This window comes from Salinivibrio sp. ML290 (assembly GCF_001995695.1).
In the GTDB taxonomy this organism is placed as follows: Bacteria; Pseudomonadota; Gammaproteobacteria; order Enterobacterales; family Vibrionaceae; genus Salinivibrio; species Salinivibrio siamensis.
Map to the genome: position 1 here is coordinate 57,672 of NZ_MUEY01000014.1, position 44,238 is coordinate 101,909.

Consider the following 44,238-nt stretch of genomic DNA (forward strand, 5'->3'; position numbering starts at 1 on the left):
GCGCCGTCACGACTGGTTTTTGGCCGGCTCGCTGCACTACGATGAGCTGGGTGAAACGCTGCCGCTGCTCGACACCTTGGCTGAACATCAGTTTATTAGTCTTACCCATACTGCCCCGGCAGAGGTGGTATTCAAATTACTCACCAAAACACAACTTATGGCGGCTTTTCCTGATACAGGGCTCGCCAAAAGTGCGCCTAAAAGCCAGTGGCAGCAGGCGATAGAGGCTCTCTACGGCAATACACTCGACAGCCCTTATGAATTGGTGGTCTGCCACCAGCCAGACATCTTACCGGTATTAAACCTGCTGTATTTTGGCAATTCACGCCAGGATTTGAGCCAGTTCGTGGTGGCCGAGCTGGGTATCCAACACTTTGAGCCCTATCCCATTCGGCAAGCCGATCGCTTATTTGAGCATCGGTCCCAAATAAATGACTGGCTGCACTTATCCGCATTAAACGAGATCGTGTGGCAAGCGCGCAAAAACAAGCAACCTAAAGAAGTCTTGGCGTTAGCACCCTGTTTGCCAGCCCCTTTTGACTGGGCACCGCTCGAGCGCAAGCGGCAGCGCTTGGTTAATCGCATTGCACGCGAATTTGAGCGCCAGGATGATTTATCGACCGCATTGTCGCTGTATCAAACCACCACTCAGCCACCCAGCCAAGAACGACGCGCACGTATCTTGATAAAGCAAGGTGACATTAAAGCGGCTGCAACCATCATCGCAACCATGCTCCAAGCCCCACACGATGAAGAAGAGCTTGACGTCGCTTATCGCTTGGCGAAACAAAAACCGGTTCGCGCACTCGGCAGCTTGGTTCCCTCAGCGCGTGCTAAACCGGCGACATTACCCACCGAGACGTTAGCTTTACCGCTGAATCAGCGCGTCGAAAATGAGGTTGCTGATTATTATCGTCAGCAAGGCTGGGAAGTATGGTTCAGCGAGAACAGCTTGCTTAACGCGTTGTTTGGGCTGTTTTTTTGGGATGTTTTGTTTTTGCCGGTCCGTGGCGCCTTTCTTAACCCTTTTCAACGTGGGCCGCGCGATCTCCACAGCGACGACTTTGTCGCTAAACGGCAGACACTGATTGATCAGCGCCTCGCCGAGATTGATCGAGCACGCGATTGGGTGGCACAACACTATCAGCAAAAGCACGGCATCACTAACGAGTGGGTAAATTGGTCGGTGATAGAGTGGCCGCTGCTTGAGGCTGCGTTAGTCATGCTTACAGACACACAGCTTCGCGCCTGTTTTCAACGTATTTTGTTCGACCGTCGCCATAACCGCCGCGGCCATCCAGACTTGTTTATGTGCCGAGGCGCATCCTACCAATGGGTGGAAGTAAAGGGGCCGGGCGATACGCTACAGCCTCACCAAACACGCTGGCTACAGTTTTTTCAACAGCATGAGATCCCAGCGAAAGTGACGTATGTCWCGCCGGATGAGTGATGCAAGCAGGGACATCCTACATGGGATAGGCCTACCACTGGCTCTCATACTCTGACGCGACATGCCTCAAGCCCCTAAAGTGACCTTGTCATTCACTCGCTTCAGCATTGGGGTTAAAAATGTAATGAGAACCATCGTAAACCAGCCGTTTAATCAACGCCTCGCAATGTTTGAGACCGCTGCGGTCAAACGACACGCCATAGCGTTGCATGCCCCATTTTTGTTGGCGGTTCTCTATTTGCCCACTCAAGATAAAACACTCGTCACTGTTTGGTGCTTGGATTTGAATCGCCATTTGGTGGTGTTTTTCAAACACAGGCGCAATGGCGTCAAAACTAAACCCACAACCGCCTGCAGAAATATCGGTAAGATTAACGGGCAAACGACGATGATCGAGCGGAATTTCCCCTTTGACGTTTAACTCATAACGATTATCTTTGCGCTGTTGTATCAGTTTGGCTTGTTGCGGTAACTCGACCATGACCAAATTAATGGGTGTTTTGAGCACGGTTGAGATCTTAGAGGCAAACCGCACTTTAGCCCCCTCGCCCTCATCAGATACTGCATCAACCGCCAAGCGATAACCTTCAATAAAAAACTGATTAACTTGATTAAGATTTTCTGTCGGTAGCGAAAAGAATAAGCGCTTTTCACCATCAAAACCGATAAAGGTACATTCACACCGGTACGTTTGTCCCACTGGGGTCTTTATTTGTACTTGCGTCGTGGTGCCATGCTTCATAAATGCCACGGCACGTAACCCTATGACGGTCTCTTCTCTCACCGTTTTGTATTTTTTGGCCTTAAGTTCAGGCAAGGACTGCATCATCGTTCGCTTTTATTGTGATGGATAACTAAGGGCACCGACGTCTCAAGTCAGTGCCCATGCGGCATTTACATCAGCATAAACATGACAAACTGTACCAGCGGTACGGCAGAGCCATCAGAGGTGATGATTTGGTTTCCCTCAATTTTGGCAGACAGCACAGTATTTTTATCTGTTTGTGTGACAAAACCCGCTTTGGTCAGATCCTGTACTTTTGCTTGCCACGGTGACTGTGTCACCACTCCATTGGGTACCGAGACATCAAGATCACCGCTTACCTGATTGACCAGTTGCTGCAAATTAAACACGCCAGTTGGCTCACTGCCTTTCACATCGACGTGCATGTCGACACTGATATCGCCTTCTGGCACGGTTAAGCTGGCGGGCGACAAATCAATCGATAACCCCGACTGCAACAATTGCACCAAAGCTTGGTCAAAGGCCTCCATACTCACTGGTGCGCTACCTTCTTGCCACTGCGACGAGAGTAACGCGATTTGGGACATGGCACTGTAGTCAAGATGATTGGCATCGAGTGCCACTACCAAGTTACGCCACTGCGTGTTGTTCGGTAACGCAATCGTTCCCACCGTCAGTTGGTTGGTGTTATTTAGCTCGCGGGTTGACGTTGACTCAGACGTAATCAACTTGTTCCCTATCTCAAGCTTGACGTCGCCCAGCTTTAACGATTGACCGCTCACATCACTGAAGTGCGCTTGCTCGAGCGATAAAGACTGTTCACCAATCCACAGACCATCTTGCAAATAGCCGCTTCCTGACCCCGACACGCTATCCACTTTCAGTTGCTGCCCACTATCGTCGTTGAAGGCCAGCGCGGGTAAAGAAAAGGTTGCGTTCACATGTCCTTTGCGGTCGATCTCGCCTTGTAGGCTTAACTCACTCGCGGTCAGGTTACTGCTCGCCTCTGATAGCGAAAAAGGTGCGACGGTAAGGTGATAATCGGATGCCCCTGTCATCAAGGTATCTAGCTCTAAACGAACTGGGGTTGGGTTACCTGGCCACGCTTTTTGGGTGATCGCTTGTAGCTCAGGCGTCATCACTAACGTGTTGCTTGACGAGACGCCAAACACGCCATGGGAGATCTCTGAGGCGATTTCGTAGCTAACGGGTAAGCCCGACTGCGCAAGCATCGCTTTGGTTTCACCCTGAAATGCGAGATGTGTGACCGCCTGCGAGCTTAAATACCCGCGATCGTAGGTCTGCTGCTCAAGCGTGAATTCTGCCGTTGAGCGCTGATCGACTTCTCGCTCATACATCGACTGTGCGATTTGGCCAGTCGCAAACGGCCAACACGCAACAATCGCAAGGCCACCTGCGATGGCACCATACTTTCCTAAAAACATGTTTTCTTTGCCTCAGGCATGCGAAAAATCATAGTGTAACTAAAATTAGGCGCTGAAGATAACGCGTTATACTGTGAAGGCAAACTGTTATGGAAGCCATCGCACAGGTCAATAGACAATGAATAATAAGAAGGAACTTTCTCACTAATGAGGCAAGGGCGTGTATCACAGTACCGCCATGCAGAATACGGTGTATTTATTCGTGAATGTCGACCATTTCGCATCATTGCCGCGGATAAATGCATACAATCAAAGCATATTTGCAATAGATCGACAGAGTGTATGAATCCCTACGTTATATTGTGCATTGACCAAGACCCTTTCGTGGTAGAGCAGTTGTCTCACGACCTTGCGCCGTTTCGTGATGTGTTTGATCTTTGCAGTGCAGAGACCCCAGACGACGCCTATACCATGCTCGACGACTTTAAGGCTAACGAGCAACAGGTGGCATTACTGATCTGCCATAACGGGTCGGACGATAATCGCGGTATCGATCTATTAGTCAATGTCGACAACCACTCTGCCAGTCAAGGCGCACGGACTGTTTTGCTCAGTGAGGCACCGCAATACGATATTATTTTGCAGGCGGTGAATGAAGGCCGACTCAATTATTGTATGCACAAGCCTTGGCGAGCCGAGGAGATGCAGCGTGTTGCCGAAAAAGAACTCACTACCTACGTGTTGCGCTATTGCCAACATGATTTGCTGCGTTATACCGAAGTGTTAGATCACCGCACCTTATTAGATGCTCAAGTTGAGCGCGAGATAAGCCAATTTCAAGCGCAATTGTTAGCGCCAGGCGAAACCGACAAAGCAGCGGTCGCCGATCGCGTCATTGCCGGTTTGTATGCGTTTTTTGAAGGCAACGATGAAAGCCGTGCGTGCCGCACCTACAGTGCCAACCATGTGCTTACCAAAGAAAATCAAGATAATGCATTTTTGTGGTTTATCACCGACGGTGACGTTGGGCTGTATAAAACAGATGACGAAGGGCAAGAGCACCATGTTTCCACCCTTTCTTCCGGCAGCTTGATTGGCAGTATGTCGTTCGTGACGGGAGACGTTTCTTTCTCTACGGGGCGCACCCTCACTCGGACGCAGGTGATCAAAATCGATCATGCGTTATTTAGCAAAATAATGACCAGCCGCTCTGAGCTGCTGCCATTGTTTATTCAATACCTGTTGCTGCACTTTAACCAACGCTTAAAGCGCAGTATCGATACCGAAATCCAGCTGCAGCAAACGCTCGCCTCACTGGACGAAGCTAACCGCCAGTTATTAGAAAAAGAAAAAATGGCACTACTGGGGCAACTCGTGGCGGGCGTTGCTCACGAACTCAATAATCCAGTGTCAGCGATTTTACGCAACAGTGACGCACTTGCAGACGCCCTAGAGGAAGTGGCAAAAACCCCGTTGACCTCAGCCAGCCGCGAACAAGCCCTGTCGCTTTTACAGACAAACCGCGAGAGTACCCCCCTATCAACCGCCACGGCTCGAACCTATACCCGCACCCTAAGCGACCTCACCGGGGATAAACGGATCGCGCGCGATTTAGTCAACATTGGGTTGTATCAGCCTGAAAAGATCAAAGAATGGCAACAACGTCTGGGTGAGGGCTTTAATCACGAACTTGCTACCTGGAAGCAATACGCCCGCTGTGGGCGGTTATTGCGCTCTAATCATGTCTGCGCGGCGCGTATTGCCGATCTCGTCAAAAGCTTACGCACCTATGCCCGTCAAGACAGCGAACAACGCCAACGCACCCGTATTATTGAAAACATTGACGATACCCTTACCTTATTTGAGCATCGACTCAAGCCTCATCAATTGGAAAAACGCTACGACTGGGTGCCCGATATTATTGCTCAGCCCTCGGCCTTAGCGCAGGTATGGACAAACCTCATTGCCAATGCCTTAGATGCGATGCAAACACCAGGCACACTGACAGTGACAGTAAAAACACTCAATGACCAAGCCTCTGGCACGATAGAAGTGTCGGTCAGTGATACCGGTATAGGCATGACCCCTGAGCAGCAAGCAAAAATGTTTGCGTTAAATTACACCACCAAACGCGAAGGTCATTTTGGTCTAGGTATTGGCCTGACCATGTGCCAAACCATTATCCATGAGCAAGGGGGCGATATTCAGGTACACTCGCAGCCAGCTGTCGGTACCACAATGACAGTGACGTTACCTATTGAACTCCCCGCCTCTGCCAGTAAGGAGCCCCAACGATGAGCCAATACTTAGTCCTATGTGTCGATGATGAGCGTGATGTGCTCGATAGCGTGATCGATGACTTGCAAGGCTTTACCGATCACTTCGAGGTGGAAGCGGCAGAGTCAGTCGCAGAAGCACGAGAAGTGATTGCGGACATGGCCACAGAAGGTACCAAGCTGGCATTGATTCTGTGTGATCATATTATGCCCGGCGAGCTCGGGGTGGAATTTTTGATTGAGTTAGCCAATCAGCCAGAGACAGCGTCGACGCGCAAAGTGTTACTGACCGGCCAAGCAGGCTTGGAAGATACGGTCTCTGCGGTTAATCACGCCAGTTTACACTATTACCTTGCCAAACCTTGGCAAAAAGAGACCTTGGTCAGTATCGTCACCGATCAGCTCACCAGCTATGTCATCGCGCACGAAGCCAATTTATTGCCGTGGACCAGTGTACTGAACACCCCTAGGATTGTAGAAGCCATCAACCGCAACAAATGGGATATGGGCGCAGAGTAGTCCCCAAACCAGTTTGTACACGCCGATAGGTCAAAAATCGGTAAAAAAGCCTGACTCACGGGCGGATGTGCTTGTTTCTGCGCGCAATCGTCTTATAGAATGATTTGAACACCAATAACAAGTGGAATTGATAATGCGTAAATCTCTTTTAGCCAGCGCGATTGTCGCTTTGGCTTCATTCAGCGCCGTGGCCAATGAAGAAGACGCCAACCTCACCACCATGAGTAACTTCAGTTACGACTATCTGGAAGGACGCATCGGTGTTAGCCCACTCACCTATGGTGCAGGATTTAGCATGTCTATCCATCCCAACGCGCACGTACGCGTAGAAGCGGATACCGAATTTGATTCCGATTGGGACACGGCTGCTGGGATTGGCTTTCATGCGCCGATTAACAACTGGGCAGACTTAACCGGTGAGCTACTCGCGCGTGGCGTCAACAAAGACAACTTTGATAGTGATGTCGGCTTAGAGGTCAACCTAGGCGTGCGTCAGTGGCTTGGCCCACAAGTTGAAGTTGGCGGCGAAATCGGCCTGCTAACAGTGGATGATGAAGAAGATACCTTTGGATCTGCCTACGGGCGATTCCATGCCACTGAGCTATTCTCACTCGGTGCAGCCTACCGTGTTAACGAGTGGTACGGCGATCAGTTTATGTTTACCACGCGTTTTAAATACTGATAAGTCCACTCGGTAATGCATTGCCATCAAGCAATGGCGTATTGCCGCCAGACGTTGAAAGTCAGATCAAAAAAACCCGCATCGCTGCGGGTTTTTATGTATGTATGCACTCATGCACAACTAACGGATCAATAGCATAGGCACAGTCGATTCAACCAACAACTTAGTGGTATTGCTCCCCACAAAGAATTGACGCAGTTTTGAGTGCCCGTAGGCGCCCATCACGATCATGCCCACTTGATTATCAGCTTGATACGCTAAAATCGCGCGGTGCACGTCACCGGTTAACTGAGCCTCAACCACATCGACACCCGCCGTTTTCAAGCGCTCTGCCGCGCGTTTAAACGCTGCTAGCTTTTCTTGCGAGTCTTCCACCATCACTAAATGACAGGTCATCCCTGCCAACAGCGGTGTGCTCAGTGCTTTTTCCACTAGCTTTTCGCTGATGTCACTGCCATCGAATGCTAATAAGTAGCTTTCAGGTGTTGAAAACTCACCGTTAGCAACCAAGGTATGCGCTTTAATCGAGCGCACCACGCTTTCAAGCTGCGAACCAATCGCCTTGGTGTCGTTTTGGTGTAGTTCACCTGATTTACCTAATACTAATACCCGTGTCTGTGGCTCGATATCCAGTAAGGTCTCCACCAAATTGCCATGGCGCTGCAACTTGCGCACATCGCTCAACCCTTTGGCTTTAGCGTCTTCTTCCAGCTCAGACAGCAAGGCTTTGCCGTGCTTCATGGCTAGCTTGGCGCGCTGCTCATCCAGCTCCACCAGCTCTTGTAGCAGTTGTTCACGGCTACCCACGCCCAAGTTGCCTGATAGTTCAGGCTCCGCTTGGTGTGAGGACTTATCCAGCACATGCAAAAGTGTCAAAGGGACAGACAAGCGCTTGGCAGCCCAAACGCTCAAATCTGCCACTTGCTTTGAATAATGCGGGCCATCTACGCACGCGGTAATTTGTTCCATGGTCGGTCTCCTTAGTGGCCACCCATCATTTTTTCTACTTCTTCTGGTTTATCGTGCACGCCGAACTTATCGACAATGGTAGCGGTCGCATCATTCATTCCCACGATATTCACCTCGGTACCCTCACGGCGGAACTTAATGACCACCTTATCAAGCACAGACACGGAGGTGATATCCCAGAAGTGCGCTGCCGAGAGATCGATGGTGACACGCTCCAACGCCTCTTTGAAGTCAAACGATGATAAAAATTGATCTGACGAGGCAAAWAAGACTTGGCCAACAACACGATAAGTACGCGCATCGCCATTGTCTTCAGGCTCGCTTTTAACCACCATAAAGCGACCAATTTTATTGGCAAAGAACAAGGCTGCCAGTAGCACCCCAACCAATACACCGATCGCGAGGTTGTGGGTGAAGACCACGACCACCACGGTCGAGACCATCACGATATTAGTCGATAGTGGGTGTGATTTCAGGTTAACCACTGACTCCCAAGAGAAGGTACCGATAGACACCATGATCATTACCGCCACCAGCGCGGCCATCGGGATTTGGCTGATCCAATCACTGAGGAACACCACCATAATCAGCAATAGCACACCGGCGAACAAGGTAGAGAGACGTCCACGTCCACCGGATTTAATGTTAATGACCGACTGACCAATCATCGCACAACCGGCCATACCGCCTAAGAAACCGGTGGCAATATTGGCAATACCTTGACCTTTACATTCACGGTTTTTCTCACTGTCTGTGTCGGTCAAATCATCGACGATGGTGGCGGTCATCATCGACTCAAGCAAACCCACCACAGCCAGTGCCGCAGAATAAGGGAAGATAATCGCCAGGGTTTCAACGTTTAGCGGCACATCCGGCCATAAGAACACTGGCAAGGTATCAGGCAGTTCACCCATGTCACCCACGGTACGCAAGTCGAGGTTATACGCCATTGCAATACCGGTTAGGATAAGAATACACATCAAAGGTGATGGAACCATTTTACCAATACGAGGAATGTGAGGGAAAAGATAGATGATCGCCAAACCGGCGGCCGTCATTGGATACACATGCCACATAATCTCGCCCATAAGAGTGATTTGTGGATAGTAAAGTCCAATACCAGAATCGGTCACCGCGAGCGCTTCCCATGTCACCTTTAGACCCTGGATGATTTCCGGACCAATAAGCTCTGGCAACTGCGCCATAAAGATCAGGATCGCGAGCGCGTTGACAAACCCGGTTACCACTGAGCGAGAAACAAAACGCATCAGGTTACCGAGTTTTAAATAACCGGCCGCTATTTGCAGTATCCCGGTTAGCACAGTGGCCGCCAATAGGTACTCAAGCCCATGCTCTTTCACCAAGGTCACCATCAACAGCGCCATCGCACCCGTTGCGGCGGAAATCATGCCTGGACGGCCACCCACAAAGGCAATGATCACTGCGATACTGAAGGAGGCGTAAAGCCCGACTTTCGGATCCACACCGGCAATAATCGAGAAGGCAATCGCTTCTGGGATCAAGGCCAATGCCACAACGATACCCGCAAGAATATCGCCACGTACATTGGAGAACCAATCACGCTGAATTCTATCTATCATGAACGTCTCTACAAAATTGGGTTAAAAAAGGTGTCGCGCTCATTTCAGGCCTGATTTCACCTGAAAATCAAAACGCGTGATCCTAGTCACTTATTGACCAAGCGTCAACTCCCCTTTTTTTGTCCAATAACGACTTAATGCCTATAAATCAGATGCTTAATTTGTAATTGTGATATTTTTAGCACAGATTTATTTCATTCTTTTCTCCAACCCCCTTTTTCGCTTATTTTTACCATCAGGCAAGGTTGGCTTTCGCACATTAGGCTTAGCGCTGTATCTTATATACGTGGATACACAGGCACCAACAGCACGGTAAAGGAAAGAATCAATCCAATGAGTGCATAAATCAGTTGGTTAAGCGTCCAGCCAATATCGATAACGATACCGAACACCCAAGGTGCCAATGCGGTGGAGAGGATCATCATGCCAGTCACCAAAGACCGAATGGCACCAATATGCGAGACCCCATACATTTCCGCCCATAAGGTATTAATCACAGGATTGGTTGCACCAATCGCTAAACCGAAAAGGCACATAAAAAGCGGTGCCGCAAGGGTATGATCAATGTTAGCTATCACCATTAGCCCAAGTAGCAGTGGAATGGGAATTAAGATAAGTACATTTCGCGAACGATATTTATCAATCAAGCTGCCTGATATCACTGAGCTTAGCCAATGCACGGCCCCGTAAAATACGAAACTGCCCGCTAATACGCCCGGCGTCCACCGTTTCGCTTCCAGGATAAAGTCCTGTTGGATAAAGACGCCGGTCACCAGAAACGGCGTCACCAAAGCTATCGGTATGATCATCCAAAACCGCCAGTCGCGAATAACTTGACGCCGACTCGCATCGCTGGCGTGGTTTTGATTATCTGCGTCAATACGGGTCCGCTTAAGGTCTGCTTTTCTGACTAGCCATAACACCAGTGGTAAAAACACCACTAACAGGGTAGCACCAATGAATAACCAGCTTTCTCGCCAGCCCAAAAACGCGATTAAGCCAATGACAATTGAGGGTAAAACCACCTCGCCAATGGCAACACCACTGCCGACCAAGCTAATGGCTTTGCCTTTATCCTGCTGTGCACGCTTAATCACAGTGGCCTGCGCGATGTGAGGCAAAAAACCTTGTCCACAAAAACGCAGTAAGAAGAAAACCAGCAGCAAGCCCACCACACTATCAACGGAATACATCAACGCACACGCGACCATCAGTAACGTGGCAAAGAAGATCAGTAGTTTGTCGACCCGCACCCGATCCACCACACCACCAAAGCTAATCACCAACACGCTGCTGGTCATGGTCGCAATGGCGTAAATCCCGCCGTAGGTTGCATCACTCAACAACAGCGCATCTTTAATACTGCTGCCATACCAACTGATGAAAAACGATTGACCAATGTTGCCAAAAAAGATCGATAGAAAGCCAAAAGCAATTAACGGCCATTGGTGCCTGATTAATGTCACATACGATCGCGCTAGCATACGCCTCCATTGCCCCCTGTCATTTCATTTTGAAACGTCATATATCAACACGCCTTCAAGGGTTTACTTAATGCATGAGGTGAAAGCTGACTATGACATGCCTGCACGGAAGAAGAAATGAAACCCGACCTGCTTACGTCGGTTTTGTGATGCCTTTTAATCCATATTGGCGATGAATCAATCGCTTATTCATGTTTTCACCGCTTACTGACACACAAACGGGCTGATATGCGCTAGGCTTTGCGCCCTCTCAATATCACAGACAATAACAACAATATGAATCCAGTCATGTCAGCGCCAACCAAGATGGCGTTACGCTTCCCCAAAGGGCGATTCGCCATGTTGAGTGTGTACAGCTTTACCGGTGCCGCCATTGTGGCTTCTACCATTTTTTCCCTGCTGCTTTTCTTATCCCTTGACGACAACCCGCTGATGCAATGGTTGTTCGGGGCACTGGCAGTGATTTTTGAAGCGGGTAAGTTTTACGCATGGTACGAGTTTGGTGAGCGCCGAGCGCACGGCAACTATGTGGGTGCCTTATCAGCCTTGGCTTTTTATCTCATTTTGGCCTTAATCTCGATTGGCGGCAGTATTGGCGGCATCAATAGTGCCACCAATGCCGCGCAAAGTGAGCAGCGCCAAGCCCAAGCGCAGATTGACGCTTATAACCGGCAAATCGATGCTATCGAGCAACAAATCACCTTGAATAATCAAGCCGCCGAGCGTTATATCGAACTGGATAGAATTGCGACTGGCGTAGCGCGATTACAAAAAGAAAACAACCAATTACGCAAAGAGCAACAGCAACTCGCGTTCGAGCGCGATAGTTTACCCGCGGTGGCACAGGGCTCCATCTTGGGATTGATTAGCAACCTTGCTAACACATTAGGCGTCAGCGCCGATCAAGCCCAATCTTGGCTGGTAATTTTTCTCTCTGTGTTGCTAGATTTGTTCACCGCTTTCTTTGTCGGCGTGATTGGTGAAGAGCAGCGTTTCCGCCATTGGTATCGTCACCCACATGCCACGCCCCCTACGCCTTTGAACAACAAGGCCTCTCCTCGTGCCAATGATATCAACACGGAATCCACCACGCCGGATTCAGCGTCTCCTCACGAGGATACGGATGCGCCTTATGCAGATATCAAAGCCGCGCTAGCCGCCAAAACGCTGCGTTGTAGCAAAAAAGCGGTGATGGCGGAATATGCACTCAGCCAAGAGGCCGTCGATACCCTATTTACCCACTTACAACAGCAGGGATTGGTGGCCAAAAAGCCGAACCACCATTATCACTGGGTGGGTTAAACCACCAGCATCAATATACCGCTGAGTATCATGGCGGGAAGCCCACTTAACTATCCCGTTCTTTGCGACTGCGTAGCGATGTGGTACAAACATCTTGTAAGTTTGTTAATCAGTACGTTACCTGACCTTTTAGCACCTTACCGATAAAAACAATTTATAACCAAGCAAATACAACAAAAAGGTGATCTATGCATAAGGCTGCACAAGAGGTGCATACGCCTGAGGCATCAGTATGGCGCGCATTAGGCGATGTCAGTCCGTTGTGCCTCGCCGTCCTGCCTTGGGGGATACTCTGCGGGTCATTAGGGCTGCAAATGGGATTCAGTGCACTGCAAACACAAGCCATGTCATTACTGGTTTTTGCCGGGGCGGTGCAATTGTCGGGCACCATGATGGTGGGCAATGCGGCGGGCTTACCGGCGGTGCTCGGTTCCACTCTGGTGATTAGCGCACGGCACCTTCTCTATGGTGCTCACTTTCGACAGTACATCACTCCCTTGCCACTTAAATGGCGTCTCGGCCTCGGCTTTTTACTGACCGATGAAATGTATGCGCTTTCAACCGCACACACCAGCAAGCAGGGAAGATTTTCTAAACACTACGCCCTGTATACGGGCGCCGCGTTTTATGTGGGTTGGAATCTTGCGACCTTGGCGGGGATTCTAGCTGGTTCTCAGCTGAAAGCCTTGGAAGCGATCGGCCTCGATTTTGCCATTGCAGCCACCTTTATCGCACTGACCGTTCCCAGTATAAAAAACCGCCCCGTACTGCTTTGTGCCTTAGCAAGCGGTGTCAGTATGCTGCTATTCACCTATTACCACATCCCCAATGCGTTAATCATTGCAACCGGCGTAGGTATGGTCGCGGGGCTAATGGCTGAGTCGCTACCGACACGGAGGGCGTCAACATGAGGTATTGGTTAATCATCGTCGCCATGGCGCTGATCACCTTCTCGGTGCGTTATCTGCTACTGGCACGGAGTATCCCTGTGCGCATTGGGCCGCGATTGCAACGACTCCTAACCTACTCTGCACCGGCGGTTCTGACCGCGCTATGGGTACCGATTGTCTTCTTTCCCGAGGATCAGCTGGCTATCTCTACCACCAATCCTTATTTAGTCAGTGCCTTGGTCGCTATCGGTTTAGCCTGTACCCGTCTATCGACCTTATTAGTGGTTGGGCTATCGATTGGTTTTTTCGTTACCCTTCAGCTTTGGGTCCTGGGATAAATAGCGACGATAAGCCATTTAGTGCGATACCACTATAGCAAGAGGCAGGGTCATCACCCTGCCTCTTTAATTTATTTGGTTGTTGTCTCAATCACCCGTTCTTATCACGACGCATGCTGTTTTTCCGCCTCGAGGACAGGCTTTTTACTGCGCAGCTGCAATTCATCAAGATCTTGGTTTAAAGACTCTGACAAGTCGCTAATTTTCACCATATCTTGTTTGTTTTCTTCCGATATTTCCGCTGCCTCCGCGCCAGATTCGGTCAAACGGTTGATGTTTGCGGCAATGTCAGTCGACACCGTTCTTTGCTGTTCAATCGCGCTGGCTAAGGAATTGATGCGATCACTGATAGTAGAAAAGTTATCAAGTACCCCCTCAATCGACTGGGACGTATCAGAGGCTTGAGATGAGGCACTTTGCGCCAGCTTCTCGGTGCGATCCGATAGCTCTGATGATTGCTTGAGACTCCGGAACAACTCTTTGGTCATATCATTGATCTCACTCGCCGACGCTTGTGTCCGGCTCGCCAGTTGACGTACTTCATCGGCAACCACGGCAAAGCCTCGTCCTTGCTCGCCCGCACGCGCCGCTTCGATTGCGGCATTTAACGCCAGCAAGTTCGTCTGCTCAGCCACATCGGTGATCACCGAGAGAAAATGCTCAATTTGGCTCGCACTGTGCTCAACTTTGTCAAACATCTCGGCTGACACTTTAATCGCCGACACCAGCTCATCGAGCTCACTCATCATATCGGTGAGCTCTTGTTGCGACTGACGCGAGCTCGAATCAATTTTGCCTGCTTCGTCAGAGATGGCTTGCACATCTTCAGAAAGCGACCCCACTGTGGTGGTCATTTCTTCGATGGCGGTGGCAATACTGTCTATTTTCTCGCTCTGTGCATCATTAATCGCAGCGCCTTTCTTGGCACGTTTTTCCGAGGCATCGGTAAAGTTATCCAAGGTATCGGCGGCTTTCTCAATATTGCGTACCGTGCGGCGCAGCTTTTCAACCGCATGGTTAAGCGAGGTAGCCACCTCCGCAAACTCATCACCGTCTCGCGTATCAATCGCCGCTGTTAAGTTACCTTGTGCCAACGACTTAGCGAAGCGATTCACTTTTGCAAGCCCAGCTTTAAAACGTCGGTCAATAAAAAGCGCCGCCGAACCTGCAACCAATACGTTTAACCCCAGCACTACGTACTCGTTAAGCCAGGGCAAGTGAATCATCAGTGAGGCAGAAAACCCCACCATGATGACATAACTCCCAATTGTCACCGCACGAATCGATACCTTTGGCATTGCTTATCCTCCTGTGATTTTAGCTGAGACACGCCCAGCATTGCAGACAGATATCAAGATAAGTGCCAATTTTTCACCACGGGAGAGAAGATTAGATAGGGAGCCAATTACACCCATTAGATCAATGCATTAGAAGGTTAGAAGCTAAGCTAGCACGATATTATGAATAAAGTCGTAGCCCAACGCTTTTTTCGTAATTGCAATTTGCACAATAAAAAGCAGCCCAAGGATACGTTACCCGTAAAGCTGCTTTGAAAATAACCGTTTAGAACAGTAGCAATGCGTTGCAATTCGCTAATTTATTGCATATCAGTCGGTCATGCCGTTTTCTGTGCCCGTTGTTGTACGCGAGAGACATGGATCAAGCCCATCAATTTGATACTCGGCTTCAGTAACAATTGCGCGCTACCCACAATAAACAGCCAAGTCCCGCTTTCCATTAACGCATCATTGAGAAAAAAGAAGCTACCGATCAAAAACCAAATCGCAATCAACAAATCATTAAACGCCCCTAACGCTTCATAGCGACGCTGAATCACTAAGTGCTTATTACCAATATCAATATCCAGTTCTGGGCCATTGCGCTGTATCATCTTGCCTCCTCTGGACCTTGGTATTAACAATGAATAGGAAAGTCTGTCATGGCATTAGCAATCAAGGTGTTGCCGTTTAATGCCCAGCATGGTTCTCACCATGTTGACAACAAACGTGACCGCACTCAATCCTAAAAACAACCAGGCTAGCGGGATGAACGCGAAAGGTTCGTGTAGAGTGCCATTAGCAGCAACATGTGGCGTGGAAAGGTTAAAGGCGAGCAGGCAACCTGTGCCGATGAGGAAGAGGATAAACGAGGTACGAAAATGTCGCAGTAGGGTTAACATAAAACCTATATTCGTTGCTTCAGTACGTCTTGAGACTGACTACAACACTAAAAGTTCCACGTCTCTCACATTTTTTTCAAAAAAAACCGCTACCTTGCATGATGCGTGGGCAGCGGCTGATTCATTTCGCGTCTTGGTCAACGGAGCATTAAAGCTTGTACGTCGACACCTTGTTGCTCAGTTGCGTTGCTTGGTTACGCAGGTTATCCGCCTCTTGCGAGGTATCGTTGGCACTGCTCACCAAGTGCTCGGAGACATCTTTGATGGATGTGATGTTTTGTGTGATTTCGCTTGTCACATGAGTTTGCTCTTCTGCCGCTGTCGCGATCTGAGTGGCCATATCACTGATTTGATTAACTGCTGCATCAATTTCACTCAGTGCTGCCGTGGCTTTATCCACATCAGACACAGAATCGCCTGCTAACGCTGAGCTACTTTCCATCGTCGATACCGCGCTTGCCGTCGTGGTTTGCAACGTCTCAATCGTGGATTTAATTTCTTCTGTCGAGGCATGGGTACGCTGCGACAAAATACGTACCTCATCAGCTACCACGGCAAAGCCTCGCCCTTGCTCACCCGCACGCGCTGCCTCAATAGCCGCGTTGAGTGCAAGCAAGTTGGTTTGCTCAGCAATCCCTTGAATCGTCGACAGTACTGTCGAAATCTCCTGCGAGTGCTTATCTAGCTCGGCGACGATAGTGCTGGCCTGTTTCAGCTCATCCGACAACCGGGTAATTGATGTTTTGGTATTTTCAACCACCGCACGCCCGTTATCGGTACTAGCGGTCGACTCTTGTGCCGTATTCGCGGTATGTTCAGCATGAGAGGCGATCTCTTGTGTCGCAGAGGCCAACTCGGTGACAGCGGTTGCCACCATGGTCACTTCCTGCTGCTGCTGATTAATGTCATCCACGTTGCGGCGCGCACGTTCCGTACTGCTGTCCGATTGTGATGTCAACTGCTCTGCTTGCTCGCGAATGTGGCTAATCAACTGATGCATACTCCCCACAAAGGTGTTGAAGTTTTTCGCCAGTTGCCCCACTTCATCTTCACTCTCAACATCGATACGCTGAGTCAGATCGCCACTACCATGCGCAATTTGCTCAAGGGCATTAGAGACATTGGTCAGCGGCCTAAATAGGATGTTTACCAATAAGTTAAACAATAAAGTACAAGCAATGACGACACCAATTGTCACTGCGACTTGTCCCCATACTGCATCGAACAGTGGCGCGACTAATGAATCATAGTTAATCACGGTGACAGTGATTAATCCGGTATCTTCGATGGGTTTGGCATACACCACACTTTCTGCCCCGCCCACGTCGGCCATCACACTCTCACCCGAATTCATGGCGGACTTGACCGTGCTGAAAGACAAGCCTAGCTGGTTAATTGGCTCATTGAGTAGGTCGGTATTGGCGTGGGTAAAAATATTGCCTTCGCTGTTGGCGATAAACATAAAGCTATCACCAGGCAGGATCACTTTCTCGAGGCCTTCGATGATGTCGCCAATTTCAACATCCGCCCCAAGCACCAAGGTATCGCCGTTGAACTGGAGCGCTTTACCTAATGACACCACATTGGCGCCGGTTGCCGCGGCCACCGTCGGGTTGTCCATGAACACACTCGATGGGTCCGCTTTGGCGTTGATATACCACCCCCACTTGCGCGGATCGTCATTGCCCGGCGGTAGCACAACACCATTCGCGTTATCCTGACTGCCATCTGGGTAGGCAAGAAAGACATTGTCAAAGCCACCGGCATCGCGCACCTGTTTAAGGTGGGTAACCATGTTGTTTGCATCAGCCTCACTGGTCAGCGAGGTCATTGCACGCTCTTTTGACGCGACCCAATCAGACACATATTGATTGTATGATGCAGTGGCACTTTCCAGCCGCTGTGCGACTTCGGTGTCCAACCGAGAGAGTGATGCGCGAAACGATAACGCTTCAACGAGCAAACCACCAATAATGATGGCCACACTCGCCGACAGCGCGAGCTTGTGTTTGAGGGAGAGTTTTTTAAACATAACTGCCTTGTTTGTCTGTCATAATGTTTTAATAATGATTTTTAGTAAAACAGCGTTATTTGCAACCCGCAAAATAAGCGCCATACAACTGATAGGTATATCACAACAATTGTGTAAGAGAATTACTCAAACTGTTGTCAACAGGTGATAAAACAACCAATTTCATGCAACGCTCCTGGGTGTGAGCCTTTAGGCAATCGCTTGTCTATTCCGAGGCTAGCAGCCAGCTGACCTCACATACTGCGCCAGATCAGAGAAATGTAACAAACCACAAACTCAGGGAGATAACTTAACTATCAATAACTCGCTCCCTCCTCGCAACTTTGAAAGTCCTAAACTACGCTTTAACTAACTGAGATAAACGCGAATAGGGGCGAAGTGAATGGACTTGTTTGCAGATCAACGTGACGGCGCATCTCCCAAGTCTAATGAGACCAACTCAGCATCTGATGCTGCGCCATGGCGGATACTGCTGATTGATGACGACGATCTGATGCATGAGGTAACACGGCTCGCGCTAACGGGGTTTACGTTTCAAGGACGCCCTTTAGAGATATTGTCTGCCCTCTCTGGGCAGGAAGCACGAGACGTGTTGGAGAAGGAGTCAGATATCGCATTGGCACTCGTTGATGTGGTAATGGAAACCGAGCACGCCGGTTTAGATTTGGTACGTCATATTCGTGATGAAATGAATAACCACCTGATACGCTTGGTATTGCGTACAGGCCAAGCCGGACAAGCACCCGAAGATCGGGTGATCCGTGAATATGATATTGACGACTACAAAGAGAAAACCGAGCTCACCACACAAAAACTCAAAACCCTATTATATTCAATGCTGCGCTCTTACCGAGATCTCTGCATGATTGAAGATCAGAAAGAGGGGTTACGACGCGTCATTGAAGCATCGGCCAATGTGCAAAATACTACCAACCTTCAACACTACGCCACCGCGGTGCTTGAGCAACTAACATCCCTTCTTTATATCCACGACTCCGCGTTTTATTGTGTGGTGCAACCTCGCCCTGGCGCGGAAGAAACCCGAGCACTGACGCTAGCTGCGACGGGGGAATATGTAAACTGCTACACCGAGTGCGCCTTTGATAAACTCCCTAGCAATGTTTCGAACCGTTGCAAGCAAGCGCTAGAAGCACAGCAAAGTATCCAATTTGACGACGGATTTGTGCTTTTTCACCGGGATGAGGAAGACGTAGAATTCCTGCTCTATGTCAATCATGACAAAGCCCTCTCAGAGCTCGATCAACACCTACTGAAAATCTATATGCAGAACATTGGGCTGACGTTTGAAAACTTAAGCTTAATGGTCGATTTGCGTGAAACTTCCAAAGAGCTGGTTTACAACTTAGCCAATGCGGTGGAAGCGCGAAGTAAAGAAACCGGTGCGCATGTGCAACGCGTCTCTTTATTCTGTGAAAAGTTAGGGCAGCTTTATGGTTTGGACGAACACAAAACCATGCTGTTGAAACACGGCTCTCCCCTCCATGACGTCGGTAAAGTCGCTATCCCAGACGCAATTTTACACAAGCCGGGGAAACTCGATGCGGATGAATGGGAGACGATGAAGAAACACGTCGAGTATGGCGTAGAGATCCTGAGCCATTCTAAGCGGCGGCTAATTGTAGAGGCGAAGGAAATTGCCGGAACCCACCATGAAAAATGGGACGGAACGGGTTATCCCAATCAACTCGAAGGCGAAGCCATCCCGATTAGTGGCCGAATATCAGCACTGGCTGATGTGTTCGATGCCTTGGGATCGAAGCGCTCCTACAAGGAAGCGTGGACTGATGATGACATTCGCAACGAGCTCATTGCTCAACGCGGCAAGCATTTTGAGCCCAAGCTGGTCGATTTGCTTCTCGAACACTGGAACGACTTTATTGCTATCCGTGCCGACTATCCAGACTAAATAACAGCGCCCCTAACGGGGCGCTTTGATTATCGCTCTAAAGCCTTGTATTGGCCTAATCAATGGCTTGCCAGCGCGATGACGGTGTGAGAGACCACCGTGACATCTCATACGTGCTATAAATCGCGCGCCCTTGTCGCCCTATTTGAATTGGAATCGTACTCGCGTCTTCGCCCTGGGCGATTTTCTCAACCAATTGTGCGGCATGCTGCCCTTGTGCATAACCAAACAATACCACACCGCCAGCCGTTTTCCCTTTGCCCACCGCAAAGTCCCAAAAGCCAAACAAGGGTAAAGCCGCGTGCTGGTTAGTCCAAGACAACACCTGGTTAGCCGCCACATTATTACCTGCTCTATCTACTAAGGTTTGATATAGACCTACGATAATCGCATCAAATTCTTCTTCAAACGCTGACTGAATTTCGCGCTGCCAACCATCAAAAGTGGACGCGTGAGTGATGTCAATTTCTATTCCAAGGCTCAAACGAATTTGTTCATACTGGCGCATAATATAATCCGCCGCGATTTGTGATGTAACGCCAGAATCAAACATCACCTTCACTCTGATGTTTCTTTTCCCCATTAGCATGCTAATTTCACGCATATTGCGAACAAAAAGGGGTAACTCGAGTACGCCGGTGACTTTTGCTTGACCACTATACTCGGCTAGTAGACGGCGAGGGTTTGCATTTACCCCTAAAAAAACGATTGAAATCGGCTCATTATATAAACGCGGGAGCATGTACTTAAGTGCATTATCATCCCCCAAAACAACGATGTCGGGACGTTGAGACCTATAAAACGAGAAGGCTTTATCGGCTTGCCTATCAAAAACTTGCTCCGGTAGCCGCTTGGTATCCATTTCAAAGCGAGAAAGATTGTATTCGTCTCCGAGTGTCGCCTCTAACCCAGCGATATAGTTGCGATCCCATTCAAAGCCCGCGTGGTAACTTTGAATTAACAACACATCCAGTGCACGTGCTGGCAAGCTCATTAATAAAAGTAAAATGGCCAAACAATAAATTTTTGGATACATGACGCTCTCCTCAGAAAATCACGCCTTTAATAAAGTGTAGGCGAGTCTGGTGGCCACTCATCACGGTAAGGGTCGTTTTTTCTTCTACACTTACAGTTATCCGTCCCGACGTACGCGCTTAAAACGTATGAGCCGAAACCACAAATTTGATGACAGTATTCGTAACCCGTTCTTTAGCTTGGTAGGAAGGCGGATTTTGCTGATCATGATTTTGCTTAGTGGCTTTTTCACTGTTCTCACCACCTTGCTACAAACCTATTGGGATTACGATGAAGCTTTCGATCTCGTGGACAGTCGACACTATGAAATTGAGCACATTCATGCCGACTTACTCGCCAGCTCACTTTGGATTTATGACCTAACCAGTGTTCAAGAGCGCATTGACGGGCTGATCAACCTTCCCCATGTTGACTACTTAGCTGTGCGCTCGGAAAACTATTTATTTGAAGCAGGCTCTCCCCTAGACGTGAGTAAAATGGTCAATGAGTACCCACTGCATTATGACGATCCCGATACGGGGAAAACCCAACGGATTGGTACTATCTACGTCGAGTCCAACACAAACGCTATCTATAATGATCTGGTCCAACGCTTTTTTATCTCATTGCTATTGAACGCAATAAAAACACTCATCGTGTGCTACCTCATTTTGTTGGTGTTTCACCACACCGTTAGCCAACGCGTGTTTAAAGTGGCGCAATTCTTACGTCAGTACAATCCGCTTGATCCCAACGAGGAAAAACTGACATTACCCCATAAGCGCTACATCATGGAAAAAGAAGACGAGCTCGACTGGCTAGCGGCTGAAACCAATAAAATCACCCAGAATATGTCAACGCTCTATCGCAATATTATGCTAGAGCGCGAACGCTTGTCTGACTTTACCCATGTCTCTTCAGATTGGTTGTGGGAAACCGACGCTGACCTTAAGTTGACCTTTTGCTCCGATCCGATGCGGTTGGCGTTTGACCTTAATCCCAACCAGTATCCGCATCTTGACCAGTTGCTCTCTGCTGTCGGTTGCCATCAATTTATAGGCAATCTTCACCGACAACAGAACTTTTCGATGTGTGAGGAGATCGTGCCCATTGAAGGCGAAAGCCGGTATTTTGTCTTTCAAGCGCTTGCCCATCACGGTATTGATGGTTTTCGCGGTTTCAGAGGCACGGGCATCGATATCACCGCGCTGAAAACGGCCCAGTTTGAACTGGAAACATTAAACCATAACCTAGAAGAAACCGTTGATGAGCGAACCCGTGAACTCCAAGAGAACATGGAGCACTTAAAGGCAGCGCAAGAACAACTGGTAGAGTCGGAAAAGCTCGCGGCACTCGGGAGCTTGGTGGCAGGGGTTGCGCATGAAGTCAACACTCCCTTAGGGATTGCTGTCACCGCCTCATCGGTGATTAAAGACATCACGCACACGCTCAACCAGGCCTTTGAGGAACAAACGTTAACCAGCACGCAGTTTGCTTCATTGATTAAGCAAGTGAACGACAGCGTGGTCATGCTGGAACATAACCTCAAGCGTGCGACCCACCTTATTCGTGATTTTAAACAAACTGCTGTTGACCAAGTATCAGAAGCGCTGACCGAGTTTGATGTCAAGCAGACACTCGATGCTCTCGTCGCCAGCCTGCACCCGGAAACACGAAAAATTCCGGTGGCACCCGACGTTAACGGCGAGGCCAATATTTTAATGTACAGCTTACCTGGCGTTATCACCCAAGTCGTCTCTAACCTCGTGATGAATAGCATCAACCATGCCTTTGACGAGACCGATAATCCTAAAATCACGATCGAATTTGAAAGGCAAGGAGACCACCTCTACCTCTGTTATCAAGACAATGGCTGCGGTATCGAGGAATCGCTTCACCACCGAATTTTTGAACCGTTCTACACCAGCAAACGCGGGCGCGGTGGCTCAGGGCTAGGCCTCAATTTGGTCTTTAATCTCGTCAAGCAAAAGCTAGGAGGCGAGTTACAATTCGAGTCATCGCCCGGGCAAGGCGTGAAGTTTATGTTTGTGATCCCATTAAGCTTATCTAATCAAATAGCCCGCTATGCCAGTGAAAATAAAGAGTAAGGTGATAGACATCCAATGGAAAAACTAGAAAGGTTTGAACAGGGCCTCAAACATCCACTTTTTAGTATTGTTGGCCGCCGAGTCATTCTGCTAATGGTTTTACTCAGTGGTTTTTTTACCATATTAACCACACTACTACAGTTATCATGGGACTATGAAGAAGCATTCGATCATGTCGACCATCGCCATGCAGAAATTCAAAACGTCCACGCCGACTTAATTGCATCGTCTTTGTGGGTCTTTGACCTGGTGAGTGCACAAAATCGACTAGATGGGCTCGTCAACCTTCCCTATATCGACTACCTCTCGATTGAGTTTGATGGCGTGGTGTTGGATGCAGGTGAACCGCTTTCCAGCAGTAATGTCGTCAGTCAGACGGATCTTAATTATTTCCACCCCGATACCAATCGCCGCATTAATCTGGGCACATTACGCGTCGAATCTGACGCACAAAAAATCTATGACCTCTTATTACAGCACTTTCTCGTTACGCTGGTTTTGAATGGGATAAAAACCCTGATTGTCTGCTCGCTGATTTTATGGGTCTTCCATCAAAGCGTCAGCCAACGTGTGTTTGCGATTGCCAAACACTTATCCCATTTTGATCCTATCGAGCCTATTCACGAGCCTTTGCGGTTGAAACATCGCAAGTTCATTATGGAAAAAAGCGATGAACTCGACTGGCTGGCCGACGAAACCAATAAAATCACCCTAAGGATGACCAACCTTTACCAAAACATTGCCCTAGAACAAGAAAGGCTCACCGATTTTACCCGCGCAGCCTCTGATTGGCTTTGGGAAACCGATGCGACACAACGACTTACGTTTTGTTCTGAAGCGATGCAGTTGGCACTTGCCATACCGGTTGAAAACAGCCCAAAAGTGAAGTCATTACCTGCGTTACACCACTGTGCATCACTTTTAGACAACCTAGATACATGTGATGATTTCACCATGTGCGAAGAAAAAATCACCCTAGGAAAACACACCTACTATTTTGTATTCCAAGGGATAGCACATTTCACCGAACACGGCTTCACTGGCTTTCGCGGCACCGCGATTGATATCACTGAGCTTAAGACAACCCAGTTGGAGCTCGAGCAACTGAACCAGAGTTTAGAAGCAACCGTTGAAGCGCGAACTCACGATCTCGCTCAAAGTATGGAAAACCTCAAAGCCGCGCAAGCTCAACTGGTGGAGTCCGAAAAACTCGCCGCACTTGGTAGCTTAGTCGCAGGCGTTGCTCACGAGGTGAACACGCCCCTAGGGATTGCGGTGACCGCCAATTCAGTAATCAAAGAGGCGGTTTCAACACTTAACAACGCATTCGAGCAAAAAACGTTGACCAGTGAGCAGTATGCCGCTGTGATGAAGCAGGTCACGGATGGTACGCATATGTTAGAGACCAACCTCAACCGTGCCGCACGATTAATTCGTGACTTTAAACAAACCGCGGTCGACCAAGTGTCTGAAAGCCGAAGTCAGTTCCATCCCGTGCAAACACTCGAAGCATTAACGGGAAGTTTGCGCCCCGAAACCAAGAAAGTACCCGTCGTGCCTGTCGTCGAAGGCGACCCTCAGCTTGTCATGAGCAGTCTGCCCGGTGTACTTACCCAAGTTGTCTCCAACTTGGTGATGAACAGTGTCCGCCATGCTTTTGAAGGTATTCCCGAACCAGACATTCACATTCGTATCGCCGATAAAGGCGATATCGTGGAAATTCGCTATACCGATAATGGTGTTGGGGTTGCCCCAGAACTGCATCAGCGTATTTTCGAGCCCTTCTATACGAGTTCACGCAGTAAGGGAGGCTCAGGGCTCGGTCTTAATCTCGTTTTCAATCTAGTTCACCAAAAACTGCAGGGTAAACTTCATTTTGATTCCAAGATCAATCAGGGAGTTACCGTGGTGCTCAGCCTTCCTAAGTTTTTGACAGACACAGAGGCACCAAAAGCTAAAAGTTCTACTGAATAACCGAATTCAGCCATAATGGCACTGAACCAAGAAAAGATAATGAGCAAGAGCCAGCTTCGGCTGGCTCTTGTGGTTCACGCATATTAGGAGGGTTAGGCAAGCGCCGCGTCTTTTTCCGGCGCCGGAGTATGGTCAGGCAGATAGCGGTAGTATTCCGCATCTTTCGCTGGTGAAAGGGTATGCCCCATCATGATGTCCGCCGCTTTTTCTGCCACCATAATGGTCGGGGCGTACAAGTTGCCATTGGTGATAGCAGGGAACACGGAGGCATCCACCACGCGTAAATTATTGACACCATGTACCTTGAGTGATTCATCTACCACAGCCATCTCATCACTCGCCAAGCCCATTTTACAGGTACAGCTTGGGTGATACGCGCTTTCACCTTCACGAGCCACAAAGTCGAGGATTTCTTGGTCAGTTTGTGCCTCGCTGCCCGGCGAAAGCTCTTTACCCCGCAGATGATCAAAGGCTGGTTGCGCAATAATATCTCGCGACACGCGAATCGCTTCTACCCACTCTTTACGCTCTTGTGGCGTAGAGAGATAGTTAAAGAAGATCTCTGGCTTCTCATCTGGGTTAGTGCTGCGAATTTTCACGTGGCCACGCACATCGGTATTCATTGGCCCGACATGCAACTGGAAACCATGCCCTTTGTTCGGTGCCGAGCCATCATAGCGAATCGCCAGAGGCAAAAAGTGGAACTGCAAGTTCGGATATGCCACCTCATCATTACCACGTACAAACCCCCCTGCTTCAAAATGGTTGGTGGCGGCAGCGCCTTTACGGCGGAACAGCCAATCAAAACCGATTTTCGGTTGATTATGGAACTTAAGCGCGGGATACATGCTGACTGGCTCTTTACATTCATATTGCACGTAAAGCTCCAAGTGATCTTGCAAGTTTTCCCCCACACCCGGCAGGTGGTGGACAGGCTTGATCCCCAAGTTTTTCAACATGGTTTCGTCACCCACGCCAGATAGTTGCAGTAGTTTGGGCGAGTTAATTGCGCCACCACAGCTAATGATTTCCGTACCATAGGCGGTTTTCTTCCGACCCCACTTGCGGTATTCCACCCCGATCGCGGTTTTATTTTCGAACAGCACTTTGTCTGTTGTCGCACCGGTGATCACCGTGAGATTTTTGCGGTTCATCACGGGGTGTAGATACGCCCGCGCCGCACTGTGGCGACGGCCTCGATAGATGTTTTGGTCGAAAATACCAAACCCTTCTTGCTGATAACCGTTTACGTCGTCTGTCAACGGATAACCCGCTTGCTGCGTCGCATCAAAAAAGGCACTGAATAAAGGGTTATCACAATTTGCTGTGGTAATAGCCAAGGGGCCATTATTGCCATGGTAATCGTTTTGCCCCTGCAAGCGTGTTTCACACTTACGGAAGTACGGTAGACAGTGGGCATAGTCCCACTCTTTTAATCCATGCTCATTGGCCCACTTTTCATAATCCATCGCATTGCCGCGAATATAAATCATGCCGTTGATGCTACTGCTGCCCCCAAGCACTTTCCCGCGCGGCTGCGCGATACGGCGGTTATGCATATTCGGCTCAGGTTCAGATTCGTATAACCAGTTATAGGTACTGTCCGTGAGCAAATAGGTTAACGCCGCGGGCATGTGGATCCGAAAATCCAGCCGGTAGTCTGGCCGTCCTGCTTCGAGTAGCAGTACGTTGTTATCTGGGTTAGCACTTAAACGGTTCGCCAGAACACAGCCTGCCGAGCCCGCGCCGATAATGATATAGTCGTAATTTTGTTGCTGTCCCATAAAACCTCCAAATTTTTTCCTTCCCGTGTGCAGGGCGTCAGCCCGGAACAGTCGCAACACAGAAATAGGTGTGATTGTGTAGAGGTTTCCTTTTTGAAGTTTTTATAATTAGCTTGATGTTTGTTCATCAATGCATTGTTGTAGCAACCGATAGTGGTGGCTAATCGTCGCTTGCGCCTTAAACGGCTCCGCAGCGATAATGTGGTTAACTGTCTGTTGCCAGTTTTCCACCGTTTGGCGACGATAATCCGCCGCCTGATAAAGGGCATAATCGTGCGAGCTAAACCCTTGCTGGATAGCGTGCATCACCCATTCAAAAATCGGGTTGCCGGACATCGCAGCAATCAGTAGGTTTAGTGCCCGATCGAGCTCTCCTAAGCGATCCRAATCCGGTGCCTTTTCAGCGGCGAGTGCCGCCAGCTCTGTGACGCTTTCACTGAGCTGTCGTTTTTGCGACTCAGTACCACGACTAATAGCGAGCAACACCAAGCTTTGATCGACCGTTTCACGAAACTCTGCGACCTTGTCCGCTTGAACATGGCTTTGCTTTAGAAACAGCGCCAGTGATTCACTGATGTTATGCACATCAACCTGACGCACGACCGCCCCACCTTTTTGGCCTTTACGGATCTCAATTAAGCCTTTTTGTTTGAGTGACTGAATGGCCTCTCGCACCACACCACGGCCAGTGCCAAACTGTTGCTGCAGTTCTCGCTCACTGGGCAATTTGTCACCGGGCTTAAGTGCTTCAGACAAAATCGCTGATTCGATTTGTAATGCCACATCTTCACTCGCTCGGCCCATTTGAACCGGATGAAAAAGGCTACTGGTGGATGTTGTCATGGTTACCTCTTCGCTTTTGGTAGTACCAAACTAGCAAATTTTTGCATTAACAGTCAAATTAAGACGGATATCTTGGATTTGGTCGTACCATTTAAGTGTTAGTCGCTAATTATCAATAGTTTGATTTTAAAGTAAAAAATAAAAATCCCGCTCAGCATATGCCAGAGCGGGATTTCTTTGGAGGAAATGAAATTTTTATCTTTGGTAAACCATTCGCCACTCTCGTTCACCGGTGTGTGGATCAGTCTGTGCTCTATCGGCCTGGAAACCATGACGCAAATAAAATGCATAGCTGGCATGGTTTTTTTGGTAAACCGTCAAATCAATGTAGTTTTGTTGTTGCTGCGCATGCCTTAGCAACTGGCTGCCCACGCCTTGCCCCTGCTTCTTCGGCGCAACAAAGATCGCTGCCAATGTTTGACCATGCATCGCGTAGAACCCCTCGATGGCTCCATCTCGCTCCATCACCCACACTTCTGCCATCGGCAAATAAGCTGATCGCATGGCTTCGCGCTGCTGATACCAAAAATCGTCATCAATAAAGTCATGCGCTTTTAATGATGCGTTCAACCAGATATCAAGTACCGCATCAGTGTCTGCCGGACGCATACGGCGCAAACTATGTGGCGAGTTTGGGGTGGGTATCATGGCGCCTCCTGATTATCGGCCTGACAGCAGTGCAGGATTGGTCACTCGGTTCCTTACACCATGAGCATGGCGCTCATCAAATACATTGGCATGACACCAACGCTGCACACTAGCAATATCAACTTTTTTAACATGTGGACGGACACGCCATGTGACTTGGTAAGGAGAGCCTTTTTGGTTATAGCCAGGGCCCGTGGTTGACCCTAAGTAAGTGACAGGGTTACCGCTGTCTTCTGGTAAATTGATCGCTTGGTAACGCCCTTTACGTTGACCAACTTTAGCAAGCTGAGAGAAATCACGCGCGTTAGGATCATTCACCACCACCAATACCTGCGCTTCAACACGTAACTGCGGGTTACGCGTCGCCTCACTCAAGCATGCGCCCAGTGTTGGCCCCGGCGCCACAGACGCTGAGCTATACACATAGTGAAGCTCCAGCGTATCTCCGACGTTGACACCTTGATGCTTACTGGCACAGACAGGCTGGTCGTAAGACGCGCGTTCACTATCCGATAAAGCGCCTGAATAAAGATAGCCGCTGTGATAGCCGTGACCGTCCCCAGCCCCTGCAAAACGCGTAAACTCTCCGCCTTTATGCTCAGCGTTTTTATGGAAGTGGATATTACAGAGGTTCATCGCTTGCGCTGGCGGTGCGTAATTAAATCGCTGAGGGTTGGTGCCGTGGATGGCATCAATATCACGCGGTGATTGCGGGCCAAACCCTTTACCTTGTGTGGCACGCTCAAGCGCGTCACGCTGCTTAGTTATCGCGTCGTTCACCTCGGAGGCCGCTAACGATGTAGAGGCGACGAGCATTCCTAACGACAAGGTGGCAAGAGAGAGTAACGTTTTCATAGGTCTTTCTATTGTCAGTGAAAACTCGCGAGTCTATTCGCACTTAACGCCAGTATATTGATCTCTCTCGTAAAAACGTGTGTATCGATTAGGTCGGAGAATAATTTTGGAATCGCCCTCACTTTAAAATCAGTAAAAGCAGATAGTTGCGCACAGCAGTGAGAGAAAGCGCCATGTCGTGTGCGTGGCGACACAATAGTGCCCGACTATCCCAGTCCTGATGTGTAAAGGGTCAGTGTATCCGTTAGTTGAGCGCTTTCGTCATAAAGTACAAAGCATGTTCCAAAGGGTAATCATCCAATGTCATCTGGCATTGATAACCATGCTTTTCGTAGAAGGGTTTAGCTTGAAAGCTTAGCGTATCAACGAACGCCATTTTACAGCCCATCTCCTTGGCGTACTCTTCCAAGTTACTTAACAAGTGACTCCCCACATGACGGTGACGAAAGGCATCATCGACCCAAAGGTATTTAATCAATAGCCATTGTCCCCATGTATTCGCCACAACGCCACCGATACGCTCATCGTTATCATTGTAGGCATAGCCGGCAAGAGAGCCTTCAGGAAGGCCAGCTAAAAACGGGGCATTGCTTTGCTGTAGCTGTTGGCGAATGGCGGTAATATCATCGTCGCTCGGGCTCGCGTCCATGCGGTATTTCATCGAATTAGCTATCCATACTGTTCAACACAGCAACGAGTATGCCTTGGGTGGCATGGTTTGTCTGTGCCCATGCGCACCCTATTGACGCTTACTCGTGAAGGATAGGCTTCGCAGCCACAGAGCACTGAGTGGTGACCGTGAGTTTAGGCCAATGTGTAAGCCATTGCTTGTCATCAAGGCGCTGCTGAAACACCTGCCATGGACGTGCGGGGTTATGGCTAAGCTTCAATTCAAACAAAGACTGAACCCCAAAGGCAGCGATAACTTCGCAACGTTGGTTCATATCAAGGCGAACAGCAATCGCGGTTTCTTTCTCTGGCCAAAAGCGCATCGCATCCAATGTACTTGCGTAAGGAGGATCTTGATGTTTCTCGTGCATTCGCGCCTGGTTACGCACCTGCCAGGTCATTTCTGGCATGGTCTTTTGCAGTAGCTGCTCTAAATATTGTTCGCGTTCTGCACTGGTATCTTCAGGATCGTAGAAGACAACATCGATATCATTGAGCGCACTCGGGGAATATTTGTGCAACGCATCCCAAACCAGATTCCGGATAAATCCGGCAGCAATATAACACTGAGGGAGGTTTAAAGCTTGAACACAGCGAAGTGCACGCATTCTTACCGGATCAGCCTCAATCAAGTCAATCAAGGCACGCCGATAGGTTTTCTGACATAAAAAGAACTGGTGCTGGTGACGTTTACGGATCCGACGGCGCTTCATGGATTAACCACCGCGGCGGATGTGTTCGAATATTTCGCGTGATACATGGTAGTTGTACTGCCTGGCAATCTTCTGGGCAAAAAACAGCTGTGGTAATTCAAATAGCACTAAACCCGCCAAAATCAAACCAAAATAAGGCTGATTCAGTACTAAGCCGATAATGGCGATAACCAACAGCACACATTCTACGACAAACAACCCATACTTTCGCAAGTAAAGATGATGTATCCCCCCTAAGAACCCCCAATTTAGCGCCGCATAAGTATCGGGATCTTTAAGCTGTCTTGATTGCTCGGCAAAAAAGCGTTTTTTCTGGCTTTGGGTTAAGCCATTTACCTGCTGCTTGAGCTCGGTCTCTTGTGCTTCTAGCGCTTCTATAGGTTGGGTAAAACGCATTACGGCACCTCGTCGTGAATTTTCTCTCGCGCATCGGGGTTGTTGCAGCGGCGAATACGCGCCAAACCAAGTTGCCAGCCTCGAATGGCCCCGTACTTCTCGATGGCTTGGCGAGTGTACTCCGAGCACGTAGGCTCAAAGTTACACTCAATATTGAACAGTTTCTTTGATCCACCTTTTGCTTGATAGTGGTGGATCAAAGAGAGCGACAAATACTTGAGCATTAGCGGCCCAAAGTCACGATCACCGCTTCACGTTGCCAAAATAGCATATAACGTTTTTTTTCAATCACTTGAAAAACAACCTGCCAACCGTCTTGTGCGTACTGGTTTAGCTCTGCCTCCAAGCGCTGCAACGGCAAGCCGCTCGAGCCGAGTAGTAAGGTGCCGCAGCCTCCCTCTACAATGTGTACAACCTTATATTCGGTAAACTTACTCATCTATTGTCCTCACCTTGGATGGTATATCTGTCCAGATGACAGTTGCCCGTCATCTTTTAGAAAAAGCCTGAATATTCTCTGAGAAAAATGGTTTCGGTTCAAAACGTTATTACTCGTCAGCAAAACTTTTGAAGCCAGTTCACGTTCGTGTATCACGTTGCCCTTTATTCAACCAAAGGATTGAGTTTGGCGGTGAGCACATGATCTTGCCAGCGGCCATTGATTTTGAGGTAACGGCGCGCATAGCCTTCGCGCTCAAACCCCAGCTTGGTAAGTAGCCGCTCACTGCGGGTATTGTCGGGCATATAATTGGCCATTATGCGGTGCAATCCAACCTGCTCAAACACAAAACGGATACCTGCTTGGATGGCTTCGTGCATATAACCCTGCCCTTCATAACGTTTGTCAGCGGCATAACCTAACAGGCACGCTTGAAAGACGCCGTGGATCACGTTGGTAAAATTGCACACCCCTATCACATCGTCCCGTTCATGATGCAAAATCACAAACTTGAAGGCTTGCTGGTGTTGAAACAAGTCCTTCGCTTCTTGCAGCGCGCGATGCCAATAGTCTTCGCGGTAAAATGCGGCAGGGCGTATGGGCTCCCATGGGGAAAGGTGGGCACGATTTCGTTGATAAAACTGCGCCATCATGTCGGCTTTTTCTGGGGGAAGTAAAACCAGTCTCGTCCTTGGCGTGCTTAGCACGTGAGCCTCCTTGCATCGGTTCGCGCGACGGACAGTACCAACATCTATCGCAAAAAATGCCGCCCTTGCGGCGGCATCAGAGATTACCAGATATTCACCCGCTGATCTTCGGGTAAATACATACCGTCACCTTCTTTAATATCAAAGGCTTCATAGAATGCAGGCACATTGCGCGGCGCACCGAGTACTCGGTATTTCGGTGGCGCATGTGGGCCCAGCGACACACGCTCACGCAGGGCATCTTCACGCATCTTCATTTTCCAAATCTGTCCCCAACTGAGGAAGAATCGCTGCTCGCCGGTATACCCGTCCATCACTGGAGAGGGTTCTCCGTGCAACGATTTTTGATAGGCGCGGAAGGCGGTGGTCAAGCCGACTAAATCACCAATGTTCTCACCCAAAGACACTTTGCCGTCAATGAACAAGCCCGGTAATGGTTCAAACTGGCTAAATTGCTCGGCCAGCTTTTGGGTGCGTGCATCAAAGCGCGCGCGATCCTCATCTGTCCACCAGTTTGATAGGTTGCCATCGCCATCATAACGTGAGCCCTGATCATCAAAACCGTGCCCCATTTCATGACCAATCACCGCGCCGATACCGCCGTAGTTCACGGCATCATCCGCATTCATATCAAAAAACGGTGGTTGTAAGATCCCGGCGGGGAACACAATCTCATTGGCAGTTGGGCTGTAATAGGCGTTGACCGTTTGCGGGGTCATACCCCACTCTTTGCGATCAACGGGCGCACCAATCCGCGACAACATATCTTGATAGCCCCAGCGTGCGGCACGTTTGCTGTTGCCAATCAAGTCATCGGCGTTGATGGTCAGCGCGCTGTAATCTTCCCATTGCTCTGGATAGCCGATTTTAGGCGTGAATTTACTCAGCTTATCCAATGCTTTCGCTTTGGTTTCATCGCTCATCCACGCTAATGATTCAATCGAGTCTTTAAACGCGGCACGCAGGTTATCAATCATGGTTTCCATACGCGCTTTGGCTTGCGGAGGGAAGTAGCGGGCGACATATTCTTGGCCAAGCGCTTCACCCAATACCCCTTCGGTGGCTTGCACGCCGCGCTTCCAGCGGTCACGCTGCTCAGGAATGCCGTTAAGGGTTTTGGAATAGAACGCAAATTGACGTTCAACCAGCTCATGATTTAGGCGCGGCGCAAACGCATTGAGCGTGCGAATAGTTAGATAATCTTGCCACGCTTGCTGGCTGGTTTGCTCAAACGCCTGCCCTAACGCCTCAAAATAAGACGGCATGCGCACCACAACCTCATCGGCTTTGTCGATACCCGCGCGTTTGGCAAAGCGTGCATAATCAAACCCGCCCATTAACTGGTTGAGCGCCTCAATGGGCATTTTGTTGTAGGTGGCTTGCGCGTCACGGCGTTTAGCGCGTGTCCAATGGTGCTCTGCCAGTGTCTTTTCCAGCTGATAAATCCGATCCGCGCGTTGTTTAGCCTGATCGTAGCCCGCTAAGCGCAGCATGTCTTCGAGATAGCGTTTATAAGCGGTGCGGATACGCTCAGCGTCCTCGGTGTCTCGGAAATAATAGTCTCTATCCGGCAAGCCCAACCCGCTTTGGCTCAGATACAGAGCGTTATAGTCAGGGTTTTTCGCATCGGCCCACGCATAAAAACTAAACGGGATCCCAACGCCAACTTGTCGCAAATCGGCCATCGCATAAATCAACGCAGGCTTCGAGGAAATCGCCGCAATACGATCAAGCTCAGGTTTGATTGGCGTGACCCCCAAGGCATCAATTTTATCTTGATCCATATAGCTAAGATAAAAATCACGCAGCTTTTGCTCGTTGGAGCCCGGCTTGAGATCATCACGCGCCACCAGCTCATCAATAATGCCTTTCAGACGCTTTTCATTTTCTTCAGTCAAGATACGGAACGCACCATAGCTGGACATATCACTGGGGATTTGGGTTTGGTCGTACCAAGTGCCATTGACGTGACGAAATAAGTTATCTTGCGGGCGAACCGATCGATCAAAATCTTGTAGATACAGGCCTGATTCGCGCTGCACCTCAGCGTGTGTGGTGTCAGCAGCGTATACCTGGCCAGGCACCAGGCTCATCACGCCTAGTGCAAGCGCGACACCCATCGCGGCTCGCTTACATCGCACTCGATTGACTGATTTATTTTTCATCATTCGTTTACCTAATTCCTTCCATAACATGGCTCAAGCGACTTAATCTTGTCGATTCCCGAAAAGACATGCGCTGTTCACGACGTAAGGTCTCGATAGAGAACCACACAGTGATAATCACGCCCCTCGTCTTGCTCTGGTTCAAAATGGGTAATACGACAGAACCCCTGCTGATACCAGAATCGAAACGCGTGAATGTTTTCAGCGTAAACATTCACCCCCATGCGTCGATAGTCTCCATAAGCTTGCACGGTTTCAATTGCGCTCGCAACCGCTTCGCTGCCATAGCCATGTTTTTGATATCTTGGAGAAATAGTGAGCATGGGGAGCCAAACACTCTGTGCGTCGGGCGCATTGAGCGAGATTTGTAGATAGCCAATATCTTTACCGTCATGGGTCTGAATGCGACGAAGGTAAAAGGCCTCTTCTACGTCGGGCGCCTTTTTCTCCGCACTGTCGGCAATTAATGATTGGTAGGTGGATAACGACCAAGGTTTAAACGTGGGATCTTGATATTGCAGATGCTGATTTTGCTCAAACAGCGCTTTAACGCGCTTTGCATCACTGTACTCAAACGCACTAAAACACAAACGCTTGGAGCGCCATGCGGCTGGAAACATGTTTAATTCCTATTTTATCAGCGCATACATTGATTGATATCGCGCTTAACGACCTAACCTCACAGCATATTACGCGTTTCGCTGCCAGTGGTAATCCATTTGCTTGGCAACGCGCAAAGCGAGAGCGTCACTGTGCAGATCAGCCACCAGCTGCAAACTCATATCAATACCCGCAGATATGCCCGCGGAGGTAAGATATTTTCCATCCCTCACCCAGCGCTTACCTGGTACAACGCTTAATGGCGGATAGGCACGGCTGAGGTCGTCCATATCTTCCCAATGTGTGATCACTTTTCGACCATCGAGTAGCCCGGCCTCTGCCAGTATGAACGCCCCCGTACAGACAGAGGCCGTACATTGAGTGATCGCATCTTGTTGCTTCACCCAATCGATCACCGACGGGTTCGTGACTTGCTCATGGTGAACGCCGCCGACAACCAGCAGCACATCCAGTGTGGGATGATTGGCGAGATGATAATCCGGCACGATACGCAAACCGCCGCGCGCGAGCAAAGGTGAGTCTTGTTCAGCAATCAGTCCAACCTGCCAACTGTCCGCGCCCAAACGTTTTGCGGTGCTAAATACTTCAAAAGGTCCGGCAAAATCGAGCACCTCTGCGTGCTCATACACATAAATACCAATATTCATCGTTTGTCCTTACATCCATGTAAGTTTAAGATTTTACTAAGCGCTCTGTTTTAAATACTTCTTCACCTTTCTTAAGGCCATTTGTCGTTTTAATGGCGAGAGATAATCGATAAAAAGGTTTCCAGATAAGTGGTCGATTTCGTGCTGCAAAACAATGGCAAGAAAATCATCGCGCTCTATCGTGATCGATTGACCATTGCGATCAAGGGCCGACACCACAACAGACGAGTATCGCTCGACATCTGCATAATAGCCGGGCACGGATAAACAACCCTCCTGACCAATGGCTTTGTCAACGCCAGATACAACCACCGGATTAATGAGCACTAAAGGGTCATCCCGGCGTTCAGAAATATCGATGACGACAATCGCCTCTTTACGACCCACTTGCGTGGCAGCCAATCCAATACCGTTGTCAGTGGCATACAACGTCTCAAGCATATCATCAATCAACGTCTGTACGGCGGTAATATCCGTGACTGGCTCTGCTTTTATGGCCAGCCTTGGATCTGGCGCGGTAATGATTTCTAACATACGGGCTATCTATTTCACAGGTTAAGGGTGAGGAGGAATAAACTTATCAAAGCGGCTCTCCATACAGGCACTGATATCGGTGGTAATAAACTCCCCCTGATAATACAAACTGAAAATGGTGGCCGGTGAAGGACATGCTTGTGCTTGGCTCAATGTCTCTAAATGATGCACTTCAAGCGGGATACCACGCTGCGCGCAGCTTTGTTGTAGCGAGTTCAGCACATGGTATTCCGCATAAGGACAACGATGGGAGTAATACACCACACACCCTTCGGTTGATACATTGGCGGTATGGACCGATGTCCGAAATTGCGGTATTTCAGCTGCATCATTCAGCGGATAATACAACAGCACAAAGCCATTAGGGGCTTCATCCGCCACGTTGAAGCCTTGGCCTTTTAACCATTTTGTATCGCTCATAAAGTGGTATTTCTTTTTACCGACCACGGCGACTAGGCCTTGCTTATTTTGCTGTTTAGCCGCTTCAATGGCGTCAGCTAACAGTTGCTTGCCGTGTCCATGCCCTTTGTATTTCCCAGAGACCCAAAAGCAACCCAATGCCAGATAACCATTCGCTTGTATGGGCTGCCAAGCTGTCTCTGCTGGGCCATATTCGATAAAGACTTTAGCGCGTTCATCTAAACGGCGAAAACGGTATCCATGCTGATACTCTTGCTTTAGCCACTGCTTTTTCGCCTGATAGCTGGCTTGGCACTTTTTATCCGAGAACGCACAGCAGATATGCGCATCATCCAAGGTTTCTGGGGTTAAGGTTAAGTAGGCCATATTCACCTCCACACAGGTGTATTGATGGTATACCTTTTAACCTACCGTAACCGCATGGGTGATGACTCCACGTTGGTCACAAAGCCATCAATTTTATGACGACATGACCGAGAGCCTCAGCTCTACCTCTCTAAGACGCTGAAAAAGCGGCAAAGTAGCTGCTCACACTTTTCTGTTTTTCGAAAAAATAAAGTTTTTAATATGGTGGCTACGTTTCGGCCTCTCCAGAGACACTCCGATGGATGATAACGCTCGGCAATTACTTGACCACCTATGCCACGGCTATAACCAATTAGCCCAACGTCACCAGACGCGTGCTTTTCCAGAGCTCTCCACCGCTATAAAGCACCCGCTCGGCTATTGCCTTATCCACTGCCCTATTGGTAGCCAGCGATTCGCGATTGTTTCGCTACAATTTGCCCCCAGCGTTCGCGGCCAAGGGGTGCTGACGGCGTTTATCGACTATATTCAAGCGCATCCKCATCACTATCGTGGCGTTGAGGTTGCGACGATCCAGAACCCGAGCCTGGCAAAACGGTTGCTGGCTCTGGGTTGGCGATATAAATCTGTCCTGACAAAGCTATTTCGCGCCAATACGCCCACCTTGATTACTGATTTTTAATTAAAATACGGAAGTTTTTACGTAGGTGGGTTCCTATTATTGCGAGCGTTTGCCAACCCTGAATGGCTTGTCCATCGCTTTTATCAAAGGTTGTTCTCATCGACGCCGAGCTCAGCTCGTTTCGCTTTGCTCAAACCCTGACAAACAAGCTGATACGATTGCGCCACATAGTACTTTAAGTCTTCATCAAGCTCCCCGGTCGTGTGAGTTTGTTGAATCCATTTCATACCCCGGTTAGCAAAATACGGCGCCGGTACGTAACCTTCAAGATCGCACAAAAAGGCATAATTTATTGGCGAGGTTTTAAAGGTAAACGCTGGTTGACCGCTTTTACTGCTGGTGCCAATGGCGAAGACTTTCCCACCCACTTTCCAGACGTCTGAGTTACCCCATTGCACCACATGTGTCGCGGCCGTAAACGCGCTGCAATACTGATTAAATGTAGAATGATCCAAGCAGTTCTCCTTTCAACAAGCACACACAGTATTAGGCAGTTTAGACAGGCTTCGTCATCACAAACGGTGTAATACGAGCAACGCCTTTTAGCGCGAGTGCGAACGAACAACGTACTGCATTCTAGGCGTTTTGAGACGTAAAAGGGGACTTTTTCTTACACCCGCCATGACAGTTGTGTATACCTCTACTACCTTTTTTAGACGGTAATGCCTAAAAGCACCTTGAAAGGGTGCATTTCTGGGCAGGTTAGGTCTAATAAAAATAACCATAATAGGGGAAGCGACATGAAAGAGAGAGTCTCCTCAGGTATTCCTGGGCTAGATCAAATCCTTAACGGTGGCCTCCTCCCTTCAACAGCGGTATTGGTGAGAGGTGGACCAGGTTTAGGTAAAACGACAACAGGCTTACAGTTTCTCTCTGCGGCGTCACAAGAAGGCGAGAGTCTATTTATTGGCTTTCAAGAGGCCGAGGAGCAGCTCAAAACTAACGCGACAGCGATTGGCATTGATGTCTCAAACATTACCTTTCTCAGCTTGGCCCCAGACGACAGCTTTTTTAAAGAGCACGAGTCGTACGACATATTCGCCTCCACCGATGTTGAGCATGAGCCGGTCACTAAAGCCATCGTCGACACCATTGAGGCACTTAAACCCACGCGTGTTTTTGTCGACTCCTTTACGCACCTGCGCTTTCTTACTGCGGATGTTTTTCAATACCGCAAAGAGGTTCTGTCGTTCATCAACTATTTAACCGAGCGAGGCGCCACCGTGTTGTTCACGTCCGAGCACAGTGATTCCTCACCCGATGATGATTTAAGGTTCTTATCCGATGGCGTTATCTCGCTAAAACAAACCCCGATGGGACAAGAAATCTGTGTTGAGAAATTCCGCGGGTCTGACTTTTTAAAAGGCAGCCATCAGATGCGCAATGGCGCTCACGGGGTTGAGGTGTTCCCGCGGCCACTTCCACCCAATGAAGAGCTGGTACCAGGGCGGTTTGAACCCATTTCGACGGGCATTGCGTCTATCGATAACCTGCTTGGCGGTGGGCTAGAGATGGGAACTGTCACCATGATCACCGGCCCCTCAGGCATTGGTAAATCCACCTTGAGCAGTTGCATTGCGGAGCAATTCAGCCATAGCTTGGGTCATGTCAATATTTACCTGTTCGAAGAGGAGATCTCCTCATATCTCCACCGGGCACGACAACTCAATATCGCCCTGCAACACCAGGCGGAGGCCGAACGTTTAACCATCGAACAAATCGAGCCTTTGCAATATTTAGCCGATGAGTTTGCCTCTAAGGTGTACAAAGATGTTGTTCAAAATAACACTCGCTTGGTGGTGCTTGATAGTACGGCAGGATTCAAAATGACATTGCGCGAGGAATCGATTCAAAACCGTTTACATGCCCTCGCAAAAGGCTTATCGAGAATCAATGTCTCGGTGATTCTAGTAAATGAAACATTTGCACTTTATGGCGAAGACAGCATTTCTGAAAAAGGGATCAGCTACTTATCGGACACTATTATCTCGCTGTCTTATTACGCGGACGATACCACGCACTCGCAGATCTCGGTGATGAAGAAACGGTTGAGTGATTTTGATCGCAAGCCTCATCAGTATCTGATCGGCCCCGATAAAGTGCAGGCAGTGGCTGTTTGATCAAGAGGTATGTGAGGTGACCAATAAAAGCGCAGCGTCATTAACTGTTTTTTTGTGCGTGAAATCACCGGGCAACCGAAAAGTGTTGGCCGCTTCTCTTGAAGAGGCGGGTTACCATTGTCGTCCTTTAGTTAACGAAGCCGACATGGAGGCGGCAGCAGCGGTTGGCGGTAAAAAACTAGCCCTAGTCGATACCAGCGGCTTTGGTAGCAATGTGTGGCGCTTATGCGAAAAGCTACAGCAGATGAACACCGCGTTTATTGTTCTCTCTCCACAGGAAATGCTGACAAGTTCCAGCCAAGCCACTCAATATGGCGCGGTCAGCATCATACAAAAACCTGTCGCCAAAAAGGCCTTAATGCAGCTCGTTGCTGGTTTCACGGGTGAGGAGTAAAGATGACCGGTACGGTGAGAACATTCCCAACAATGGTAAGCCCCGAAAAGAAAGCAAAACGCACAGATGATGGGTTCCAACGTATTCAGGGGGCCAAAATATTGTTGGCTATCCATAACCCTAACAATTTAGCGTTACTGCGAGACCAATTGAACAGCGACTTTCAGCTTTATGAAAGCCCCAGTGATATAGGTCATATCGAGTTCGACCTCGCGATCATCGATACACAATCGTACGATCAGTACCAACAGGCGTTGCAAGACAAGAAGAATCGGTGCGAGCCCACCCTGCTACCTGTGATGCTGATGCTTCCTAAGCGCGACCTCAGGCATAACCTTCGCCCCTATTTAGCACTGATTGACGAATTCATCACCATGCCCGTTGACAAGGTAGAGTTTATGGAACGGGTCGTCATGCTATTAAGGGCGCGTTTTTTAGCCGTCGATCAGCGTGATAAACTTTATTATCTCGCCACCCATGACAGAATCACTGGACTCGCTAACGAGCAGCGGTGCCTTGAACATGTCACCGACACCATTCTCGCGGCGTCTGTGTTAAATAAATCGGTTTATGTGATTGTTTTTTCAATTAACCTAGAGCAGGTTTTTAAGTCTTTCGGTCACTCGGGTCTCGACCAATCCGCAGTGATATGCTCGCAACGAGCGCTTAACACCCTCACCGAACACGATAAACTTTTCCGCCTGACCACAGATACTTGGTGCCTAGTGACAGCCCCTAGCCACAATAACTTGACGCATACGTTATTCGTGTGCCAGCAACTGGTTAATGCCATGAGTGAACCGATTCTCATCGAGCATGATCTGATCCATTTAGACACTGCTATTGGTGTCAGTAGTTACCCAGACGATGCGGTCAATACACGCCAAGTCTTGGATGCCGCCATTAACGCCATTGATCCAACACAGACAAGTGTCCCCAACTTCTATTCCAAACGGCTCCAAAAGGATGCTCTACGCTATATTCGAACCGAAACACTGTTGCGACAAGCTATTGGCAAAGAGCAATTTGAACTTTGGTATCAACCGCAAATAGATTTCGCCTCTGGAGAGGTAAAAAGTGTTGAGGCGTTAGTTCGGTGGCGGTTGCCTAATGGTAACCTCGTCTCACCAGGGGATTTCATTCCGATAGCAGAGAAGACGGGGCTCATTACACAAATCGACCGGTGGGTGATCATGGAAGCGTGTGAAACCATGGCACGCTGGAAAGAACAAGCGCTGTCTATTGAGCGCATAGCGGTCAATGTCACGGCGTGCGATGTAGAAGAGGATGATTTTGTTAGCTTTATTGATGAAATTCTGAAAAAAAATCACATTCCCCCGCCTAACTTGGAGCTGGAGATAACCGAGGGAGTCTTTTTCCACTCAAGGTCACAAAACCTTGAAAAGCTTAGCCACCTCCGTAAGCGCGGGATCAGCATCGCTGTTGATGATTTTGGCACCGGTTATTCCTCGCTAAGTTACTTGCACACGTTGCCAATCTCGACGCTTAAAATCGATCGCGCATTTATAGATAGCATCTTAACCAGTGAAAATGACGTTGCCATCACTGAAAGCATTCTCTGGCTAGCAAAAACCTTTAAGCTGCAGACGGTTGCTGAAGGGATCGAGACTGTCGAACAAGCCGGATATTTGAAAAAGCTAGGGGTCGATATTGCCCAGGGCTTTTATTACGCCAAGCCGATGCCGGAAGCGCAATTTTTAGCCTGGCTGGCTACTCAACAAAACGCTGAGCGTGTTGAACAAAGACAAAGCGAAATATCATAAGTAATACCATCGCCACCGGCGATTGATAGCCGCTCACCCTTCTCGATTATAGCGCCCCAGCAAGCCTTTTAAGGTAGGTTTTAGCTAATTCGTGTTGCCCACGGCTCAACCATTTAATGCAATCAAACAGCTCCCAAATCAGCCCTTCATCCCCGCTGGTGTAAACAGGAAAGTCTCGTGCTTAGGGGCTGGCTCATCCGTCACTCGCGCGGGAGCGATGTCTGCTTTATCAAATAAAACAATAAAGGGCTGCGCGGAGCGCAACGGCTGTTGGGCTTACTTAAAGCAAACTTCCGCCCAGCGTGCTAGGCCTGCGGTGACTGAGCCAAAGTAGTCGCCACTCACCACAGGAATGTTCGGCAGCTCTGCTTGTACAGCTTCCCGTAAGAAGGGCGAGCGCGCTGAGCCTCCTGTCATAAAAATCACGTCAGGCTTTACACCGGCCTGAGCGACCACATCGTGCACTAAGGCGATCATCTTACGTTTGGGCGCCTCAATCGCATCAATCATGTTATCGCGCGATATATCAACGTCCACGCGCTCGGAGAATAGTTGAATACCCGCTCGGTATGCGGCTTGATCCGACAACGCAATCTTTGCCTCTTCCGCACGACGGACAATGTTGTAACCCAGTGACTCGTAATACACCTCCAGCAAACGGGCCAGTTTATGTGGCTCTTGCGCTTGCTTGTGCAGCCCTTTGAGCACCGCCAAGTTTTCAAACGCATAGAAATCGTTTTGCGCTTGTACGTTGTTAATCGCGATAGGGTTGGAAAACTGCGTAATCGGCATCTCAATGCCAGACTCCATTTTGCTGCCCATTCCAAACGGAAACATCATTTGTTTGAATGCCAACGCAATATCTAGGTCATTACCGCCAATACGCTGGCCTTTGTGCGCTAATAAACTTGTACTGCGATCGCGACTACCGCGCCATGATGGACCCATCTCAATCAACGAACAGTCTGTGGTCCCCCCTCCGATATCGACCACCAGAACGATTTGATCTTCGCTCAGCGTCGCTTCATAGTCCAGACCGGCAGCGACTGGCTCAAACTGAAATTCAACCTGTTTAAAGCCCGCCCGCTTAGCCGCATTGAGCAAAATACCCTCGGCTTGGTGGTTTGCCGTCTCGCCTCCACGGCCTTGAAAATTGATCGGTCGACCAATCACCGCATCATGAATACTCTGTTGGGCTTGGTGTTCGGCTTGGGTTTTGATGTTATCCATCATTGCGCATACGAGATCTTCAAAAAACCGAAGCTGGGCATCACGTAAACCTGACGCACCAAGGAAAGATTTAGGCGATTTCACGTAGTACATATCGCGCGGATCATCGAGATAGCGGTCGAGCGCCGCTTGACCAAACGCCATGTCCTCCACCTCAAGTTCAATGCTTTCCTCTCGGTTTACATGGATGGCGCGACGTACCACCTGCTCGCCAATCGTATCTAGCGGCTTGATGCCACGGTGACGAAACAAATACTCAGACACCGATTCGCGCGTAGGTGCGGCAAGGGAGGAAGGAATAAACGTGCTGTCCCCTTCTAGACGCAACAGCGTCGGCTGACCGTTTTCAATCTTCGCCACCGAGCAATTTGCTGTACCATAGTCAAAGCCGATATACATAAATGCCCCTCACCGCAGAAAAGGTCGGCAATGCTACCTCAACCGTGGCGGGATTTCTAATATCAGAGCGACGAAGCCAGTCTGGCTGTCTGGGCCCGTGCCCCACTACCCATTGTCATCTTGGTGAACCCGAGTTACACCTTTTCGACAAAATAGGCCATGATTTTTGCAGTCGTCATAAATTATTTTCCACCATTTCTCTGATGGTTCTTGCCTTAACAAAATGATCTAACTGATGGGTCTGTATCCACCAGGTTGCGGCTTCCATCAACTGCTCTGGATCGTCATTTTTGTTTTTGAAGAACGCATAAAATGACACACCGACATTCTCACCTTTCGCTTTGATCTTTTGTTCACATACCGCCAGGATTTTCGCTCTCAGCTCCGCTCTCATACGCCCCTACTCTATCCTTAAATGAATAAGTTCTGCTCTAATTCTAAAAGGCGCTTTTTCAGTGACAGACCGCCACCATAGCCAATAAGCTCCCCTTGGGTGCCGATAACCCTGTGGCAAGGAATGATAATCGCCAACCCATTTGCCCCATTAGCATTGCCAACCGCACGTACTGCGGCTTCATTACCAATCGATACTGCCAACTCTTGATACGTTACCCTGTCACCGTATTCAATGTTGCTTAATGCATTCCATACCGACCGTTGGAAATCGGTACCCGCCAAGAGTAAAGGCAAATCGAAAGTTTTTCGCTCACCCAAAAAATATTCCTCGAGTTGAGCTTGAGTAGCCGCTAAAACATCATCGCTCTTTTCTACAAACTCAGCGTTAAGAATCCGTTTAATGCGCTCATCAACAGCGGTAGTGTTCAAAAGTCTGTGTCACTCCTATAGTTAACCCTCAACAGGGAGTGATACATCAATGTCCGACAAATACGAAATTGATATTCAAGCTTTTGCTAAGGCACTGCAATCTGGACAAGACCTCAACGGGAAAGATGGACTGCTAACGCCGTTGATTAAACAGATCACCGAAGCTGCTTTGGCTGCTGAGA

43 protein-coding genes and 2 pseudogenes (1 of these 45 cut by a window edge) are annotated in these 44,238 nt (G+C 49.0%); 15 read left to right on the plus strand and 30 right to left on the minus strand.

Annotated features, from left to right (window positions below; all coding sequences use genetic code 11):
- A protein-coding gene (locus BZG23_RS12665; RefSeq protein WP_077607140.1) for a VRR-NUC domain-containing protein crosses the window boundary here: on the plus strand, nucleotides 1-1,450 show its 3' portion. It extends 173 nt beyond the left edge of the window; the window shows 1,450 of its 1,623 coding nt (coding positions 174-1,623); its start codon lies beyond the left edge, outside the window; its stop codon occupies nucleotides 1,448-1,450.
- A gap of 88 nt (nucleotides 1,451-1,538) precedes the next feature.
- On the opposite strand, the gene BZG23_RS12670 is transcribed toward BZG23_RS12665, so the two are convergent.
- Together BZG23_RS12670 and BZG23_RS12675 are read right to left on the minus strand one after the other, a co-directional pair.
- Complete coding sequence (locus tag BZG23_RS12670; RefSeq protein ID WP_077579040.1) at nucleotides 1,539-2,279, minus strand: PilZ domain-containing protein; 741 nt, start codon at nucleotides 2,277-2,279, stop codon at nucleotides 1,539-1,541.
- A gap of 65 nt (nucleotides 2,280-2,344) precedes the next feature.
- Nucleotides 2,345-3,640 (minus strand): DUF945 family protein, encoded by a 1,296-nt coding sequence (locus BZG23_RS12675; RefSeq protein ID WP_077607141.1) that lies wholly within the window; start codon nucleotides 3,638-3,640, stop codon nucleotides 2,345-2,347.
- Nucleotides 3,641-3,922: 282 nt separating this feature from the next.
- On the opposite strand from BZG23_RS12675, the gene BZG23_RS12680 reads away from it, so the two are divergent.
- The 3 genes from BZG23_RS12680 (at nucleotide 3,923) to BZG23_RS12690 (ending at nucleotide 7,057) form a co-directional block, all read left to right on the plus strand.
- Nucleotides 3,923-5,878 carry an ATP-binding protein gene (locus BZG23_RS12680; protein ID WP_198532170.1) on the plus strand — a complete coding sequence of 652 codons (1,956 nt, stop codon included), beginning with the start codon at nucleotides 3,923-3,925 and terminating at the stop codon, nucleotides 5,876-5,878.
- Entirely contained in the window at nucleotides 5,875-6,375 is a 501-nt protein-coding gene (locus BZG23_RS12685) for a response regulator (RefSeq protein WP_077607143.1), read from the plus strand. Before BZG23_RS12680 ends, BZG23_RS12685 begins: the two co-directional genes overlap by 4 nt.
- 133 nt (nucleotides 6,376-6,508) lie before the next feature.
- A complete protein-coding gene (locus BZG23_RS12690) occupies nucleotides 6,509-7,057 on the plus strand; it encodes a hypothetical protein (protein WP_046073060.1) in 549 nt (182 codons plus the stop codon).
- Between the two features lie 120 nt (nucleotides 7,058-7,177).
- Here BZG23_RS12690 and BZG23_RS12695 read toward each other — a convergent pair whose 3' ends face one another.
- The 3 genes from BZG23_RS12695 to BZG23_RS12705 all read right to left on the minus strand — a co-directional run bounded on the left by BZG23_RS12695 (nucleotide 7,178) and on the right by BZG23_RS12705 (nucleotide 11,111).
- A complete protein-coding gene (locus tag BZG23_RS12695) occupies nucleotides 7,178-8,026 on the minus strand; it encodes a universal stress protein (RefSeq protein ID WP_077607144.1) in 849 nt (282 codons plus the stop codon).
- Nucleotides 8,027-8,037: 11 nt separating this feature from the next.
- Nucleotides 8,038-9,627, minus strand: coding sequence for a SulP family inorganic anion transporter (locus BZG23_RS12700; RefSeq protein ID WP_077607145.1), 1,590 nt, complete (start codon nucleotides 9,625-9,627; stop codon nucleotides 8,038-8,040).
- A gap of 278 nt (nucleotides 9,628-9,905) precedes the next feature.
- Nucleotides 9,906-11,111: an MFS transporter gene (locus BZG23_RS12705; protein WP_077607146.1), complete on the minus strand. Its 1,206-nt coding sequence runs from the start codon at nucleotides 11,109-11,111 to the stop codon at nucleotides 9,906-9,908.
- Nucleotides 11,112-11,399: 288 nt separating this feature from the next.
- Here BZG23_RS12705 and BZG23_RS12710 point away from each other — a divergent pair, with 288 nt between their 5' ends.
- From BZG23_RS12710 to BZG23_RS12720, 3 genes are all read left to right on the plus strand, one after another.
- Nucleotides 11,400-12,413, plus strand: coding sequence for a Preprotein translocase subunit SecY (locus BZG23_RS12710; RefSeq protein ID WP_077607147.1), 1,014 nt, complete (start codon nucleotides 11,400-11,402; stop codon nucleotides 12,411-12,413).
- 188 nt (nucleotides 12,414-12,601) lie between these two features.
- Nucleotides 12,602-13,324, plus strand: a complete 723-nt coding sequence (locus BZG23_RS12715; RefSeq protein WP_077607148.1) for an AzlC family ABC transporter permease — start codon at nucleotides 12,602-12,604, stop codon at nucleotides 13,322-13,324.
- Nucleotides 13,321-13,641, plus strand: coding sequence for an AzlD domain-containing protein (locus BZG23_RS12720; RefSeq protein ID WP_077607149.1), 321 nt, complete (start codon nucleotides 13,321-13,323; stop codon nucleotides 13,639-13,641). The genes BZG23_RS12715 and BZG23_RS12720 overlap by 4 nt, the downstream gene beginning before the upstream one ends.
- 104 nt (nucleotides 13,642-13,745) lie before the next feature.
- Here BZG23_RS12720 and BZG23_RS12725 read toward each other — a convergent pair whose 3' ends face one another.
- The 4 genes from BZG23_RS12725 to BZG23_RS12740 form a co-directional block, all read right to left on the minus strand.
- Nucleotides 13,746-14,939 carry a methyl-accepting chemotaxis protein gene (locus BZG23_RS12725; RefSeq protein ID WP_077607150.1) on the minus strand — a complete coding sequence of 398 codons (1,194 nt, stop codon included), beginning with the start codon at nucleotides 14,937-14,939 and terminating at the stop codon, nucleotides 13,746-13,748.
- A 317-nt stretch (nucleotides 14,940-15,256) separates the two neighbouring features.
- Nucleotides 15,257-15,532 carry a YrhK family protein gene (locus BZG23_RS12730; protein WP_077607151.1) on the minus strand — a complete coding sequence of 92 codons (276 nt, stop codon included), beginning with the start codon at nucleotides 15,530-15,532 and terminating at the stop codon, nucleotides 15,257-15,259.
- Between the two features lie 54 nt (nucleotides 15,533-15,586).
- Nucleotides 15,587-15,820, minus strand: a complete 234-nt coding sequence (locus tag BZG23_RS12735; RefSeq protein ID WP_077607152.1) for a DUF3955 domain-containing protein — start codon at nucleotides 15,818-15,820, stop codon at nucleotides 15,587-15,589.
- Between the two features lie 148 nt (nucleotides 15,821-15,968).
- Nucleotides 15,969-17,852 carry a methyl-accepting chemotaxis protein gene (locus BZG23_RS12740; RefSeq protein WP_077607153.1) on the minus strand — a complete coding sequence of 628 codons (1,884 nt, stop codon included), beginning with the start codon at nucleotides 17,850-17,852 and terminating at the stop codon, nucleotides 15,969-15,971.
- Between the two features lie 382 nt (nucleotides 17,853-18,234).
- On the opposite strand from BZG23_RS12740, the gene BZG23_RS12745 reads away from it, so the two are divergent.
- Nucleotides 18,235-19,779: a DUF3369 domain-containing protein gene (locus tag BZG23_RS12745; protein WP_077607154.1), complete on the plus strand. Its 1,545-nt coding sequence runs from the start codon at nucleotides 18,235-18,237 to the stop codon at nucleotides 19,777-19,779.
- 55 nt (nucleotides 19,780-19,834) lie between these two features.
- Here BZG23_RS12745 and BZG23_RS12750 read toward each other — a convergent pair whose 3' ends face one another.
- Nucleotides 19,835-20,815, minus strand: a complete 981-nt coding sequence (locus BZG23_RS12750) for an ABC transporter substrate-binding protein (protein WP_077607155.1) — start codon at nucleotides 20,813-20,815, stop codon at nucleotides 19,835-19,837.
- Nucleotides 20,816-20,942: 127 nt separating this feature from the next.
- Between BZG23_RS12750 and BZG23_RS12755 the strand changes: the two genes are divergently transcribed.
- Both BZG23_RS12755 and BZG23_RS12760 read left to right on the plus strand, forming a co-directional pair.
- Nucleotides 20,943-22,901 carry a sensor histidine kinase gene (locus BZG23_RS12755; RefSeq protein WP_077607156.1) on the plus strand — a complete coding sequence of 653 codons (1,959 nt, stop codon included), beginning with the start codon at nucleotides 20,943-20,945 and terminating at the stop codon, nucleotides 22,899-22,901.
- Nucleotides 22,902-22,916: 15 nt separating this feature from the next.
- Entirely contained in the window at nucleotides 22,917-24,875 is a 1,959-nt protein-coding gene (locus BZG23_RS12760) for a PAS domain-containing sensor histidine kinase (protein ID WP_077607157.1), read from the plus strand.
- A gap of 92 nt (nucleotides 24,876-24,967) precedes the next feature.
- Here the strand turns inward: BZG23_RS12760 and betA are convergent, their stop codons facing one another.
- The 15 genes from betA to BZG23_RS12835 form a co-directional block, all read right to left on the minus strand.
- The gene (betA, locus tag BZG23_RS12765) at nucleotides 24,968-26,659 is read right to left on the minus strand and encodes a choline dehydrogenase (RefSeq protein ID WP_077607158.1); all 1,692 of its coding nucleotides are present in this window, start codon (nucleotides 26,657-26,659) and stop codon (nucleotides 24,968-24,970) included.
- A gap of 108 nt (nucleotides 26,660-26,767) precedes the next feature.
- Nucleotides 26,768-27,502, minus strand: coding sequence for a FadR/GntR family transcriptional regulator (locus BZG23_RS12770; RefSeq protein WP_077607159.1), 735 nt, complete (start codon nucleotides 27,500-27,502; stop codon nucleotides 26,768-26,770).
- Nucleotides 27,503-27,697: 195 nt separating this feature from the next.
- The gene (locus tag BZG23_RS12775) at nucleotides 27,698-28,150 is read right to left on the minus strand and encodes a GNAT family N-acetyltransferase (protein WP_077607160.1); all 453 of its coding nucleotides are present in this window, start codon (nucleotides 28,148-28,150) and stop codon (nucleotides 27,698-27,700) included.
- 12 nt (nucleotides 28,151-28,162) lie between these two features.
- Nucleotides 28,163-29,005 (minus strand): delta-class carbonic anhydrase, encoded by an 843-nt coding sequence (locus BZG23_RS12780; protein WP_077607161.1) that lies wholly within the window; start codon nucleotides 29,003-29,005, stop codon nucleotides 28,163-28,165.
- Between the two features lie 244 nt (nucleotides 29,006-29,249).
- Nucleotides 29,250-29,666 carry a GNAT family N-acetyltransferase gene (locus tag BZG23_RS12785; protein WP_077607162.1) on the minus strand — a complete coding sequence of 139 codons (417 nt, stop codon included), beginning with the start codon at nucleotides 29,664-29,666 and terminating at the stop codon, nucleotides 29,250-29,252.
- Between the two features lie 88 nt (nucleotides 29,667-29,754).
- Complete coding sequence (locus BZG23_RS12790) at nucleotides 29,755-30,282, minus strand: nucleotidyltransferase family protein (protein ID WP_077607178.1); 528 nt, start codon at nucleotides 30,280-30,282, stop codon at nucleotides 29,755-29,757.
- A 108-nt stretch (nucleotides 30,283-30,390) separates the two neighbouring features.
- Entirely contained in the window at nucleotides 30,391-30,783 is a 393-nt protein-coding gene (locus tag BZG23_RS12795; protein WP_077607163.1) for a hypothetical protein, read from the minus strand.
- Complete coding sequence (yidD, locus tag BZG23_RS12800; protein ID WP_077607164.1) at nucleotides 30,783-31,007, minus strand: membrane protein insertion efficiency factor YidD; 225 nt, start codon at nucleotides 31,005-31,007, stop codon at nucleotides 30,783-30,785. Before yidD ends, BZG23_RS12795 begins: the two co-directional genes overlap by 1 nt.
- Nucleotides 31,007-31,222, minus strand: coding sequence for a DUF4177 domain-containing protein (locus BZG23_RS12805; protein ID WP_021022754.1), 216 nt, complete (start codon nucleotides 31,220-31,222; stop codon nucleotides 31,007-31,009). The genes yidD and BZG23_RS12805 overlap by 1 nt, the downstream gene beginning before the upstream one ends.
- A gap of 164 nt (nucleotides 31,223-31,386) precedes the next feature.
- Nucleotides 31,387-31,929 carry a ribosomal protein S5-alanine N-acetyltransferase gene (gene rimJ / locus BZG23_RS12810; protein ID WP_077607165.1) on the minus strand — a complete coding sequence of 181 codons (543 nt, stop codon included), beginning with the start codon at nucleotides 31,927-31,929 and terminating at the stop codon, nucleotides 31,387-31,389.
- A gap of 83 nt (nucleotides 31,930-32,012) precedes the next feature.
- A complete protein-coding gene (locus tag BZG23_RS12815; RefSeq protein WP_198532172.1) occupies nucleotides 32,013-34,097 on the minus strand; it encodes a M13 family metallopeptidase in 2,085 nt (694 codons plus the stop codon).
- A gap of 74 nt (nucleotides 34,098-34,171) precedes the next feature.
- Nucleotides 34,172-34,714 carry a GNAT family N-acetyltransferase gene (locus BZG23_RS12820; RefSeq protein WP_077607166.1) on the minus strand — a complete coding sequence of 181 codons (543 nt, stop codon included), beginning with the start codon at nucleotides 34,712-34,714 and terminating at the stop codon, nucleotides 34,172-34,174.
- Between the two features lie 69 nt (nucleotides 34,715-34,783).
- Nucleotides 34,784-35,362, minus strand: a complete 579-nt coding sequence (locus tag BZG23_RS12825; protein ID WP_077607167.1) for a DJ-1/PfpI family protein — start codon at nucleotides 35,360-35,362, stop codon at nucleotides 34,784-34,786.
- 36 nt (nucleotides 35,363-35,398) lie between these two features.
- Entirely contained in the window at nucleotides 35,399-35,896 is a 498-nt protein-coding gene (gene def, locus BZG23_RS12830) for a peptide deformylase (protein ID WP_077607168.1), read from the minus strand.
- A 21-nt stretch (nucleotides 35,897-35,917) separates the two neighbouring features.
- Entirely contained in the window at nucleotides 35,918-36,682 is a 765-nt protein-coding gene (locus BZG23_RS12835; RefSeq protein ID WP_077607169.1) for an N-acetyltransferase, read from the minus strand.
- Nucleotides 36,683-36,920: 238 nt separating this feature from the next.
- On the opposite strand from BZG23_RS12835, the gene BZG23_RS12840 reads away from it, so the two are divergent.
- Nucleotides 36,921-37,304 carry a hypothetical protein gene (locus BZG23_RS12840; RefSeq protein WP_077607170.1) on the plus strand — a complete coding sequence of 128 codons (384 nt, stop codon included), beginning with the start codon at nucleotides 36,921-36,923 and terminating at the stop codon, nucleotides 37,302-37,304.
- Nucleotides 37,305-37,387: 83 nt separating this feature from the next.
- On the opposite strand, the gene BZG23_RS12845 is transcribed toward BZG23_RS12840, so the two are convergent.
- Nucleotides 37,388-37,759, minus strand: coding sequence for an MmcQ/YjbR family DNA-binding protein (locus tag BZG23_RS12845; RefSeq protein ID WP_077607171.1), 372 nt, complete (start codon nucleotides 37,757-37,759; stop codon nucleotides 37,388-37,390).
- Nucleotides 37,760-38,044: 285 nt separating this feature from the next.
- Here BZG23_RS12845 and BZG23_RS12850 point away from each other — a divergent pair, with 285 nt between their 5' ends.
- From BZG23_RS12850 to BZG23_RS12860, 3 genes are read left to right on the plus strand one after another with little or no spacing between them, the layout of a single operon-like run.
- Nucleotides 38,045-39,424, plus strand: a complete 1,380-nt coding sequence (locus BZG23_RS12850) for an ATPase domain-containing protein (protein WP_198532174.1) — start codon at nucleotides 38,045-38,047, stop codon at nucleotides 39,422-39,424.
- Between the two features lie 16 nt (nucleotides 39,425-39,440).
- Nucleotides 39,441-39,818 (plus strand): response regulator, encoded by a 378-nt coding sequence (locus BZG23_RS12855; RefSeq protein WP_077607173.1) that lies wholly within the window; start codon nucleotides 39,441-39,443, stop codon nucleotides 39,816-39,818.
- 2 nt (nucleotides 39,819-39,820) lie between these two features.
- A complete protein-coding gene (locus tag BZG23_RS12860) occupies nucleotides 39,821-41,602 on the plus strand; it encodes a putative bifunctional diguanylate cyclase/phosphodiesterase (RefSeq protein ID WP_077607174.1) in 1,782 nt (593 codons plus the stop codon).
- A gap of 46 nt (nucleotides 41,603-41,648) precedes the next feature.
- On the opposite strand, the pseudogene BZG23_RS16775 reads toward BZG23_RS12860, so the two are convergent.
- The 4 genes and pseudogenes from BZG23_RS16775 to BZG23_RS12880 all read right to left on the minus strand — a co-directional run.
- Nucleotides 41,649-41,851, minus strand: a pseudogene (locus BZG23_RS16775) (hypothetical protein); the annotation flags it as partial.
- Nucleotides 41,852-41,878: 27 nt separating this feature from the next.
- Complete coding sequence (gene yegD / locus BZG23_RS12870; RefSeq protein WP_077607175.1) at nucleotides 41,879-43,231, minus strand: molecular chaperone; 1,353 nt, start codon at nucleotides 43,229-43,231, stop codon at nucleotides 41,879-41,881.
- 175 nt (nucleotides 43,232-43,406) lie between these two features.
- Nucleotides 43,407-43,625, minus strand: a complete 219-nt coding sequence (locus BZG23_RS12875) for a DUF6500 family protein (protein ID WP_077607176.1) — start codon at nucleotides 43,623-43,625, stop codon at nucleotides 43,407-43,409.
- Between the two features lie 17 nt (nucleotides 43,626-43,642).
- Nucleotides 43,643-44,056, minus strand: a complete 414-nt coding sequence (locus BZG23_RS12880) for a methylated-DNA--[protein]-cysteine S-methyltransferase (protein ID WP_077607177.1) — start codon at nucleotides 44,054-44,056, stop codon at nucleotides 43,643-43,645.
- A gap of 49 nt (nucleotides 44,057-44,105) precedes the next feature.
- On the opposite strand from BZG23_RS12880, the pseudogene BZG23_RS16945 reads away from it, so the two are divergent.
- A pseudogene (locus BZG23_RS16945) lies at nucleotides 44,106-44,238 on the plus strand (IS256 family transposase); the annotation flags it as partial.

Coding starts and splice junctions, on each gene's coding strand:
- BZG23_RS12670 (WP_077579040.1), bottom strand. CDS start 2,279: ATGATGCAGTCCTTGCCTGAACTTAAGGCCAAAAAATACAAAACGGTG.
- BZG23_RS12675 (WP_077607141.1), bottom strand. CDS start 3,640: ATGTTTTTAGGAAAGTATGGTGCCATCGCAGGTGGCCTTGCGATTGTT.
- BZG23_RS12680 (WP_198532170.1), top strand. CDS start 3,923: ATGAATCCCTACGTTATATTGTGCATTGACCAAGACCCTTTCGTGGTA.
- BZG23_RS12685 (WP_077607143.1), top strand. CDS start 5,875: ATGAGCCAATACTTAGTCCTATGTGTCGATGATGAGCGTGATGTGCTC.
- BZG23_RS12690 (WP_046073060.1), top strand. CDS start 6,509: ATGCGTAAATCTCTTTTAGCCAGCGCGATTGTCGCTTTGGCTTCATTC.
- BZG23_RS12695 (WP_077607144.1), bottom strand. CDS start 8,026: ATGGAACAAATTACCGCGTGCGTAGATGGCCCGCATTATTCAAAGCAA.
- BZG23_RS12705 (WP_077607146.1), bottom strand. CDS start 11,111: ATGCTAGCGCGATCGTATGTGACATTAATCAGGCACCAATGGCCGTTA.
- BZG23_RS12710 (WP_077607147.1), top strand. CDS start 11,400: ATGTCAGCGCCAACCAAGATGGCGTTACGCTTCCCCAAAGGGCGATTC.
- BZG23_RS12715 (WP_077607148.1), top strand. CDS start 12,602: ATGCATAAGGCTGCACAAGAGGTGCATACGCCTGAGGCATCAGTATGG.
- BZG23_RS12720 (WP_077607149.1), top strand. CDS start 13,321: ATGAGGTATTGGTTAATCATCGTCGCCATGGCGCTGATCACCTTCTCG.
- BZG23_RS12725 (WP_077607150.1), bottom strand. CDS start 14,939: ATGCCAAAGGTATCGATTCGTGCGGTGACAATTGGGAGTTATGTCATC.
- BZG23_RS12730 (WP_077607151.1), bottom strand. CDS start 15,532: ATGATACAGCGCAATGGCCCAGAACTGGATATTGATATTGGTAATAAG.
- BZG23_RS12735 (WP_077607152.1), bottom strand. CDS start 15,820: ATGTTAACCCTACTGCGACATTTTCGTACCTCGTTTATCCTCTTCCTC.
- BZG23_RS12740 (WP_077607153.1), bottom strand. CDS start 17,852: ATGTTTAAAAAACTCTCCCTCAAACACAAGCTCGCGCTGTCGGCGAGT.
- BZG23_RS12745 (WP_077607154.1), top strand. CDS start 18,235: ATGGACTTGTTTGCAGATCAACGTGACGGCGCATCTCCCAAGTCTAAT.
- BZG23_RS12750 (WP_077607155.1), bottom strand. CDS start 20,815: ATGTATCCAAAAATTTATTGTTTGGCCATTTTACTTTTATTAATGAGC.
- BZG23_RS12755 (WP_077607156.1), top strand. CDS start 20,943: ATGAGCCGAAACCACAAATTTGATGACAGTATTCGTAACCCGTTCTTT.
- BZG23_RS12760 (WP_077607157.1), top strand. CDS start 22,917: ATGGAAAAACTAGAAAGGTTTGAACAGGGCCTCAAACATCCACTTTTT.
- betA (WP_077607158.1), bottom strand. CDS start 26,659: ATGGGACAGCAACAAAATTACGACTATATCATTATCGGCGCGGGCTCG.
- BZG23_RS12775 (WP_077607160.1), bottom strand. CDS start 28,150: ATGATACCCACCCCAAACTCGCCACATAGTTTGCGCCGTATGCGTCCG.
- BZG23_RS12780 (WP_077607161.1), bottom strand. CDS start 29,005: ATGAAAACGTTACTCTCTCTTGCCACCTTGTCGTTAGGAATGCTCGTC.
- BZG23_RS12785 (WP_077607162.1), bottom strand. CDS start 29,666: ATGAAATACCGCATGGACGCGAGCCCGAGCGACGATGATATTACCGCC.
- BZG23_RS12790 (WP_077607178.1), bottom strand. CDS start 30,282: ATGCGTGCACTTCGCTGTGTTCAAGCTTTAAACCTCCCTCAGTGTTAT.
- BZG23_RS12795 (WP_077607163.1), bottom strand. CDS start 30,783: ATGCGTTTTACCCAACCTATAGAAGCGCTAGAAGCACAAGAGACCGAG.
- yidD (WP_077607164.1), bottom strand. CDS start 31,007: ATGCTCAAGTATTTGTCGCTCTCTTTGATCCACCACTATCAAGCAAAA.
- BZG23_RS12805 (WP_021022754.1), bottom strand. CDS start 31,222: ATGAGTAAGTTTACCGAATATAAGGTTGTACACATTGTAGAGGGAGGC.
- BZG23_RS12815 (WP_198532172.1), bottom strand. CDS start 34,097: ATGATGAAAAATAAATCAGTCAATCGAGTGCGATGTAAGCGAGCCGCG.
- BZG23_RS12820 (WP_077607166.1), bottom strand. CDS start 34,714: ATGTTTCCAGCCGCATGGCGCTCCAAGCGTTTGTGTTTTAGTGCGTTT.
- BZG23_RS12825 (WP_077607167.1), bottom strand. CDS start 35,362: ATGAATATTGGTATTTATGTGTATGAGCACGCAGAGGTGCTCGATTTT.
- def (WP_077607168.1), bottom strand. CDS start 35,896: ATGTTAGAAATCATTACCGCGCCAGATCCAAGGCTGGCCATAAAAGCA.
- BZG23_RS12835 (WP_077607169.1), bottom strand. CDS start 36,682: ATGGCCTACTTAACCTTAACCCCAGAAACCTTGGATGATGCGCATATC.
- BZG23_RS12850 (WP_198532174.1), top strand. CDS start 38,045: ATGAAAGAGAGAGTCTCCTCAGGTATTCCTGGGCTAGATCAAATCCTT.
- BZG23_RS12860 (WP_077607174.1), top strand. CDS start 39,821: ATGACCGGTACGGTGAGAACATTCCCAACAATGGTAAGCCCCGAAAAG.
- yegD (WP_077607175.1), bottom strand. CDS start 43,231: ATGTATATCGGCTTTGACTATGGTACAGCAAATTGCTCGGTGGCGAAG.
- BZG23_RS12875 (WP_077607176.1), bottom strand. CDS start 43,625: ATGAGAGCGGAGCTGAGAGCGAAAATCCTGGCGGTATGTGAACAAAAG.